The following is a 53,922-nucleotide window of genomic DNA, read 5'->3' as shown; positions in this document are numbered from 1 at the left end:
AGTATTTTACATAAAATACTGGTCTAGTTTCGTGATGTCTTTTTTAAGCAATTTGTCCTTTGATAACTTCAAAAGATATTATTTTTCAGTTGACATACTACCGCAGGTCTTATATAAGACTTCTTATATGTAGCCAGCTAATGAAAGCCTCACTTTATTTTATTATATTTTATCTAGAGTCACAGCATAATATTCAATATGATTACATACAAAAAGAGCTATCCCATAGGAATAGCTCTTTCATCTATTACATAAATCTTTCAAATTGTACTCGCTTATTAATCCAGTACATTACAGGCATACCGATCGCCATTACTACGAATTCACCTGCTGCACATGTTAACCAAGTCCACATAAATGGTAGATCAAATGCAAGATGAAGTTCAATTGCAATCATAAACATTGTAATCGTAAAGATAACTGTATTAAAAATCATACGAGCCCAAACACCTTTAATAAACCGCATAGAAATAATCGTTGCAACTAATGCAAGAATAGATTGACCTACTCCAAATACTAAATCATAAGCGATCATAGGTGAGAAAAAGAGATTCGTTAAAAATACACCTAATACAATTCCGTAAATTGCTTTCTTGTTAAATACAACGAGATGATTAAACATCTCTGAAATACGAAACTGTACATTCGTAAAGCCAAATGGCTGAATAAGCATAGAAACAGCAATATATAATGCCGCTAAAATACCATTACCGACTAATGTTCTAATATTCATGACAAAATCTCCTTAGTTTTTTTACGTGGGATGGTTTCGAACCACGTTATTCGTTTTTTAAGCAACAAGATTATATTTTACGTGGTAGCCCCTCTTTCGTCAATAGATTCCTATCGTGAACTACCTTTTTTCTTTTAGACAACGTATAATAAAACATATGAAAGATTTAGGAGGTTTCACTTCATGACAGCAACAATTCAAAATGAAAAAGTGATCGTTTCCATTTCTGACAAAGGTGCAGAATTACAGAGCGTTCGCTTAAAAGAAGACAACATAGAATATTTATGGCAAGGTGATTCTACTTATTGGGGACGCCGTGCACCAATTTTGTTCCCAATTGTCGGTCGATTAGTAGATAATACATACTACGTAGACGGTAAACCATATTCATTAACACAACACGGTTTCGCCCGTGATCTTACTTTTTCTGTGAAAGAACAAAGCGAAACAAAGATCACTTATACCGTTACTAGTAATGAAGAAACATTAAAAAAATACCCATACGAATTCGAATTACTCGTTTCTTATGAGCTAAATGGACAAAGTGTTCATGTAACATATGAAGTAAACAATCCTACTTCAAAAGAGATGTTCTTCTCAATTGGAGCACACCCTGGATTCAACTTCCCTTTATTGGACGGTGAATCATTTACAGATTATCACTTATCGTTTAATGGTTTGGAACGCTTAGAAACAAGCGTATTAGAAGGACCTTATCTTTCAAACAAAAAGCAATTAATCGCTGAAAATACGACTGAATTGCCACTTACATATGATTTATTCAAAAATGATGCGCTTATTTTTGAACATATGAATACGAATGAAATTTCGATTCGTTCTCATAAACATAATAAATTTGTAAAAGTAGAATTTGATGGATTTCCCTTTGTCGGCGTATGGACACCAGGGAATAACGCACCTTTCTTATGTATTGAACCTTGGTATGGAATCGCTGATGAAGTAAATCCAGCAAAAGATTTCAAGGACAAAAAGGGAATTCAATCTTTACAAGCGAATGAAACATTTACATGTCGTTACAGCATCACAATCGGATAACTACTCTATCCCCTACTTCAAAAAAATATTTAAGTAGGGGATCATCTTATAATTTGGAGGTTTCTCATTTTGATTGAAGTATATATTGATGGTGCATCAAAAGGAAATCCTGGTCCTTCTGGTGCAGGAGTGTTTATTAAAGGCGTTCAGCCACCTGTACAATTATCAGTACCACTTGGAACAATGTCCAATCATGAAGCAGAATACCGCGCTTTACTTCTAGCATTAAAATATTGCATCGAGCATAATTATAGCACTGTCTCTTTTCGTACAGATTCGCAGCTTGTTGAGCGGGCTGTTGAAAAGGAATACGCAAAAAATAAAATATTTGCACCTCTTTTAGATGAAGCACTGCAGTACATAAAAAACTTCGATCTCTTTTTTATTAAGTGGATTCCAAGTAGTCAAAATAAAGTAGCTGATGAATTAGCTAGAAAAGCTATCTTACAAAATTAACGGGGGTATGAGTGTGAAAAAAGAGTGGATTGCTCCTCTTGCTTTATTATTTGTCTCTTTTATTTGGGGAGCTACGTTTGTTGTCGTTCAAAACGCTATGTCTTTCGTTGGTCCATTTACGTTTAATGGTATTCGCTTTTTATTCGCTGGAATTATTTTATTATTCGTTCAAATTATTTTCTCACAGAAAACTTCAAAACAAGAATTAAAACATAGTAGTTTAGCTGGATTAATGGTTGGGTTCTTCTTATTTGTCGGCTATTTATTACAAACATTTGGCTTACTCTATACAACTTCTTCAAAAGCAGGTTTCTTAACTGGGCTAAGCATTGTTATGGTCCCAATCTTATCATTTATCTTTTTAAAACAAAAAGCCACCATTTTCATCATACTTGGTATTGCTGTAGCTACAACAGGTTTGTACTTATTAACAGCTGCTGATTCTTTCCAATTAAATATAGGAGATATACTTGTTCTTGGTTGTGCAGTCGCTTTCGCTGCCCATATTCTTATTAACGGCTTCTTTTCTAAAAAAATATCACCTTTATTATTAAGCACATCTCAAGTATTAGCTGTTGGTATATTTTCTTCTATTTGCGCTTTTTTGTTTGAAGATTGGGAAAAGTTATTTTCAGTATCACTATGGACGAATCAATCCTTTTTATTCGCACTCTTTCTAACTGCCCTGTTTGCAACATCTATTGCTTTTTTCATTCAAACATCGGCACAAAAACACACTTCTCCAACGAGGGTAGCAATTATTTTCGCAATGGAGCCCGTTTTTGCTGCATTAACAGGCGTTCTCGTTGCAAATGAACAACTTTCTATTTCTGCTATTATCGGATGTCTATGTATTTTTCTAGGCATGATTTTTGTTGAATTACCTTCCAAAACAAAAAAAGAAGCGCAGGCTGCGTGAAGTTACGCTTGTAACTTCCGCATAAAAGCCTTAGCGCTTTTTTTATCTGTAATTTCTTCCTCTTTCAATCGTTCTAATAACGCAACGAAATAACTACCATCAAACTGCAATTGATGTTTAATTGTCGCTTCTATTGCTGCGTTCACAATCCCATCAGACGCACCAGTATATCCTTGTCCAAACATAATAAACCCTTGTGCTTCCTCTGATAATTTAAATCCTTTCGTATGTAAGAATGAAAGATAATCTTCTACTGTTTGCATGTTATTCCCACCTACTCAAAAATTCTCCATCTCCTATCATACATGTTTTTACACGCTATGAGAATGAAATTTCTTTGACAACTTTGTAAATCAATCTTCTACTTCGCTTACAATGGAGGATTTTCTAACAATCTGAAGGAATATGTACAGTGGAACTTATTTCATATTAAAGGGGAGACACGATGAAACAAGCACTATTAATTATCGACGCTCAGCAAGAATTAATTGATGGAAATGAGCAAGAAAATGAAGTTTTTCGTAAAACTGAGCTATTATCTACACTAAATATAGCCCTGCAGAAAGCAATAGATTCAAATGCCCTTATTGTTTTCGTAAGAGATATCGATGTTGCTTCTGGTAGTGGCGAAGGATTTGAAGTACATAATCAAATTCAAATACCTCAGTCTGCAATCTTTATTAATAAAGCAGCAACCAATTCATTCTACGGCACTTCTTTACTTGAACTTTTAAAAGAAGAAAACATTAATCATATTGTTATAGGCGGATGTAAAACAGAACATTGCATTGACACTGCAGTTAGAGCAGCAACTGTACAAGGATTTGACGTTACATTAATTAAAAACGGTCATTCAACAACTGATTCTAATGTATTGTCTGCAGAACAAATTATTGGTCATCACAATAAAACTTTACACGGTCATTATAACGTTGATCATTTTTCTATGGTGAGAGATATCGAGGAAGACCTCTTTCAGCCGACTCATGATCAATATCGTGATTAGCGAAAAAGAATCCTTCATTCAGAAGGATTCTTTTTCACCCAAAAATTTGTGCTGCAATGCTATATAACTCATTATTCCTTTTTAATAATTGACCGCTATTTTTCATCATAATTGGTGGTGTATTCACCTTTTTAAAACCAGCAATCTCTAATACTTTCATGAAATCTTTCTTTCCTTCTAGTACATCAATTCTTAATTTACCATTATGCCCTTTTGCTAAATCATGTACAATTCTCATTGCCATCTCATCATTTTTAGCAACAACCGGCCCTATTATCTTATTTTCTGGTGTTTGTATGCTTAAACCGTAACCTAATACATTTTGTTCCTTGTCCTTTACAACGATACACTGTTCACTTTGCATAATTCTTTTCTTTAAAAACTCTTTTCTATTTGTTCCAAACGCATATTCATCTATTTTTATTATTTTTTCTAAATCACCCTCTTCATAATTCATCACATAATCTTCATTTCTTATACAATAATCTTTCGCATTGTATGAGTTACATATGTATTTAGAAACATAACTTACTGCCCTAAATCCTAACTTTTCATATAAAGGTTTCCCTTCATCCGTAGCAATAAGCATAATTGGAGTATGAGCTGATACGCTTTTAACGCACGCTTCCGTTATTATCTTTCCAATCCCTCTCCCCTTATAATCTGGATGTACAATCACCATTCCGATAGACGCTAATTTCTCCCCATATAATATTATTGCCGCGCTAGCAATTAGTTCCTCTCTCTCATTCCAAACACCGTATACAATCCCTGCGTTAAAAATAGTCTCAATTTCTTCTCTGTTATAATCCCACCCAATATAAGAAGATAATGATACAATATTCCCTGTTTTTGCTTCCCTAAGACGCTCCACCCTAATTTCCAATTCACTCATACTCCATCCCCTTATCTAGACATTTAAATCATTATTACGAAATCAACTTGTACATGTTTCCCTTTATTTGTCACACACATATGTTATTTTGACCAAGACTATATTGTAAATGAGGTGACAACATGCCCATTACGAATCGATTTTCTACCACCACTAACGGCGCACTCGCTATTACAGGTAATACTTTAGGCTTAAGTAAAATCAGCAATCAAAACCGTGCTGGTACAATCGGGGCAATTGGTGCATTCGCAACTACGAATACTGCTTTACAAGTAACTACTTTTCCTGCTGGTACAACATTAAACTATACACAAAATAGTTCTACCGCTATTTTAAATATCCCTGCTGGTAGTACTATTCTTTACGCAGAACTCGTTTGGGGTGGAAACTATTTATCTCGTGATCAAAACATTACAAGTGTATTAGGAAACCCAGTTTCTTTTACAACACCTGTTTCAACATACTCGATTACTCCTTCATCTGTTACGGCTTCAAATCAAACTTTCGTTTCAAACTCTATTACATTTGGCTTTTACACTCGTTCAGCAGACGTAACAACTCTTATTCAAGCGGGAGGTGCTGGTTCCTATACTACAGGAGCGGTTCCTGGACTTGTAGATCCTATAGATGCTTCTAATGGAACAATTAATTCGGCTGGATGGACGCTTATCGTCGCTTATCAAAACGGGACATTGCCAGCAAGAAACTTAACCATTTATGTAGCTGGTAACCGTGTTTCTGCAGAAACTGGTAGTGCCGATGTATCTGTTTCTGGATTTTTAACACCTTCAGGAGGACCAGTAAGCGGGAGATTATTTTTAAGTTCTACCGAAGGAGATGCAGATTTAACCGGGGATCAAGCTTTATTTGGACCAAATTTCAGTTCATTAAATGCTTTATCTGGGCCAAATAATGCCATAAATAATTTCTTCGGTTCTCAAGTTAATAATGCTGCAGGAAACTTAGATACAACTGGGACATTTGGAACGCGAAATCAAAGTGCTTCTACAAGTACAAACATCTCCGCAGGAAGACAGGGCTGGGACATTACTTCCATTGATATTTCTCCTTATTTAACAAACTCACAAGTATCCGCCGCAATCCGTTTAACTACTAACGGAGACGCATATATGTTAAATACAGTAGGCTTACAAATTAATATAAACTCACCAAATATACAAGCGACGAAAAGCGTGAATAAAAGTGTTGCTGCAATTGGAGATATTCTCACTTATACAGTTACTATCCCTAACACCGGGCTTCTTCCTGCCAATAACGCTATTTTTATAGATAGTCTCCCTAATGGTACTTCTTTTATACCCGGCACTGTAACAGTAGATAACGTACCACAAACAAATGCAAATCCTGCGGCTGGTATATCTCTTGGAACAATTAATAATGGTGCTTCTCGTATAGTAACTTTCCAAGCTACTGTCGTTTCTCTTCCAAGTCAAAATCCTATCTCTAACACTGCTAATATTACATTTCAATATACACCAATCGCCGGAGGAACAACTTTTAATGGTCTTGCAACAAGTAACTCTGCTGGAACACAAATTAACCTTGCAGATATTAATGGAACAAAATCAGTTAACAAACTTTTTACCGATATTGGTGAAACATTAACTTACAGTATTGCCTTAGCTAATATAGGAAATATCGCTGCAACGAATGTGATATATACGGATCCGATTCCTAGCGGGACTACTTTCATTCCAGGGAGTGTAACTGTGAACGGAGTTACTCAAGCTGGCGCAAATCCCGCTAATGGTATAACAATTGGTTCAATTGCCGCAAATTCCACTACTACTATTTCATTCCAAGTGCTCGTTCCTTCTATCCCTCAAACAAACCCAATATTAAATAGTGGAACAACAACATATCAATACATTCCTGTACCTAATCAACCAGCAGTAAGTGGGACTGATACGACAAATATTGTCTCCACTCAAGTGAATAATGCTACTGTAACAATGACGAAAGCAGTAGATAAAAATTTTGCAGATATTGGTGATACACTAACGTACACCGTTTCCTTTACAGGTACAGGTAATACAAATGCGAACAATGTTATTTTTACAGATATCATCCCTACTGGAACAACTTTCGTTCTAAACAGTTTAACAATAGATGGCACGACACAAGTGGGTGCAAATCCCGCTACCGGCGTGAACATTGGATCCATAACAAGCGGCACAACAAAAAATGTTGCATTTCAAGTAGTAGTAAACACAATACCCACGTCAAATGTCGTATCTAACGGATCAAGCGCTTCTTATCAATATACTGTCAATCCTAGCCAATCACCTGTTACAAAAAATATTTCTTCGAATCTCGTTTCCACTCAAATTAACAATGCGAATGTAACATTAACAAAATCAACAAATAAACAATTTGCTACAATTGGTGAAACAATAAGTTATACAATCCTTATTACAAACAGTGGAAATACGGCCGCTAATAACGTTCAACTAACAGATCCACTTCCAAACGGAACGATATTGACTCCTGGTACTGTAACACTAAACGGAGTTTTACAAAATGTAGATTCTCTCGTTGCTTTACCTATCGGCACAATCCCTGGTGGGGCTACTGTTACCCTTTCTTTCCAAGTAACAGTCATCAATATTACGACCCAAAATCCTATCATTAATAACGCCTTCGCTTCTTATCTATATACTGTAAATCCAAGTTTGCCACCGACTTCAAAAACAGCAAATTCTAATTCTGTTGCATCAACAATTAGACTAGCAAATCTCCATGTTAATAAATCTGTAGATGAAACGTTTGCGGAAGTTGGCGATGTATTAACTTACACCTTTGCTCTTACGAATGATGGAAATGTTGCAGCGAACAATATATTACTATCTGATTCAATTGCGAATGGAACCGCCTTTGTCCCAAACAGCGTTATAGTTAACAGTGTTACTCAGCCAGGCGTTACACCAGCTAGCATCAATATTGGTAGCATCAATGCTAATACTACAATTACAGCTTCATTCCAAGTAGTAATAACTAGCATTCCAAATCCAAACCCTATTTCAAATAGCGCTTCCATCTCCTATAACTTTATCGTTGATCCAAACGCTTCACCTGTAAGTAAGAACACTACTTCAACTACTACATTTACTCAAGTAAACGATGCAAATGTCATTTCAGCCAAAACAGTGGACCGAGCGTTCGCTACCGTAGGGGATATATTAACTTATACTGTTACTTTGACGAATGCAGGAAGTGTTTCTGCTGATAGTCCTACTTTCGTAGATACGAATCCAGACGGTACTACCTTTATTCCAAACACTTTTCTTATTAATGGTGTACTCCAAAATAACGCAGATCCAAATATAGGTGTTCCACTACCTTCCATTGCTGCTAATGGCTCACTTACTGTCTCTTATCAAGTAACCGTCACCTCTTTACCAACACAAAACCCAACATTAAATTCATCTAGTACACAGTATAGCTTTATTCTAAATCCGGGCGATCCACCAACTATAGAAACATCTGTAAGTAACACTGTAAGTACACAAATTAATTTAGCAAATGTAGTGATTGTCAAAGAAGTAGATTTAACTATCGCCGATGTCGGGCAACCAATCACATATACAATTTCTTTAGCTAATCTTGGCAATACTACAGCAAATAATGTTATTGTTACCGATATAATCCCTAACGGCTCCACTATCGTACCAAATAGTATTTTTATAGGTGGTACTTTACAACAAGGTGCAGACCCTAGTACCGGTCTTCAAGTCGGCTCCATTCCTTCAGGTGGTTTTGCAACGATTGTTTTTCAAATAAGTGCAAATGGGCTACCTTCACCAAACCCAATTCAAAACAGCGCTTCACTTCAATATAGCTTTATCGCTGATCCAAATTTACCTGCTCTCGTTAGAAACGCTGCTAGCAATATAGTAACTACACAAATTAATACTGCTAATATCGTTGCTACAAAACTAACGAGTACAAACTTCGCTGATGTCGGTGATGTCATACTATATGCAACTATTTTAACAAATAACGGGAATATCCCTGCTGCTAATGTAACGTTTACAGATATCATTCCAGCGGGTACCCTCTTCATTCCTAATACTGTAACGATTAATAATGTCCCTGTAGCTAACGCAAATCCTGCCACCGGCATTTCAATTGGTACGATAGGAGCGAATTCATCACGCACCGTTGCATTTCAAGTTTTTGTACCAACTATCCCTGCTGTAAACCCAATTACAAATCAATCAGGCACAACATTCCAATATACGTATGATCCATCCAAACCTGCTGTGATGCAGATGGTTGCTTCTAACACTGTACAGACAACTATTAATAACGCCTCAATTGCCGCTACTAAATCTGCAGATAAACAGTTTGCTAACGTAAATGATATTATTACGTACACGACTACTTTAACGAATAACGGGAACACACTTGCATCAAATGTAATATTTACAGATGTAATTCCAAACGGAACATCGTTTATTCCTAATAGTGTTACTGTAAATGGGAATACACTGCCTAATGTCAATCCAGCAAGCGGAATTGCAATCGATCCAATAAATCAGAATGCAAATACGATCATCTCGTTCCAAGTACAAGTAAATTCTATACCGAACCCAAATCCAATCCCGAACCAAAGCAATACAACGTACCAGTACGTCATAGACCCTAACTTACCTCCAGCATCCGCCAATACGTTAAGTAACGTAATAACAACTCAAATTAATAACGCTACGATTATCGCTACAAAATCAGTGAACACACCGAATGCTGCAATTGGAGATATCGTTACTTATACGATTGCAGTAACAAATACAGGTAATACCCCTGCTAGTGCAACTGTTTTAACAGATGGGCTTGGCGCAGGAGCTTCATTTATCCAAAACTCCGTAACGATCAATAATGTTCCACAACCAGGATTAGATCCATCACTTGGTGTTCACTTGGCAGATATTTCGCCAGGAGATACTGTATTCATTACTTTTCAAGCACAAATTTTAGCGATACCACCTAGTGGCACATTAACAAATAATGCTCTTGTAAATTATGAATATACCGTAAATCCAAACCAATCTCCTGCTGTTGGTAGCACTGTAACAAATACAACAGTTACACCAATTATTGACGCTACTTTAGTAATAAATAAAAGCGCTAGTACAACTTTCGCTACAATTGGTGATACAATTACATTCACTTCAGCTGTTACAAACAACGGAAATACTACTGCGAACAACATTATTTTTACTGATACAATTCCAAACGGTACTACCTTTATCCCAAATAGCTTTAAGATAAATGGTGTAACCGTTCCGAATGCAAATCCACAAAACGGTATCAATATTGGTAACTTGAATTCAAATGCATCTGCTACACTCAGTTTTCAAGTAAACATTACAACACTTCCAAACCCTAATCCAATCCCGAATAAATCATCGCTTCAATATAGCTTTATTGTAGATATAAATGAACCGCCAGTTTCACGAACAGTTCAATCTAATAAAACCTTTACACAAGTAAATACTGCTTCTGTTATCGCAACAAAAACTGCAAGCAGTGCTTTTGCTGCTGTTGGAGATACAATTACGTATACAACTACCCTCACCAATAGCGGAAATACTGCCGCAAACACACCTGTTTTTATCGATATATTACCACCTGAACTTTCATTCGTTCCTGATAGCGTACAAATTAATACCATCCCACAACTTGGATTTAGACCAGATAGCGGGATTTCTTTAGACTCAATTCCAGTTGGAGGAACGACAACAATTAGCTTTCAAGCTATCGTTGGCTCAATACCAGTTACAAATCCAACTTTGAACCAGTCTAGCACGACATACTCGATCATTATTGATCCTACCCAGCCGCCGGTGACAGAAACAGCTACAAGTAATCCAACTTTAGTTCAAATTAACGAAGCAATTATTCAAGCAACGAAAAGTGTGGATCGGCTATTTTCTGACATAGCACCTGGAAATTCATTTTTAACGTATACAGTTTTATTAGAAAATATAGGAAACACAACTGCTACGAATATCATTTTTACAGATCCGATTCCAAATGACGCAGTATTTATAGAAGATAGCGTTCGAGTAGGCGGAGTTTTATTACCTGGAGTAAATCCAGCGAACGGGATACCAATTGGAGATATTATTGCCGGAGATTTTATAAATGTTACCTTCCGTGTGCAAGTAGTTAGCATTCCAAATCCAATTTTCACAATTGGACCAGGCGGACCAAACTCACCGGTTGTAAACGGCGCTTCTATTGATTATAAATTTATGACAGGACCTAATTTACCACTTGTTTCACGAAATACGACATCTAATTCTGTTTCGACACAAATAAATTCTGGAGAAATTGTGGCAATCAAATCTGTAGATAAAATTTTCGCAACGATTGGTGATACAATTTCTTATACAATTACATTAAGTAACCCTGGAAATGTCACTTCACAAAATATAATTTTCACGGATACTTTACCTGATGGGACGACATTCATATCTGGCACTCTTACAAACGATTCTGGTACACAGCAAATCGGAAATCCATCTAACGGGATTCAGATTGGAAATATAAACCCAAATGGAACGGCCGTGATTACTCTCAACGTACTTGTTACAAACATTCCAAGTATAAATCCAATTTCTAATTTTAGTTCTGTACAATTTGCACATGTAGTTGATCCTAGCCAACCTGCCGTAACACAAACGAACGTATCTAATGCTGTTTCGACAACAATTAATAGTGCAATATTAACGACCAAAAAAGCGTTGATAAATCTATCATTTCTGTTGGAGATACGATTACGTATAAAACAACTATTACAAATACAGGAAATACGACTGCAACGAATATAACGTTCACGAGCGCAATTCCAGCTAACACTACCTTTATACCAAACTCAGTCAAAATAAATGGGGTTCAGCAATCTGGTGCGCAACCAGCACTTGGAGTAACTATACCAAATATCGCTCCTGGTGAAACAGTAACCGTTACTTTCCAAGCAAATGTTCTTTCTGTTCCCCCTTCAAGTTCAATTATGGGTAATGACACAATTTTATATTCTTATTCTGTCGATCCAAACGGAACTCCTATTACAACTTCTACTTCAACGAATATCGTTACAAATCCGGTACTAGATGCTATGATAACGATGGCAAAATCGGTCGATCAAACAATTGTTACACTAGGTGATACCATTACCTATACAACCATTTTAACGAATAATGGCAATACAAATGCAACGAATATTACTTTCACTGATCTTATTCCAGACGGCACAACGTTCATTCCGAATAGTGTCACAATCAATGGCAGTACACACATCGGACTCGATCCTAATACAGGTATAACAGTCGGATCAATTGCTCCTAACAAATCAATATCTATCGCATTTCAAGTTACTGCTACTTCTACACCAAACCAAAATCCTGTAGCCAATTCCGCTACTGCTTCTTACACATTTATCGCTGATCCAAATGCACCGATTGTTTCAAGAAACGTTACTTCAAACACAGTGTTTACTACGATTAATACAGCTAACATTCTTTCATTAAAACAAGTCGATAAATCCTTTAGTCGTATTGGAGACACACTCACTTATACTGTCATTTTAACAAACAATGGAAACTCATCTGCACAAAATGTTATATTTACAGATACAGTGCCAAGCGTCACTACATTTATTGCAAACACATTTTCTATTAACGGAGTTCCTCAAAGTGGGGCGGATCCATCGAACGGTGTGAATATTGGGACAATAACAGCCGGGACTACAGTAACAGTTTCGTTCCAAGTTACTGTAACATCATTACCAAACCAAAACCCAATTGTAAATTTCTCATCAACATCGTATCAATTAGTCTCACCACCTGATGCAGAAACTTCAATTAGTAATCCTGTTTCAACCCAAATTAACGAAGCAATATTGTCTATGACGAAAAATGAAAGTGTATCCTTTGCAGATATCGGGCAAACTGCTTTTTATACTACTTCTATTACCAATGTAGGCAATACCGATGCAACTAATATTGTATTCACAGATACATTACCAAGTGGACTCACATTTGTTCCTAACACATTAACTGTCGATGGCGTTTTACAACCTAACGCGGATCCAAATACAGGTGTATTACTTGCAACACTTCCACCAAACGAAATATATAGTATCGTCTTTCAAGTTACAGTGAACAGCATTCCCCCTAGTAACCCAGCACCAAATACAGCATCAACGACGTATGAATTTACTGTTGATCCTGTTAATCCTCCCGTTTCAAGTGCAGCTACTTCCAACACTACACTCCTTCAAATAAACAACGCAACTATTATTAGCACCAAAACAGCCAATCTTACTTTTGCGGATGTTGGTAATACAATAACATTTACACTTAACCTTCCTAATACCGGGAATGTGACCGCAACTGATGTAACTATTATCGATATTCTTGATAGCAATTTAAGTTTCGTTCCAAATAGTTTCACAGCTAATGGGCAAACCATTCCAAACGCCGATTTATCAACTGGTGTAAATATTGGTTCCATTAATGGTGGTAATACGGCAATCGTTACATTCCAAGCAACTGTTATTACACTTCCAACACTTAATCCCATTTCTAACTCTGCTTCTACCACATATCATTATGTCGTTGATCCTAGCCAGCCACCTATTACAACTTCTAATCAATCTAATACAACGACAACACAAATTAATAGCGCTATCCTTACTGCACAAAAAAATTCAAATGTATCTACGGTAGATATCGGGCAGGATATTACCTACAACGTTACAATTACAAATAGCGGAAATGTGAGTGCAACAAATGTTATTTTTACCGACCTTATTCCAGACGGAACTTCCTTTGAACCGAATAGCTTTACACTGAACGGAACTAGCATCCCAAATGCAGATATCATTACAGGCGTTCCAATCGGTGATATCGCGCCAAACGAATCTGTCATCGTAGCATTTCACATTATCGCCAATGAAATTCCGCCTATAAATCCAATTACTAATCAAGCTAGCGTTAGCTTTCAACATATCGTTAATCCAGCTAATCCCCCAGTTTCAAAAAATATTATTTCTAACAACGTTACAACAAAAATTGAAAGTGCTATTTTAAATACTATTAAAATAGGAGATAAAACTTTTGCGACGATTGGTGATACGATTACGTATACAACGACTATTACGAACACAGGCAATATTCCTGCTAACAACGCTATATTCTCAGACCCTTTACCATCGTGGACACAATTTGTTGCAGGATCAGTTATTGTTGATGGCACTCCATTACCATCCGCTTCGATTATTAACGGTGTTGGCATAAATATAATCAATCCAAATCAAACTGTTACAATCATATTTCAAGTACAAATCGTAAGTAATCCAACAACGTTCACACCTGAACTCCAAAACTTAGGATTTGTTAACTTCCAATATAACGTAGGCAATGCATTACTGGCTCAGCCTGGCAATGTGGAAACGAATGTCTTCGTTACTTCTATTAATACAGCAATACTTTCAGCTGTAAAAACTGCTAATACAGCCTTTGCAAATATTGGAGATACGATCACTTATACAGTTTTGATTCAAAATAGCGGCAATACAAACGCTACGAATGTAAATTTCTCAGACCCAGTTCCAGCAGGAACAACCTTTGTTGAAAATAGTTTTGCTGTAAATGGAAGTACCATTCCAGGTGCAAATCCAAATAACGGAGTGAATATCGGAACAATTAGCGCAGGTAGTTCCTTAACCGTTACTTTCCAAGTCATAGTTACATCAACTCCACCTTCAAATCCGATTACAAACGTAGCATCTATTCAATACACATTCATCGTTGATCCGGCCTCTCCTCCTGTTACAGGCACGATAAATTCTAATAGCGCTTCAACACAAATTAATAACGCGACTGTTACAACTGTTTTACAAGCAAATCGCTCAATTGTATCTATCGGGGATATAATTACGTATACAGCAACATTAACGAATACTGGAAACTTCCCTGCAAACTCTGTATTACTCATTAACGGAGTTCCTGAAGGAGCATTATTTGTTCCAAATAGTGTTACGCTCAACGGGATTTCACTTCCAGATGCAAGTCCAACTCTCGGTATTCCAGTTGGTATTATCGCACCAGGTGATTCCGCTACTATTACGTTCCAATTTCTTGCAAGTTCTATTCCACCGCAAGGAGCAATTATAAATCAAGCACTTACAAGTTACACGTATATTGTCGATCCAAGTCAACCTCCTGTTACAGCAACATCCTCGTCTAATACGGTTAATACAGCTGTTGTTGATGCATCGTTATCCGTAATTAAAAGTACAGATTCTCTCGTTCAATCTACTGACGGTACAATCACTTACACAGTAGTCGTTCAAAATAACGGAAATACTACTGCAAATACAGTTACTTTAACAGATTTGGTCCCCGAAGGAACTGCCTTTATTCCGAATAGCGTAACTATTAATAGCGTTTCCGTTCCAGATGCTGATCCTAACATAGGAATACCATTAAACTCCATCACACCGTCAGAAATCGTCACTGTAGCATTCCAGGTTATCGTTCAATCTATTCCAAGCGTAAACCCAATTTCTAATACAGCCCGTATTGACTATACTTTTATCGCCGATCCAACTGCTCCTATCATCTCTCGAACAATTACGTCTAATCCTGCTTTCACACAAATTTCGGATGCGACTATTCTTTCTTTAAAAGCAGTCAATGCACAGCAAGCAACAACAGGTGATATTTTGACTTACACAATAACACTAGAAAATACCGGAAATATTCCAGCTACGAATCTCATATTTTCAGATACGATCCCCCAAGATACTACATTCGTAGAAAATAGTTTTACACTTAACGGAACAACTATACTTGGTGCCAATCCAAATGTAGGTGTTACTTTACCTACTTTAGCAGCAAACGCTACTCACCTTATTTCGTTCCAAATTCTTATTAACGATTCATTCTCCCAAGAATCGATTACAAATCAATCCAATACAACATATACAATCCAACCAGACCCAGGGCAACCGCCTATTACTGAAACATCTACTAGTAATATCGTTATTACAAATTTCGTGCAAGCACAATTGACAATTACAAAAACATCCAATCCAACAACTGTAGATATCGGTGGAACTATCCTTTATATTTCTGAAGTGAAAAATATCGGTAATGTTGACGCAATAAATATTAATTTTACAGATTCTATCCCTGCTGGGACTACATTCGTTCCCGATAGTGTCACAATTAATGGTGTCCTTCAGCCAGGTGTAAACCCTGAAAACGGAATACCGATTGGAACAATTCCAGCAAACAGTTCCAAAACGATACTATTTCAAGTGCAAACAAATAATCCACCGAATGAAACTGAAATTGTAAATCAATCTTCAGCAACTTACCAATATGTAAGTATTCCTACAGCCCCACCAGTAAATCGCTCTGCAAATTCTAACATTGTTACAACATCACTTCAAAATGCAAATATTATTTCTGTTAAAAGTGCGGATGTAAATTTCGTATCAATCGGGCAAATGATTACCTACACAAATACACTTCAAAATATAGGAACCGTTCCGGCTAACAATATCGTGTTCATTGATACCATTCCAGAAGGTACTATATTCATTGAAGATAGCTTAGCAATAAATAATGTAATTCAGCCTGGCGTGAATCCTGAAAACGGAGTAACTCTCGGCACGATACAACCAAATGAAACAGTCACTATTTCATTCCAAGTACAACTTACAAATATACCAGAGGGCAATACAGTCATTAATATTTCAGACACTTCGTACGAATACCAAATTGACCCTAGTTCTCCAATTATTCAGCGTAGATCGTTATCAAATGCAGTAAATACTGAAGTGCGAACGGCAAATGTTAGTGCAATTAAATCCGCTAACAGATCCATTACACGTATCGGTCAAATCATCACATATACAGTCGCAGTTACAAACGCCGGTACAATACCTATTACAAATACTCTCCTACTTGACGCAATTGCTTCTGGCACCACATTCGTTCCAAATAGCATTCTTGTAGATGGCGTACCAAGACTTAACGAAAATCCAATTACCGGTATCAATCTTGATATAATTCTTCCAAATAATACGATTATTGTTACGTTCCAAGTAAGCGTAGTTTCTATACCGCCACAAAATAACATTAATAATATCGCCGTCATTCACTATGAGTATCGACCAGACCCAAGCACACCACCAATTTCAGAAACGACCTCTTCCAATGCTACAAACATACAATTTATTGATGCTATTCTTATTGCTACAAAGTCCACTAATACTGTATTAGCTAACATTGATGAAACCATTGAATATACAGTATTCACTCAAAATAATGGATCGACTACAACTAACTCCATCTTTTTTACAGATACTATAGCGAATGGAACAGTATTTATTCCAGGAAGTGTAATAGTTAATAATACTGTGCTTCCTGCAGCAGATCCAAATATCGGCTTTTCCATTCCTAATGTCGCAGCAGGTCAAATGGCTACAATAACATTCCAAGTTTCCGTTACGAATTTACCTGCTGTAAATCCAACACCTAATACTGCAAACATCGTCTACGACTTTATTTTCAATTCTGACTTTGCACCAATTCAAAAATCTACTACTTCCAATACTACTTTTGTTCAAATTAATGATGCTGATATCGTTTCACTTAAAACTGTTGATTTGACCTCTGTAACGATTGGTGACATTTTAACTTATACAACAACTTTAACGAATACGGGGAATACGGATGCAACTGCTGTTGTATTTACAGACAATATACCTGATGGAACAACCTTTATTGACGGTAGCGTTTTAGTAAATAACATTCCTCAGCTTAATGCCAATCCAAGTGCTGGTATACTTGTAGGAACGATTGCTCCTAACACTTCTATCCCAGTCACATTTTCTGTTACCGTCGTAGCTCTTCCAGCCAGCGGTCGTGTTCAAAATCAATCAACTTCTCGTTATACAATAAACGTGGAAGAACAAATATCGACTAGCAATATTACCTTCACTGAAGTTATTTCTGCTAATGTAATTGCGACAAAAACAACACCTATCCAATATGCTGACCTACAAACTATTATCCCTTACACTATTTCCATTACAAACAATGGGAATATACAAGTAGAAAACATTATTGTTACAGATATCATCCCAGCAAATACGAGCTTTATAGAGAATAGTGTTATCGTGAATGGCAACGCTCGGCCAAATGACAATCCACTTAACGGTATACAAATTGATAACATTCCGCCTAATACGACAGCAACCATTCTATTCCAAGTACGGGTTACTTCGATTCCACAAACAAATCCAATCTCTAACACGAGTACAATTGAATATGAATACACGGTACCAAATCGACCACCTATTACCGAAACTATTATTTCATCAGCTGCTTTAACAGAAATTAATCATGCGAATTTGAATAGTAATAAAGCTGTTGACCTTGCATTTGCAACGGTTGGTGATACGTTAACGTATACGATTACACTAAATCAAACCGGTAATGTTGCAGTAAATGATGTAATCATTCAAGATATTATTCCTCAAGGTACTACGTTTATAGAAAATAGCGTCATTGTAAACGGAGAAACTCTTCCAGGAGTGAATCCAGTAAGCGGCATACCAATTGGTACTATAACTATTGGTGGAGATGCTATCGTTTCATTCCAAGTAACTGTGACTTCTATTCCAACACCAAATGAACTAAACAACAACGCAATTACTACTTTTAACTATATAGTCAACCCAAATAACGTACCTGTTACAAATACGACTACAACAAATACTGTCAAAACTACTGTCCAAAATGATAATGTCATTGCTTTTAAGTCTGCTGATGTAACAAACGCCTTACCTGGTCAAACTTTAACGTATACAATTACGATTACGAATAGCGGTAATGTAACGATTGAAGACCTTCTTGCCATAGACGCCGTACCAATAGATACGACTTTTGTTGCTGGTAGTGTTACGATTAACGGAATCAATCAGCCTAATGAGAATCCTGAAAATGGTATTACGTTAGGAAATCTTGCTCCTAATGAATTTGTTATTATTACGTTCCAAGTGACAATATCTTCTTCTACTCTTCAATCTACAATTAATAATGATGCTTCTGTTTCCTATACCGTTATCATTGATCCAACAAAACCACCTATTACAATTACAAAACAAACAAATACCGTTACAACGACAGTTATTGATCCGATGGTTCGCATTGAAAAAACAGCTGACAAATCTATTGTCGTTATAGGAGATATCATTACATTCACATTAGCGGTATTCAATCATTCCCCAATTCCTACAATCAGTACTTCTGTTATAGACACAATTCCAGCTGGTACAACATTTATAGAAAACAGCGTAACCATTAACGGCACTCCCGTTCCAAATGTTCGTCCAGACACTGGTATTAATATTGGTTCTTTATCTGCAGGTACAGTAGCAACTATAACATTTCAAGTTCTCGCAACTTCTATTCCTTCAAACAGTACAATTATAAATTCTGCAACAGTTACCGCTGCTTTTCAGTTGACACCACAGGATCCAATTATTACTTTCATTGTTAATTCAAATATCGTTCGTATACCAGTTCAATTTATAACTGCAACAGTCACGAAAAATGCTTCCGTCAGCTCAGCTTATTTAAATCAATATTTTGATTACACGGTACGCATTACAAATACTTCCAAAATTTCACTCTCAAATATTTCGTTACAAGATACTATTCCAGCAGGTTTACAATTTATAAATGGCACTGTCTTTATTAACGGTGAACGCTCTCCACTAGCGAATCCGAATATCGGTTTCCTAGTTGCTACTAATTTGGAACCAAACGAAACAATTATCGTGTTATTCACAGTACAAGTAATAAGTCCACCTGTTAATAATGAGTTTAAAAATACGGCCAATATTTCGTTACAACTTCAAGTCTCGCCTACCGACCCACCAATTACAGTAACCGTTACAAGTAACGAAAACATCGTCACCTTTGTTCCAGAAAATCCAGATGAAACACTTCCAAATTTAAATTGCTTCTTTGACGGTGAACGCTTCATTCGCATTACTCCTCGAAATGTACGAAACTACCTTTGGACTTGGATTTGGTGGAAGTAATTGAAACAAAAAAGAGATTGTAGTTTGGTTGAAACCAAATTACAATCTCTTTTTCATTACCTATATTCCACTACGTTGTAACTCGTCCAAGGATATACGATTAAACACCACCTCAAGTTATTTTAGTCGTAATAAGTTGGCCAGCTTCATTAATGGTAACTTTCCATTTCACTCCACTAGCAGTCTTCATAATTATACCTTTACTTGCCTCTATTTCAATATCTCCAAACATTCTTCCGCCAGTTGTCGCTAACCAAGCACTCCCATTTTCCATAGAAGATCTTGCAAAGATACGATTAATTCGAAAACGTTTATGATCTTGAGAATAACCACTTAATGTAATTCTAACTTTATATAACTGACTGGCCTTCATATTCGATATAATTGTATCGCCAACATTTAATGGAACATCCAACGCGATAACCCAACTTCCAGTTGCACTTAATGCATATTCAATTTTAATTTTCTTTGGGCTCTCTCCCCATCCAAAATACATTCCAAAACAATTTAACATTTGTATTGGTTTTTTCGTAAAATCCATTTCAATTACAACTGGATTACTACCTGGAACGTCAATATAGTTTACACTTTGTTCATCTATTAAATTAAGGCAATTTGTGAGATTTCCCCCGTACGGCACTTTTCCACTTACTTGCTTAACGTTATATTTCTGCTGAGCATTTACTAAAATATCATCTTGATTTCCTATTAAATGAGGTCTATTTAACGTCAAAGGTAACTGAATTCGTAGGGATTCTTCATAAGTAGACTTACAAACATTGTACTGTCCTTTATCTACAATAGTTGTCGAAAGCAGATTTGAAAAAAGGTAGTTACGATGAGAATTGGAAGAAAATTCAATAACAATTTGTTCACTACTCATCCGGTACGTATCCCAGATCATACAATCAAATGTATTATACGCACCTGAACAACGAATTACTTTTTCCGTTTGTTGTCTACATTGCACTTGAATATCATGAAACGTATTTCCTGAACTTTCATTTGGCAAATCACTATTTCCATCTACTTCAATCCCATACACACATCCATCAATAAATATAGATTGAAATACATTGGCGTTAATCCAGCAAGGTGTATTGATATCATTTATATATTCTGTCTTCAAATGTATTGCAGTTTGAAAGTTTTTAATTTGAATAAATTTAACTTGAAAGAAACTAATAAAATCCCATGCCTTTTGACAATAAAAATGTATAGCTTTTCCTTTATACGATGGAGTTGTATTTATTATATTTATATTTGATATAACAGATTGATTAGGTACTTCGATTTGTTGTGAACCAGAAACATAAATAACAGCAGATTGAAACAATGGATTTATAACTTGAAGAGTACCACCAACTATCGAAGCGTTACTTTGTAGCTCAAATGCATTAAAATCCCCATCAATTTGCAGTGTTACGGTAGGATCCAACTCTAATCTTACGTTTGATTTAATAACAATCGGCTTTACAATTTTGTACGTATTTACCCCTGTAATTCTAACCGTCGAAATTCGATTCGCTACACAATAATCAATAGCTTGCTGAATTGCTAATGAGCTATCATTTCCCGAGTTTGGAACTGCGCCAAAACAATCAATATGAACGCTACTTTCTGGCGCACAATCTTCTTGGGATGAAATATATTCTGACAAAATAAATTCACTCCTCATATTACCTTTTTCATATAATATGTGAGTTGTCTCTTAAAAGTTTCTATAATAAAAAAAACAAACGACCTACTCGGTCATTTGTTTAATTCATATATATTTTTCGTTTCCTCTATCATTTTAGTTAACGAGAAATATCTCATTGCTTTCTCTCGTGCTTTCAATCTAATAGCAGTTACCTTTTCTTCATTCCCTTGTAGTTCCTCAAGCGCACTTGCGAATTCGGATTCGCAATATTCAGATATCAAAACACCTGACTCTCCATCTATTACCGCTTCATGTATTCCACCAACATCTATTGAAACAATTGGTGTCCCTGTAGCCATCGCTTCAATTACTACCATTGGAAACACTTCACGAAAAGATAATAAAAGTAAGGCGTCCATATTCCCTATAAACTCATGCGGCTCTGAAATATTCCCTAGCATCTTCACCCTTTGCTGCAATCCATATTTTTCTATTTCTTTCATAATCGATTCTTTCTCTGGTCCATCACCAGCAATATAAAACATAAAATCATTTCTCTTTTTCAACACATTTGCAATTTTGACAAATAGTTGATGGTTTTTCTCTTTGGATAATCTAGCTAATATCCCTATTTTATATGTAGATTCTTTCTTTTTCTGCTGGAATAAAAACTTTTCAATATCAACACCGTTATAAATTGTATTTATTTTTTCTTCTGCTACATGAATTGAAATTAAATTGTTCTTTTCAAACTCACTTACTGTAATAATATTGTTCACATATTTATTCATGAAATACCAAAAAAGCGTTGGCATTTTCTTTTCTAATATCGTTACATTGTGTTTCGTATAAACAATTTTCATCTTTTTTTTAATAAACTTTTGAAGTAGAAAAGCATATAATACCATTCGCAAACTATTTGCATGAATAAGTTCTATCTTTCGTTTACAAATTTCGTTTCGTAAATAATAAATATTTCTCAAATGATTCCATCGACTAAGTAATATAAAATTTTCTTTTCTAGTAAGGGATTCATATAGTTCTCCATCACCTGCAGCTGTATAAATCTTAAAATCCTCATAACGCAAATTATTTTCTAATTTACAGAAATAATTTTCGGCTCCGCCAGTTATCAATTTATCTGTCATCAACAGTATGTTCATAATTGCGTCTTCCCAACTACATTGATTTTATTTTTTTTATAAGCATGATAAGCATACTTACTAAAATAGTAAAAGCTTTGCACTGCATTAAGACTTTTTTGGTCCCTTAATAATTTCCAATACCGAAAAGCTGCTCTAACTTTATTTCTCGAAACAGAATTTGCTACAATTCGATACTTCGCTAATACTTGCTGTATCCCTTTTGCTTCATGCCCTTCATGTAATAAGTTCAGCCATAACGCTGTATCTTCCGGCTGTACACTAGGCATTTCGACATACGGAATTTTTTCACGATCAATCATCACCGTTAAACACCCGATAATTGTATTTCCTACTAAATAATGATAATCAACAGATTTTGGTACACTCACTTCGCGATTTAATTCATTACCATTTTCATCAATTAAACTATACGACGCATATGAAAAAGCAATATTCATTTCTTCCATAAATAACAATTGTGTCTTCAATTTATGCGGCAACCATATATCATCACTATCTAAAAAGGCAATGTACCTTCCTCTTGCCTCTCGAATCGCTAAATTCCGAGCTTTAGCAGCACCAACATTTTCTTTTAATGATAATAACCTAATACGTGAGTCTCCTTCTATTATCTCTTTAATTTTTGCGGCAGATTGGTCGGTTGAACAGTCATCAACGATAATCATTTCCCAGTTTTCATACGATTGATTCTGTACAGATAAAATTGTCTCACCTATAAATCGTCTACTATTATAAGAAGGTGTTATTACAGAAACATGAGGCGCCTTATTATGTGCTGATAGACATTTTACCATCTATCTTTCCCCTTCCTTCATATATTGAAATATACTTCACAACAACTGCTAAAAATAAAAAGAACGCTTCGTTAATAATGAGTGACAATGACATCATCTGAAATAAAAATGCAATCATAGTCAATAGAAGGTATGGTTTTTCACGAAACAAAGTATGCTGCGCTAACTTGAACATTAATATGAATAAAAACGCACTATATAGAAGAAAACCAATTGTACCCGACTCAGACAAAATTTCTAAAAATGTATTGTGTACATATAATTTTTCATTAAATTGATACTCATAATAATTCGAGAAGTTAAACGCACCAATTCCGATATATGGATTGGATAAATAATATTTAAAAGCAGCTTCCCATAATGTAAATCTACCACTTCCATTATCATGGGAAAAATCAGAAATTCGTTTATTTAATATGTCATCTAATTGGCCCCCCATTACACTATTCGATAAACTAAAAATAACTACACTAAACAATACTAAACTTATAATTATTTTTATTTTTTTGGCGAAACTAGACATACATATATATACAAAAACGACAAGCACAAGCGCTAGTATACCACCCCTTGAAAAGGTTAATAAACTCGTCGTAACACATAAAATTAACCCTAGAATGTTAGTAATATTTTGTAAATTCGTCATATAGTACATAAAAAATATTGTATTATAGAAAATAAAGATGTTAGGATCATCTAGCAATCCAATTAACCGTGGATATCCTCTATCAACTAATAAACCAGCAAAAATTTCTCTCTCTTCTCCACCGTATAAACTAAAGTATTGTAAACCGATTATATAGAGTATTAGACTTACAACATTAAATACTACTCCTACATAAGCAATAGATGATTCAAGTACCACTATTTCAGTATTCCCCAATAAATTTCTCATTATAAAATAGCATCCTAAAACGAGTAGCACGCCAAAAATCATACGAATACTAGCATTTAAATACATAGAAAGAATTCCGCTTAAACAATAAATGAAATAAAACAGTAAAAATATAACTTCATGAAAATATAACTTTTGAATATGAAAGTCTTTAATTGTTAAACAAAAATATATGACTAAAAAAATCATATATATCTTCAATGAAAATCCAATATATAAATTGTATTTACTTAACATGACAAATAATATTAGAAGAATAATCCATCCCATTGATACTTTCATATTATTTTCCATAGGCTATATCCCCTGTTTCGTAATATAATCCTTTTTGCGTATTTTTCTTATAAAAGAAAGAAGAAGTTTTTTTAGCTCATAATCATATAGGAATATGGCAGCTAGTACAATTAGTATATTAAGAACAAGCGCAATTAAATGATATGTATGCAATATATATTGCACTCCAATAAAGGTTACACCAAAATAAATTGTATACGGTATTACAATTTGGTATACAATTTTTTTCTTCACTACACTTACCGCTATATATCCCAATAAAGCGACTATTTCAAATAAAACCATAGCGTATGCCGCTCCTATCACTCCACCAAGACTACTAAAGCTATAAAGCATAACCCCACCGATCACCAATGCTACACACTGCACAACAGTTCTCTTATTTTGACATCCACTCGTCGTTAAACCGTCAGCAATAGCAATATTTAAACTTTGTAGCACAATAAGAAATGATAATATTCGGAGTGGTTCTACTGCATTGCTCCATTCCTCATGAAAAAATATAGAAATAAAGTATGGTGCTAAATGATATAAACCGATCGTCATACATATTCCTACAATCGCCATTGATTTAATTTGAAGCAAATTTAATTTCGTATGCTCTTCTAAATTATTCTGGTTATAATGCTTAAAGAGCACCGGAAAAAACGCACCTGCAATTACCCCTGGTACCTGATATAAAGCTGCCGGCATCCGGTACGCCACTGCAAAAACACCTACCATACTTAATGGCAATGTATAGTTGAGCAAGATAGGTGCTAATTGTGGCGTACTCATTATTAAAAAACCGCTAATAATAAAGGGAGTTAATTGCCAAAATAACGCTTTATGAATTACGACTTTCATATTCATTTTCGTCTTTCTTCTCATGATATATATACTAAATAAACCACCGATCATATACCCAAAAGCATATAAACGAGCCGTTACATACACCGGTAACTCTCCGAAAATACAAAAACATGTAATTATAATGACAACTGATGCTGATACAACTTTTATGAGCGCTATATACTTCATACGTTCCGTCAGTTGAAAATAGGCAATCCCTATGTTTTGCCAAGTTAATCCTATTAACATGAAAAACATTACGTTTATCATCATATAAATTAAATTTTTATCCGCATACATATAATGAATAGCAATATAACCGATGATAGAAATAAAAATAAGTAGAATCATCCTTATTTTTATATACGATGATAAAATCTGCTCTAAATCTGCTCCATCCTTTGCCCCTTCTCGAAGAAACGTATTACTAAGTCCTAAGTCTGTAAAGAATAACATAACAAACGTCACTGCTATGGCAACACTAAACATCCCATAATGTTGTGCGTTAAAAAAGTTTGCTAAAACAATTAAACTGACGGCCTGAAGAAGGTTAGCTAAAATTGTACTATAAAATAGATGGATAATATTGTTTAGAATAGATCTACCCATACAAGTTCTCCTTTGCAAGTAACCTACTTACATATGTTGTTTGTTTACATATTTATCTTGCACCATTACCGTTCAATACAATTAAAACGGTTTTACATAAAATACGGATGTCCATCCGAAATGTTTTCATTTCAATATACTCCATGTCAAGCCTCAACTTTTCCTTTGGATCAAGATTATACCCTCCATTTATTTGTGCCCATCCTGTTAATCCTGGTTTTACTATTAAACGTTCCTTAAATTCTGGAATATACGCATCAAATTCATTATAAAAAAACTCTCTCTCTGGTCTAGGACCTACAAAAGACATATCTCCTCTTAAAATATTTAAAAGTTGTGGTAATTCATCAATTCTCGTTTTTCTTATAAACAATCCAACTTTTGTAATTCTTGAATCATGTTCTTTTGCCCATTGTGGGCCATTTATTTCAGCATCCTTTACCATTGATCTTAATTTAAATACATTAAACTTCTTCCCGTTTATACCTAAACGTTCTTGAAAGTAAATTGGAGCCCCTGATGTTTCTAAAGTAATCATAATACAAAAGAACAACATAATTGGTATCGTTAATAGTAACAATATGAATGAAAATATAATATCAAACAAGCGTTTTACACTTCGATTCAATATGCTAGGCTTTTCTTGAGCCGGAATCGTATACAACTTGGCTTGATTTGTTTCACGAATCATGGATCGTTACCCCCACATTCAAGAATATAAAATTATACCTATTAATTCACATTCTTTCCTATTTATATCCGCTATTACTTTTTGCACTGTACGTAGTGAATCTTTTCGCTTTTTAACTGCTAAGACCACTCCATCGCATTTCTCTGCAATAATGTGCGTAGCAGGAAGATCAAATACTTCAGAAGAATAAAAGAAAATGTAATCAAAATCTTCTTTCCACTTAGCAATCGCATTATCAAATTCATCCATAGCAACTAAGGGCGTCCCTGTGTGTACTGTTTTTTTTGCAGGAATACAATATAAGTATTTAGACAAATTACTAGAAAAAGATTCATAATTGTAGGGGGAAGAGCTTATTATATCGTTTACTGTTATCATGTGATCACTTTGTAATAATACATGTAATTTAGGGTCAGAAAAATTCACATCAATAAGTAACACCTTTTTCTTCATTTCCGCAAACACTAGACCCATATTTACTATAAGCAAGGCAACAACCCCTCTGTCCTTCGTTGAACTAACTGTGAACAGTTGTTTTCCAGATTTTTTCAGATCGTGATACACCGTATAAAACTGCTCTTTCATCAGATCATCATGCAGATCGAATGGCAGCTGTTTCTTTGTCCTAAACATCGACATGTTCACCTCGATATATAGATGATTGTTTATCAACCTCTGTAGGTTTCTTTTTTCTATTCGGTTTCATATTTATGTGACCAATAACAGAGACTGTTGTTATTTTCTCTAAATCTTGTTCCGTGTATATACGTTCATCAAAATAATCTTGAAATACAGCTAAACCTATCCCAACAAAAAAACTAACAATTAAGGAAATAGGAATGATCAGTTGAAATTTTGGAAACAATTTTTCAGCCTGTTCCTGTAACTCAGGATCCGTCAACACTTTCACACCTTGTACATTTGTGTACTGTTGAAAACTTTGTTGTGATTGCTCTGCCAATGTCTTTACAATGTCTTTCACGACTTTCGGATTGGAATCTTTTACTGTAACAGTTACAATTTGTGAGTTGTCCATATTCACCACCGAAATTTTTTGTGCTAATTCATAACTTGATTGCTCTAATCCCAAAGTTTTTTTGACTGTTGAAATAATTAATGGGCTTTTTAAAATATCAACATACGATGTTACTAGCTGCTTATTTTCTTGTGTTTTATTTGTTGAATTTTCCTTATTAAACTCATCTAAATTCCCAACAAGAATTTGCATTGAATATTGATATGACGGCTTTAAAACATACATAGAGATAAGAACTAAAGAAGCGGTTAAACAACACATCGTTAAAATAATCGTTACGAATCTTCTTTTCAATAATTGTTGAAAATCTTTTATACTCATTTCTTGCTTCAATTATTTCACCGCCCTTTTCTGAATAACATCCTGCAAGTCACTCTTTACAGATAACCCTCTCTTCTTTCTATCCACTTGTTTTGTTACATAGTTTCCGACTCTGAATGCAAATTTTTCTACATATATATACGAAAGTATTGCAAATATAAACGAAAAAATAAGAGAAAAAATTAAAATAATAGGCAACGGTAATATTTCATGGAGCATGTATATAAGGGAAAACAACGATATAATATGGTATAAATAAAGACTGTAAGAAATCTTCCCTAAATATAACAAGTATTTATTGCGTAGCAAGGACGACAAAGTTGATATTGACAAGCTTAATATGACAAATAGACTTGCACTTATCGCCACTACGTAGTCTCGAAATATAAAATTATTGAGCACTTTTATTTCTCCAATAAGCCCTTCATACATAAAAAGTAAACTCGCAAATAAAAACCATGCAATTTTCTTGTTTTTAGTACAATTACTATAAAAAACTATTAAATTATTTTTATACTTCGCAACTAGTGCTCCTAGTAAAAACAGCACCGTGTAATGCAATGTTAATGCATAGCTTGTTAATGTTAAGCCCGAGCGAAACAAAAATAATATTACGACAGAACATATACTAAAACTAAACAATAATAGTAATGAACACCTTAACGTTTTTCGTAAGCAAATCATCAAAATTAACGGGAAAATTATTGATATTCGCATTTCATGGACAAGTGACCAAATCACACCGTTATATGCATCTGTATTATATTTCCCAACCAATAAAATATGTTGTGCGATTAAGCTTGAAGAACTTTCAATCGTCCATGAGCGATTAAACCATTCACTTAAATAAGAAATACCATATTCACTAATTGTAATCTGGCATACAATAGCTATAATTATTGCCACAATATAAGGAATATATATTCTGCATATACGTTTTAAAAGGTATGACCCATAGCTACTATAGTTTTTTTGAATAGATTCATACAAAACAAATCCGCTCAAAACAAAAAAGATAATAACTGATTCGTTACCACTACTAAAAATTAGACGAGCAGGCGTTTCTTTTAATAGATACACAACAAATGGTTTATTATCTTCATAACTGTAATTTTGAAATGCTGAAAAAATCATTAAATGATGACCGATCATTACTATTAATGAAGAAATCCCTCTTATAGAATCCAATTCCTCGTATCTCTTCATCTTTTTGCATCAACTCCTAATGAAATGATAATAATCATTTCAAAGCGACATCTTTATTCATATTCCTCTCCTTTCTTTTCATTCCAATTTTTCATATTAAAATGATTTTATAGTATAAATTTGAGTGTATTGTAACATTTTTTGTAATATTATGAATAGCGAATCTCAAAAATTGGTATATACCAATTTCAACCTCGAAAAATGAGTAATATTGATAGAAAAACGCTATAAAAATATCTTGCAAATTTACATAAATTAAAGAGATGAATAGCGTTTTTTCAATATAAAATAAAAAAGATAGCCTGCATAGGCTATCTTTTTTATTTTATTTAATTACTAGCACCACTATATGCTACATGTCGTTTCTCAATTCTCTCTTCAATTTCCTTCATATTTTCTTTATTATTTAATAGTGATTGTTTATTTTCAATTAATAATTGTTTAAAAGATTTTCTCACTTTTTTTCTCATTTTCATTGTCCTCCTTGGGGGATGATTTATATAAAAGATAAAGAATTATCTGTGTGTTCTTATAATAATTGATTGTTGTGAATTCTATTTGAACTTCATATGAAAATTCCGTTTATTTTCTGACAACTTTGTGAACACGAAAAAAAAGACTATCTAAAACTATGTTGAAATTAATTTACTTCATTATAAAAATTACTATTTTCATCAACTTTTATCATTATATCTTGTCGAAACATTTATATATTAAAAATTGAGTTCGACATAATTTTATTTACTATCATACTGTTTACAAAAACAAAAAGAAGGTGTCACCAAGTCAAAGTTCGACATATGCAACATCCCTCTTTCCAAACTATTTATAGCATATTTATTAATATTTCAGGTCTTCCCCAATTCATTTCTTCACAAACAAATCTAAGTTTTTCTTCATCCATTGTGTGTAACCCTTCTTCTAGTGAACATGAAATTGGAACTTCACAGTGAATTTCGGCTAATTGTAACGAAATATTTAAGTTCTCTAAATCACTTTCAATCTTCGTACGCTGCGCTTTTGTTAATGATTCTACATTTTCTAGTACAGCGGATACTGTTCCGTGCTCTTGAATAAGCTTATACGCTGTTTTTTCACCGATACCTTTTACACCTGGATAATTATCACTTGTATCTCCCATGAAAGCTTTTGCATGGACGATTTGCCACGGCTCTACACCTTTTTCTTCCATGATTTTCTCCGGTGTGTAATATTCGTAATTTCCAATTCCTTTACGCAGAAGCATAACTGTAACGTTCTTATCAACAAGTTGAAGTAAGTCCGTATCACCTGTTAAAATATAAACTTCAGCTTCATTGCAGTATTGTTTTGCAAGCGTACCGATACAATCATCCGCTTCGTAGCCTTTCATACCGATAACTGGAATGGATAATTTCGCAGTCATTTCTTGCACTAAATCGAATTGAGGAATTAATTCTTCTGGTGGCGCTGCACGATTTGCTTTATAATTCGAGAACGATTCTGTTCTAAATGTCGTACTTCCCATATCCCAGCATGTAACGATATGTGTTGGTTCGATCGCTTGCGTAGCTGTTAATAAGTGTTTCATATAACCATGAATCCCGTTCGTAGGGGTTCCATCTTGTCGTTTCATAAATTGTCCGTAGACACTTGTTGCGTAAAAAGCACGAAATAATAGTGCCATACCATCAACTAATAATACTTTTTTCATAATTCCTCTCCTATTAAAAAAATAATAACCTTACGTTATCACGTAAGGTTATATAAATAGATTACCATTCTACGTTTTTGCTCAACTTTGTCTATTATACATTGTTTTTGTATATTTAGCACCATTAACACATTAAGACGTTCTACTACAACAAGTATGCAATATGCCTGAATACGTATTTTTTCCAGTAGAAACAACGACAGCCTTTGCATTTCCACTAACGATATGTGAACCTTTAAAACATACATTTTCAAGCTCAAGTGGATTATAATCTTTCATCCGTTTTAATGGAATAAATCGTTTACGTTCAAGGTGATAGCAGCTTTCAAACTTCTCTATATTCGCTTCGTTTCCCGTTAACACAGACTCATTCACTAATAAATCATCTGCATAAATAATACGTACATCAGCCGGCACAGCATCTCCAGCCGAAAGAAAAATTATATCTCCAGGTACAAGTTCTTGCACTGGTATCTCCATCATTTTCAGTTCACTATTTAGCCCTGTACTACTAGAACATTCTACTCTAGATACAGTAATCGTTTCACGTTGTAATTCATCACACACACGTTGTTTTGAAAAACCTGGAATCATGCCACCAAGCTTCATCATTACTTCTGCGAGAAGTGCTCTTTTTGAAGTTAGTTCATTTCGGCCATATACTTGAATACGTTTTTGTGCCTCTTTCATTGATAGTCCGTCTCTTGTTGTTTTAAAATATGCAAATACAGATTTTACATCTCTTGTTGCAATTTCAATTAATAAATCTTTATTTTTTTGGAGCATTGTTTGTTCTTTTATTGATTTTTTACTTAGTTTATATGACGTGTTACCCACAGTTTTGTTTGCATATAACATATTATCGTCTCCTCCTTTACAACATAGGAAGAAACGCTTTGTTTCTCAATTTATCCACTTTACTGTGAAAGTGTCTCGCGTTTTATAAACGCTACATTATGATAAATATAGAGGGAGGAACAAATCGTTTCCTGCCTACATCATATATTTTTGATTTGAAGTATATGGGTAACGGAACCGAGTCAGAATTTGACATGCTCCTCACCTCCTCGTTTAATTTTATAGTTTATACTATGAAATTACTCATAGCTTGGTAACAAAAAAGGCCCCTACCCTTAAGAGAGTAGCGGCCATTACATACACAAATAAACGATTTCTAATATAATTAGAAATCTACGGACCTCTCCCTCACCGAGTTTTAGCACTGTATAGCATAGGTACATTACCAGCTACGTTAAGAAAAACCTTAATTCGATCATTCCTGTTGACCCATTGGCGTCTCTCGACATTTTTGGGCAGTAGCATTTCTCTATACAGGAGCCTCACCTAACAGAGACTTATTTTCATTACATTGAAAATGTTACTCTTATTTAAAATAGATGTCAACCGTAGCCTATAATTTTTTCAAAAGGTATGGCAAACTAACATATATAAAGTGAAACTTTAATCAGCCCTCACCAATCGGGCTTTTACGGGATAAAATAAAAAACTTTACGTTTAAACGTAAAGTTTTTAATAAGTTATACAACCAGCAATTACAATCCCAATTGAAATTGATAAAAACATAAGAAAAAGACCGACTGCTTGATTATCTTCTTCGAGACTTTTGTTTATATTAAAGCGTGGTGTAAGCCACTCAGCTAAATAAAAGACGATAATTTGAGCCAAAATCCCAACTGCTCCCCACGAAATCATATCAAGAAGTGAAATTGAATTAGCTGCTGTCGAATATAAAACAACAGCTAACCCAAGTAATCGTCCTCCAAGCACATAGCTTACCGCCTTATTTCCTTGGGCCATTAACTTAAATTCCTTTACTTTCGTTGTCACTTCCATCAAGAACAGACCTATACATAAAAGGCCGAGTGTTACTACTAAATATAATAAAAAATTAATCATTTTTTCCCCTCCTTTTTATACCTACCGGTAAATAGTACGATTCATTTCCTGTAATCTTTTCTCCCGCACGAATACCGATACTACTCGCTTTTCCAGCAATTAAAAACGAACCAAACACATATGACAGTTTCTCGATCCCTTTTTCTGTTTCCAAGGATACGACTGGCAGTTCGATATACTTTTGAAATATCGGCAGTGACGCTTTATATGTTTGGTGTGCATTTTGAAGCATAATATTTTCGTCTTTATCGCGAATCGTAATTGTATCTCCTTCTCTCCCAAATGAAGGTTTTTGAACGAAAGAACCTTTTCCTAAAAATAAATCTGGTTCTAAATATGTAGGTAACATATATTCTTTAATCCACTGTTGTTCCTCATTTGTATAAAAGGCCTCTTCTTCTGCTAACCCCCAAATAAGACACTGAATTGATTTTGGCTGAAGTAAAAATGCTGACAAAGGATTTATTATAAAAAGCTTTCCGGCTTTTACAAGTTGTAATAATTCCACACCTACCAAATCTCCTGTTTCAGGATCTTGATCCTCAATTAAATCTTCTATCGGATATGTTTGGCGATATAAAACATCAATCTTCGCCCCATCTTTATCGACTAGAGCATCCTTTGTAATTCTAAGTTCTGACATTGGCACTACTTTATTTTCAACATGGCATAGCTGACTTAAATACATAGTGGTATTCCAATCCTCGATATGTTCATGATGTGCTGTAAAAACAACATTTGGATTATCTAATCCCTTTGTCGCTTCCATTACTGCTTTCGTTACACCAGAAGATAGCAATCGTTCTTGATCCGAGTTTGGATCATCATAGCCTAGATTTCCACATACTTTCCCATTCATTTGAAAGCATTCCATAATAAAAGTTGGTGTATCACTATTAAACTCAAGCATTTTGATTTGGTTATCCTCTGTTACGGCAAAATCAAATCGCGAAATTACAGATTCAGGATAAAGCCCTTTCATTCTAATGAATGATAAGCTCGCAGGAGGAAAACCAAGCTCAAGAAGCTGTTCGTCACTTAAATTTCGCAAAAGTCTAGCAGTCTTAAAAAATATTTTACCCATTCGTTCAGTCGCTAAGTGTACTTGTTCCAAAGTCTGATTTGTTATAGAAAAAACATGAAACAAACTATACTCACATTCATATAAATCCGACCAAAAATTCGGATATTTTAAATAAAATTCTTTTCTATCCCTTATGTATTGCGACATATTTTAGCCCCCAAATCCTCCCTTTGAACCGCTTCCAATTCCACCTTTAAATTCAGCAGACGATTGATACGATTTAAACGCCGATGAATTTTTAAAAGTGGATTTATTTTGATAGTATCGTCCACCATAGAAGTAATGCCCACGATAACCTGAACTACTATCATCACACTGCCATACCCCAAGTTCATCATCCCAATCCCAATCAGAACAACTATTATCATTCGGTTTTGGGGGAAGATCTTGTGCGCAACCAAATAAAGTGCCAGTCATTAAAGACGTTACGACACCACCTACTAGCCATTTCGTTTTTGTCACCTTCGCACTCCCCTTTTTAAATTCTATTCCTATTATATAGGATGGCATGATAAAGTAGAAGAAAAAGGAAGAAGAGGGATTAAATGCGCTTAGAATATCGACTTAATGATGAAACGAAAGGGTATCCTGCTTTATGGAACTACGCCAATATTTCTAATTCTGAAATTATCGCACGCATGACTTGTGAATATTTTATTAAAGAGAAAAATACTTATGTTGTTACTGCAACTTCGGTTGATCCAGACGGAACAGCAGTTATTTATATTCAAAAAGAAGTTTTCACAAATGACCCTTCAGACCCTACATACTCCTACATCGGTTTTGAAATTAGAGAACTAAGTGAAACGAGTTCAAACATAGTAGATAGTCAAGATGTATGGAACTATGAAGAAATTTTACCATCTCTTCATTCAGATATTATATATATTCAGCGAGACGGCATGTCTATGGAGTTCTCCTTAGATTCAAGAGAGATTGATGAAGACAGAAAGTGCTACATTTATTACGGAAACTTCACAGGTGAATCAAGATAATATTGATATATCTATGCAACAAAAAAACCTTACGTATAAAACGTAAGGTTTTTATATAGCCCCACATATGCCGTTCTCTCTAGATGTCCATAAACCTGCTCTCACAGGTGGATGCTCTCACAAATGTTTGTAACTTCCTTCTTAAAAAGATGGCATGTTAGCTACATTTAAATATTGAACTTCCATATTAAACTTATTGGTTTAAGACATGCATAAGCTACGTACACCGTAGGAATTTTATATAAGGTTAGTTGAAATAAGACCCCCGCACGTGCCGCTCCTCGTAAATGTCCAAAAACCCGCTACTCGCAGGTGGATGCCCTCACAGTTACCGTACATCTTCCTCCACAAAGAAGGCTTGATGATGGTCGCTAAATATTGAGCTTCCGTATAACTAACATCGGTTTTAGACATAAATAAGTTACGCACACCGCAGGATGTATTATTTACTTGTCGTTATATTATCACATTGTTTCTAATGTGTAAAATACAAAGTTTTTCGAGCAATCTCTTGCTTGTGACCTTATTTTAATACAAATTATTTTTGCATGCAAGTGATTAATCTTCTTCTTTTGCAATTTGATTTTCTGGATAAGAAATCCAATCACTCCAGCTACCTGCATACAATTTTACATTTTGGAATCCAGCTAATTTTAATGCAACGATATTTGGGCACGCTGTAACACCAGAACCACAATATACAATTGTTTCCTTATCTTTCGAAAGATTTTGGAAGCGTTCTTGTTGCCCAGCTCCATTCTTAAATTGTCCTGATTGCAACATTCCATCCTTCCAAAAATGGTTTACCGCTGTCGGAATATGACCTGCTTTATGATCGACAAGTTCCTCGACACCAGCATAACGCTTTGGCTCTCTAGAATCAATTAATGTAACATCCGCACCTGCACGGATATTCTCTCTGACCGTTTCCATCGTTACAAGCATATGATCTTGTATGTTAGCTTTGAATGTTTTTCGTATAACAACAGGAATTTCCGTTGTTGTCGGTAGTCCATTCTCTTTCCAAGCCGGGAAACCACCATCTAATATATATACTTTCTCATGTCCTACATAGTTACATAACCACCATAAACGAGCAGCATTTGCACCGGCTTGACTGTCATACGCAATTACTGTCGTATGTTCATCAATACCAGCCTCCGAAAGCTTGTCTGCAAACTCCTCAATATTTGGTAAAGGATGGCGGCCACCATGTTCTGCTATAGGACTTGATAAATCTAAATTCAAATCAAAATATAACGCATGAGGAATATGTCCTTCTTCATACTTTTCTCTACCCCAATTAGGATTCGCTAAATCAAAACGACAATCGATTATACGGACATTCTCATCTTCTATATGCTCACGTAACCATTCGACTGTAACTATCATCTTTAACGACCTTCTTTCTCTTTCAAACGACTTACATACTCCATAACCATTTCTTCTGTAACATATTTACGCTGCAAGGTAATACCATTTTTTGCAAGATCATTAATTTGCTTCGTTACAACATTAATGACATCAACCGAAAATTCTTTCCCATTTGACGCAAGAGATACGGCAGCTTCAATAGCTGCTTCACGCTGTGCATCTAATTGTAAACATGCTTTTACACTTTCATTTTGTTTACGAGAATGTGCTGTAATTGCTTTATGTACTTCCATCTTCTCTTCCCCCTAAATAGTTATACGTTTTTATTCAATTCCATTGCAAGCCGGATCATATCACGACATACAATCCCATTTTCAATAATCTCTTCTTCATAATGCTTCGAAAAGTAATCAAAATCAATAGAAAAAATACGAAATCCACATTTTTGATATAAAGCAAGTTGTGAAACACTAGAATTGCCTGTACCAACTTCAAGTTTTGACATACCATATCCTTTAGCAGTTTCTACAGCATGCCTTAATAGCTTCTTCCCAATCCCTTTTCCTTGTAAATGCTCTGCAACCGCAATATTCATGATTTCCATCGTCTTTGGCCTTGTTTCCAAAAGAACATATACACCGATAACGCTCCCCCCCTGCTTAGCTACGTATGTTAATCCTCTTTGTACATATGTAGCTATTTGCCGTTCACTTGGATCAGCAAGTAGCAATAAAGACTTCGGTATAGCCTCTTTTGGAATACGTTCTATTACAACAGACATAAAAAATTCCCCCTTCTCTATTGTTCTAAACCCTCCTTGTCTACCATAAGTAATAGAAAGGAGGGATTCACCATGGACAACAATGAGAAAAAATGCAACGTCATCTCTATTGATGGAAAGAAGAAGAAAAGCGACACGTATTCCTATCCAAAATTAGTAGTTGAAAACAAAACATATGAATTTTCTTCATTCGTCTTATGCGGTGAAACACCAGATGGCAGACGACTCGTTCTTACTCATATGATTTCTACCGATGAATTTGCTGGATTTGTAAAATCTTTAGATACTGTACTGCAAAAGAAAATTGAACGAATCTTTTTCTCCTAACGACTATATAACATAAATTTCTTTTTCAATCTCTACTAACTGCTTTTGCAATTGTTCTTTACTTTGTTCATATAGAGATACATCAATCGTTTCAGCCAATGCAAACAATATACTTTCATAATAGTTCATCACATCTTGCTGCATCACTTTTTGGAATAAGTTCCACTTCATATCCCACTCTTGCTTATAATGATGAACAAATAAATCTTTTTCATCAGCTACATAGTTTGATACGAACGGTTCTAATACAGATTTAGCGTCTTCTTGCATAAAAGCTTTGTCATTCTTTTCAAAAAAGCTTTTCTCATTTTTAAAATGTGCCAGTGCTTTTTTGAAATCTTTTATTTCAACTGAAGGGAACGGTTCTTTATGTGTAATATCTTTATATTCATACTCCACTGTTCCATTCATAGAAATTGATTCATTTTCTACTTTACAGTTCACTACAATTTCGTCCTTTGCACGCTTCATCGCTTCGTCTATCCATTTTTCAAGGCGTAATGATGTCGCACGCATTTCTTGCAATAAATCATGCTGAATAAATGCTACTAAATCCATAACACACTGTTGCAATTGTGTTTTCACATTTCCATCCGTTCGAAGTGACGCCGGATTAATAAATTCAGTAAACACATCGTTATAGCGTAGGAATAGACGCTGTTGCACGTAATAAAGCAACTCTTTCACTTCATTTTGCATCGCCTGTTCTTCAGCAAGTACACTATATGATGAAATGATATGAAGTAGTTGATCACGCTCTGCTTCATATTTTTTCGTTTGCTTCTCTTTCTCTTCATTCCCCTGTTTTGCACCCTTTATCATGTTTACTAAAAGCTGATCTGCCCCTTGCAAAGCACCATATAGAGCATGCACAGAAACAAGCATTAAATCTCTCATCATAAAGGACGTAAATGATTCCTCAAACTTCGTAATCCCAGAGTTTTGTAAAATACCATACTTCTCTTTTTCAACATTCTTTCCTTGTTTCTCTTCAAGCGCACATAAACTTGAAATTGCAAATAAACGCGGATTTCTAATACCGTATTGCAGCAGCTGATCTGCGATATAACCTTTTACCATTTCAAGTTCTTCTTCAGACTCTGCTAAATCCGCCGCATTAATTAAGAAGAACATTTTATCAAGGGCAAAAGTATCCTTTACACGACCAAGCTGAATTAAAAATTCACGGTCAGCACGAGAGAATACATGGTTATAATATGTTACAAATAAAATAGCATCTGCGTTTTTAATATACTGGAATGCAACATCCGTATGGCGAGCATTAATAGAATCCGCTCCAGGTGTGTCTACAAGCGCTACTCCCTGCCTTGTTAAAGCACAATCATAATAAAGTTCCATATACTCAACGAAGCATGATTTCTCTTCATTCGCTACATAATCAGAGAACTCTTCTAATGTAACTTGTACTTGTTCTCCTAAATAAGTAGAAACTGCATCATACCCTTTTTGTACCGCTCGTAAAAAGCTAAATGTTGTTTTTTGCTTCCCAGTTGGTGAAGGATATTTCATAATTTTATCAATTTGTGCTAACGCTTCATCTAACGTAGCAATCTCATAATGAAACAGCTTATAAACAGCTTTCATATCTTCTACTAACGCTTGCTTTGATTTAAACTGAACAATTACTGTTCCGTGTGGTTTTTTCTCTGTAACCGGCAAAATTTGATTAATCGTTGCCGTCGTCGGGTTTGGTGATACAGGAAGTACTTTCTCACCGAGTAAGGCATTGGCAAATGATGATTTTCCAGCACTAAATGCCCCGAATAACGCTACTGTAAATTGTTTTGTTTCCACACGTCTTCTTTTCTCTATTACCTCTTGCTGTACATGTTTCAGCGCAGGCAATGGCTCTAATATCGTTTCAGCTTTTTTCACTTTCTCTAATATCCGCTGAATATTTAAAGCCGCCGTTCCTTTCAGCTCTTCTTCATGAACCGCTACGTTATTGTTTACGATTTCCTGCTCTTGTAGTGTAAATTTCTCACTAACAATTTGCTTTTCCCTTTGCAATATCTCATCTATTTGCAACCCTTCAGGCGTAGCAACATGATCGTGCCAAACATTTCGTAAATGGTCTTCATATGCCTCCAAATTGTTACTGTATTGTAATTGTGTTTCTTTCGCCGTTTGCAACATCGTATATGTTTCAATCTCTTCTTCAATACAAGCAACTGCTTCCCTTACCTTTTGCTTTAAAACGACCGCACTTTTATCAAAAATTTGCTGTGCTTTTATAAAATAACGTTTCTTCAGTTCATTCGCTACATCCGCTGTATAAAGAAGTAAGTAATCACCTGTGAAACCTGCACCTTGTTTAATTACTTCGGCCAACATTTCTGGTCCGAAAGCAATTTCTAACCCATATATGTCTTTCCCAACTTCCTCCGTGAACAATCCTTCTTCTTTTAAGAAGGCTACAATAAATTCCTTCACATGAAAATCAAGCTGCGTTTCAACAATTTTTTGAAGGGCAGAATAAAACACCTCTACACGTCTTTGTTTTTCTTGCTCCGTCTTTCCTTTCGAAAATAGCAAACCGACCTTAAATTTTGTTAATTTCGTTTCTAAATATGCATTTGCCAATTCTCTCATTTCAAATGGCATTAAATAAGCGTTATCTAATATAGCTTGTAAACCTTTTATAAATTCGTTTCTCACATGAGATTCTTTACTTGCCTCACGATTTTTCGCTTCCGTTAACTCTTCCTTCTTTTCAACTACCTCTGAAATAGAAAGTGGTGATGCTAACTCTTCCTCATATTTCAAAAGAGCTTTTTCATTTTCAGAAAAAATAAACGAGAAATGTTCCCCCATTAAATATTCTGTTTCTCGCTCCATTCCAGTCCTTACATACTGCTCTTTTTCTTTCATAATAGAAGTAATTAACGCTTCTAAGCTTCTAATTTCATTATGTGGATGGTTCATCATTCGTAATGACGTATAATAAACACCATCTACTTCAATATCCCAGTTAGAGAATGATTGTTTTACACTATCTTTATAATTCTCAAACGATAATTCATTTTCTTTATGTTTATCTATTTGATTTACAACGAGATAAACCGTTTTATTACGTTGTTTCAATTCTTTAACAAATTGTAAATTCACTTCCGATTGGACGTGATTATAATCCATCATATAAAAAATGACATCTGCCAGATGAAGTGTCGACTCTGTCGCTAATTGATGGGCATCATCTGTTGAATCAATCCCTGGTGTATCAACTAACATAACCCCTTCAGGAATTGGCGCGTCGTTTCGATAAATATGAACACCAATTACTTCATCGCCGTCTTTACAAATTTGTTTTAATTCTTCTGCTGAATATGCACCGTCATATTCGTACTGCTCTCCAGATTTAACCGTTACAACAACACGATCCATTCCTTTTTCAATTTTGACAACGTTAGCGCTTGTCGGAATTGGACTTGTCGGTAACAACTGCGCTTTATATAGATGATTCATCATCGTTGATTTCCCTGCAGAGAAGTGACCGCAGAACGCTATCATAAGCTGTTCTTGTTTATATTTTTGAATTACCTCAAACAACTTTAAACTATTCTCTGCATCGCCGTGTTTTTGCCACTCTTCATAAAAACAAACAAGTTTTTTCATACCGTTTGTCTGTACTATGTTTGTCATCCCCTTGTTCCCCTTTATCCAAGATGTATATACTTTTCCCCGCTATTTGCGAGTTCATAACCAGTGAGAGTTACACCTACCCATTGATTACAGTTTCACTTTACTATCATACTAAATTTTCAGCATATTCTCATTAAAAATAAAAAATCCCTTTCATTCTTTTTACAAATGAAAGGGATTTTATGTCATATCACTCATTTTGCTGTTCCTACTCCATTTAAAACATACTTCGCAATAACTGCATATACAGCGACTGTACCTGCTACTAATGCATATACCATACTTACGCACCAACCTTTTTTGATAATGATTATCACTTTTGAATACAGTTTATCATTAAAGAGAATCATTATCAACACTTTTCATAAAGAAAGCTCCTTATAAGAAGGAGCTTTACTGCCTGTTTTGAAAAAGGTTAAAACTTGTTGTGCACTCTTATTATATCTCATCCTACATAACTTAACAGTTTAAAAAAAATGGAAATATCCCCTATCCCCTCCACCTTACATTTTGTATAATAAAAGGGAATTACTTAACAAGGAGGAAAAAAATGACACAAAATCTCACACAAGGCGAGAGGATACACTCCATTGATGTTATTAGAGGAATAGCTGTACTAGGTATTTTTCTTGTGAATTGGCCTGTTATCGCCGGGGTTGACTCACGTGATCTTTCAGGAATTTACGAAGGGATAGACAGCTACATTCGCCTATTTTACGATATGTTTATTCAAACGAAATTTTATACAATTTTTTCGTTTTTATTCGGATTAGGTTTTTATATTTTTATGAGTCGTGCTGAAGCGAAAACAGATCATCCAAAAATTTTATTTGTTCGCCGCTTATTTATTTTATTATTATTCGGTTTCTTACATTACGTTCTTTTATGGGACGGAGACATTTTACATACTTATGCGATTGCTGGATTTTTCTTATTTTTATTTTATAAGAGAGAACCTCGTACTATTTTAATATGGGCTATCGTTTTATTGAGTATTTTTCAATTCATTATGCTAATGGCTGGTATTACGGTTGCATTGGTACCAAAGGAAGAGCTAGGTTTTTCCTTACCTATCATGCCATTAGAAGACTGGCTGTCACAAATACAAAATCGTTTCCATGCATTTTACGCTGATGGAATTGGATTAAATTTACTTATGCTTCCAGAAACAGTTGGGCTATTTTTACTTGGTTTATACGCCGGCAAAAAGGATATTTTCCGCCGCACGAAAGAGTTAGATCCAAAACTTAAAAAATGGCAAATTATTATGTTCCTTTTAACATTACCAATGTGGTTCTTCATGGTCCGTTACTTCTTATCAAAACCATTTTATGAACCAATTTATATGCAGGTCTTTACAATGTTTAGCGGAAAAACGTTATTCATATTCTACATTTTCACTCTAATGCGTTTATTACAAAAAGAAAAATGGCAAACGTTATTACGTCCATTCCAATACGTTGGACGAATGGCATTAACAAATTACATCTCGCATACAATTGTTACATTACTTGTATTTGGTCTATTACTTAAAAATTATTATCCTGCTCCATTATGGGTTGGACCAATATTCTGCATTAGTTTCTACACGTTACAAATCTTTATTAGCCGCTGGTGGCTTTCACATTACCAATACGGGCCACTTGAGTACATTTGGCGTCTTGGTACTTACGGGAAAATGATGCCACTTAAAAAGAAAAGCAAGGTCTCATAACGAGACCTTGCTTTTTTACGCTTCTCTTACTGCATTTTGCATAGATACTGGCTCTTCTTCTACTTTCACTTTACGCTGCGGCACCATATTAAATACGATATTTAAAAGTACTGCTGACGCACTTCCAAGTACAATTCCGTTATCTGTTAAAATACGAATGTTTTCTGGAAGTTGTGAAAATAATGTAGGAACGACTGTTACGCCAAGCCCAATTCCGACAGAACATGCAACGATTAATAAGTTTTCTTGTCTTCCGAAGTCAACGCTACTTAACATTTTAATACCATATGCCATAACCATACCGAACATCGCTAACATCGCACCGCCCAGTACTGATTTCGGAATAATTGTTGTAATAGCTGCGATTTTAGGAATGAAACCAAGTGCGATTAACATACCACCGCAAGTATAAATAATAACGCGATTTCTTACTCCAGTTAATTGAACAAGTCCTACGTTTTGAGAGTATGTTGTATATGGGAACGCGTTGAAAATGCCACCTAACACCATCGCTAATCCTTCTGCGCGATAGCCTTTTGTTAATTCTTTTTCACCGATTTTTTTATTGCAAATATCAGATAATGCAAAGTATACACCCGTTGCTTCTACAATCCCTACACAAGCAACGAGAATCATCGTAATAATTGGTGTTAATTCAAATGTTGGTGTACCAAAGTAAAATGGTTGAATACCGTGGAACCAATCCGCCTCTCCAACCGCTTGCAAACTTACTTTCCCCATAAACGCTGCAACGATAGTACCGAACAATAGACCTAGTAAAATAGAGATTGAACGAATAAATCCATCAAAGAAACGATACATAATGATGATAAATAATAACACACCAAATGCTAATGCTAAATTTTCAAGACTACCGAAATCCTTACTTCCTACTCCTCCAGCCATATCATTAATTGCTGCTGGAACAAGTGTAACTCCAATTACAGTAACAACAGATCCTGTTACAACAGGTGGAAACAGTTTTACAAGTTTTCCAAATAATTTCGCAAAAATAACAACGAATAACCCAGCAGCAATAATTGCTCCATAAATTGAAGACACACCGTATTGTTTTCCAATCGCAATCATCGGTCCAACGGCTGTAAATGTACAACCAAGTACAACGGGAAGTCCTATACCGAAAAAGCGATTTGATAATGCTTGTAAAATTGTCGCAACGCCGCACATTAATAAATCAATTGAGACTAAATATGTTAACTCTTTTTGATTTAAACCAAGTCCACCGCCCACAATAAGCGGAACGATAATTGCTCCAGCATACATTGCAAGCATATGCTGCATACCAAGCGATGCAATTTTAAATGGATGCTGCTTCATCGTTTATTTCACCTCCGCAGTTTCTTGCTGTACAAATGTAACTGTGCCGTTATCAAGTGATGCAATTTCTGCTAGTGATTCAACACGAACGCCTTGTTCACGAAGCTTCTTTCCTCCATCTTGAAATGCTTTTTCAATAACAATTCCAATTCCTGCAATACTCGCTCCAGCTTGCTCTACTAAACTCATTAAACCTAAAGCAGCCTGACCGTTTGCTAAAAAGTCATCGATGATTAATACACGATCATTTTCATCGATATGATTTCGAGATAATGAAATTTCATTTGTTTCTTGTTTTGTAAATGAATATACGTTTGCAACGTACATATTATCTTGTAACGTTAACGATTTACGTTTTCGTGCAAAAATTACTTTTACACCAAGCTCTAATGCAGCCATAACTGCTGGTGCAATGCCTGAAGATTCAATCGTCACGATTTTTGTAATGTTCTCTTCTTTAAAACGTTTAGCAAATTCTTTTCCGATTTCTTGCATAAGTACTGGATCAATTTGATGATTTAAAAAAGCATCTACCTTTAATACGTCACCAGATAAAACCTTTACTTCGTTCAAAATCTTTTCTTGTAATACTTTCATGTTTGTTCCCCCTCTTATGCAATAAAAAAACTCCAAAAGCCGCCACCACTCGTTACAAGTGAGAGACGCGCTTTTGGAGTTTCGCAAAAAAAGAATGCTAAACAAGCAATTATATTCGTCCTCACTCATAGTCAAAGTATTTACGGTACTTCGGTAGAAACTTGCAGGCCATATCCCCGCGATTATATGAGTGTAGCTAACTATTTATTTTATAGAAGGATTATAACGTACTTTTTATGCTTTGAAAAGCATTTATCGAAAAAACACGTACAAATTTTTAAAAACTACTATTTTTGTTCGAGTTTTGCAAACTCTTTCATTTCCAATTACAACTTCGTTAAAATGATTGGCCCATCTTTTGTAATCGCAATTGTATGCTCATATTGAGCTGATAATTTCCTGTCCATCGTTCGTGCAGTCCACCCATTTAAATCTACTTTAGAATATCGCATACCTATATTTACAATCGGTTCAATTGTAATTACCATTCCTTCTTGTAACTGAGGTCCTTGTCCTTGTTTCCCAAAATGAAAAATTGCTGGTTCTTCATGAATCTCTTTACCGATTCCATGTCCCGTAAAGTCTCTTGCAACAGAAAAACCTTCATTTGTTACATAACTTTCAATTGCATAGCCAATATCTCCTACATGGTTATCGATTATCGCCTGGTCAATTCCTTTATACAAAGCATTCTCAGCTACTAACAACAACTTTTCTGCTTCATCAGAAACTTTTCCAACTCTATACGTCCAAGCAGAATCTGAAAGACCCCCATTTAAGTTTACTACCGTGTCAATTGTTACAATATCACCCTCAGTTAAAGGAACATCGGCCGGAAACGCATGACACATTTCATCGTTTACAGATGCACATATCGCATATGGATATCCGTTGTACCCTTTCTGCTCAGACGTTGCACCATGCTGTTCTAAATATGCTTCAACAAACGTATTAATTTCTTTTGTAGTAATACCTGGTTTCATCATCTTCGCAATTTCTCTATGACATGAAGCAAGTAATTTTCCAGATTCATGCATTAACTCTATTTCATTTTTCGTTTTAATTATACTCATGCTGTCTCTCCTTACTAAACTTGCTATTTACTATTAAACTTCAATCATACACATCCTCTTCCCAAATTTCAAAACTTCCAATTACAAAAAGTATGATTTATTTCTGCATAAAAAAACAGAAGGAGATTCTTCTGTTTTTTAATCATTTTTACATATATAATTCATTTTCAAAAACTCAAAACAACTACCATTTGTTTTCTGTATAAACGTTCCAACTACTTCAAACCCTGCCCTTTTATACACTTTAATCGCTCTCTCATTAAATATAGCTACTGATAGTGTTATATACTTACATCCATATTTTTCTTTACTAAAAGCTAGTATAGCGTTTAAGAACTGTAAACCAAATCCGTTCCCAGTTATATTAGGTCTCATTCCAAGACCAATATCAACCGTTCCGTCATTTATTTTACAAACAGTAAAATAACCAATGAGAGTGCCATTTTCCTTCACAGAAAATGTATGATTCCCTCTACTTTCATCATGTAAAAATTCAGCTAAATCTTCTTCATCTGCCTCTATATCGTAAAAGGAATATTTCCCTTCATAATGCCAGTTGTATGCAATTTCTTCTGCTTCTTCTTGCGTCATTACTTTATATGTATAGTCCATTCTCCCATCCCCCTTTAAAAAAGAGCTGCAATTAAGCAGCTCTTTTTTTACAACTCATAAATCTCTTTATATTTCGCTTCTAAATAATCAGCTAAGTAGTTTGCATTTAAGCCTTCACCTGTTACATCTTCTAAAATTTCAAGTGGCTTTTTCGTTTTACCGTATTGGTGAATGTTTTCTGTTAACCATTCACGAATTGGTGTTACGTTTCCTTCTTCTAATAATGCATCAAAGTTCGGAATGTCTTTTAACATTCTTTGCTTAAATTGCGCTGCATACATATAACCAAGTGCATAAGATGGGAAGTATCCAAATGAGCCACCAGCCCAGTGAACATCTTGCAATACACCTTGCGCATCATTTTCCGGACGAATTCCTAAATATGCTTCCATCTTATCATTCCAAGCTGCTGGTAAGTCCTTCACTTGTAATGTACCATCAAATAATTCTTTCTCTAATTCATAACGCACCATAACATGAAGCGGGTATGTAAGCTCATCTGCTTCTATACGAATGAATGACGGCTTCGATTCGTTAATTGCATCATAAAATTCATCGACTGACATATCATCAAATTGACCATCGCTATACTCTTTTAATAAATCATAATTTTTCTTCCAGAATGATTTATTACGGCCGATAAAGTTCTCAAAGAATAATGATTGTGATTCGTGAATACCCATAGATGTACCACTGCAAAGTGGTGTACCTTCAAATTGTTCTGCAATGTTTTGTTCATATACTGCATGACCACATTCATGAATTGTTCCAAATACAGCCATACGGAAATCTTTTTCATCATAGCGTGTCGTAATACGAACATCCCCTCTATTTAATGTAATTTCGAAAGGATGTACTGTTTCATCAAGACGACCTGCTTCAAAGTCATAATTCAATTGCTTTAATAGTTCTAATGTAAAGTTCTTTTGTTTTTCTTTTGAAAACTGTTCCGATAAAGCACTTGTTTTTAATCCTTTTTTAGACTCAGAGATTTCTTTTACAAGCGGCACGATACGCTCACGAAGTTGACCAAATACGTGATCTAAAACTTCTACTGTAATACCTGGCTCATACATGTCTAATAATGTATTGTATTTATATGTTTCATAACCCCAATATGTAATAAATTTCTTTTTAAATTCAACAATTTTTTCTAAGTACGGGCGGAACATTTCGAAATCAGATTTTTCGCGAGCTTCTTCCCACACACTCTCTGCTTTCGCTTCTAATTTCACATAAGCCTCATATTCAGCTTGTGGAATTTTTTTATTTCTATCATATTCTTTCCGACACTCTTCAACCATTTTCTTTGTCGTTTCAGAAAGTTTATCTTCACGTATTAAAGCTTCAAGTTCTGTTAAATAGTTTCCCATCTCATCTGAAGTCGACATAGCAAACACTTCTGACGAAAGCATACCAATTACTTCTGAACGCTGATCTACACCTTTTTTTGGTGCACCTGTTCTTAAATCCCAAAACATTAAACTTAATGCTTCTCCGTAATTCTGTATCTTCTTCACGTATGTTAAAAATTGTTTTTCTACCTCATATGTAGCAACTGTCATCGTATAAAAGCCTCCTTTTTCTACCTCAAACTTAATTCGACACGGAAACATAAATTCCTTTTATAATAGAAAAAAAGCTTGGCAAGCGCCAAGCTTTCTCCTTATAATTCTTTACCTTCTACTGGCAGTACATTTTTCACAGCTGCAACTACTTTCTCATCTTCTGAATCAGATAAGAAGATTGATATAGCACCTTTATCTTCACTTGTACGAATTAAACGCCCAATTCCTTGACGAAGTCGTAAAATCATATATGGTACATCTACATCCCAGAATGGATCATTTACGTGCTTACGTTTCGCTTCAAACACAGGATCGTTTGGAGGGAATGGTAATGACCAAATAATAACGTGTGATAATGATGAACCAGGAATATCTAAACCTTCCCATAAATGAACCGCACAAAGTACAGTCTCTTCTTCATTTTGGAAACGAGAAACGAGCTGGCTAATTTCCTGATCTCCTTCATATAAGAACGGAACCGACATTTGCTCCTTACTTACATACTCTTTGAACGCTGCAAGCTCTTGCGTTGTACGGAATAATACAAGCGTACGTCCATTTGTTTTTTGTATATTTTCAAGTGTATATTGACACTTTCTTTCCCATTCATTTTCTTTCGTATGCGATAGTAAGTTTACTGCCATTTGCTCTTCGTAATCAAACGGTGAAGCAACTGAGAATGATAAGTAATCTTTTACCCCTAGGCTATTAGCTGTAAACGCGAATGAATCATTGTTCGATAATGTCGCAGAAGAGAAAATATACGGTATTTTCTTCGAGAACACTTTCTCTTGTAATACTTCTTCAACTGCACGCGGCATAATCACTAATGTGAAGGCACCATCACCTTCTTCACCCCAAGTAATTACATTTTTCTCGTGCATGAACAGACGAAGTGAATGTTCTAATACATCTAAATGCTCATCAACAATATTTAAATCATACGTGTTTACTGTATGCATTTCACTTTCGAATACTAATGCATCTCCAACTTCACCGATTTTTGCATAAAGTCGTTTCGCTTCAGCTGTTACTTTTTCTGTCACAGTAATTTCTAAACGATCAGAACCGGCAATTTCTTTTTTGTTTTCTTGTAACACATCAAAGAATCGCTCTGTTTGCCAAATTGTTTCTTCTACTAAATGTGCAAACTCCTCACGAATATCGTTTTGTAGCAATCTCGTTAAAAGTTGCTCCATCATTGTTTGCTTTAAACGGTATGTTAAAGCTTTTTGAGCTGCATATTCTACAAGATGTCCTTCATCGAATACAACGCAGCTACTTTCTGGTAATAACGGAATTTGCCCTTCACGCTTACGAGCATCGTACGTCCAAATATGATCCATATAGAAATCTTGAGAACAAATAATTAAATCTGCTGCTTTACGATAATGTTCACGAGAAAGAGTTTGTCCACAACGATGACGAGAATCACAAGTAAAGCAATCTTGGAAGTAATCCCAATTTACTTTTGACCATTCTTCGTCATTTAAAAGTGGAAATTCTTTTCTGTCACCATAGTGAGTAAAGTTTTGCATCGTACCATGATCGAATACAAACTGTGGTAACTCATAATATACGTCTTCAATTACTTCTGGAGCTCGTCCACTCATAACATCTTCAAGTTTACGTAAGCATAAATAATTATCCATTGATTTTGCAAGCCTTACATCAACAGATAGCCCTAATGCTTCAGATAACTTAGCGATGTCCCCTTCTTCTTTCACAAGCTGCTCAATTAACGTTTCATCTGCACAAGCAATAATAGCTGGTTTCCCAGTATAACGCGCGTAACAAATTGCATATAGAAGATATACAATTGTTTTCCCTGTTCCTACACCAGCTTCTGCGAACATAACTTTCTTTTCTTGGAAAGCGCGTTCTAACTGAAACGCCATAAAAATTTGTTCATCACGCTCTTCAAAGCCTTTTTCCGGAAGGATGTCGTAAAACACATCTCCAATCCACTCATTCAACTTATCATAAAAATTATCTTGTTTTCCTACTTCAAATGGTAATCTCTTCTCAGTAAACATCCTTAGCCTCCAACCAAAAAGTTTTTCTATAAAAAGATAATAGCAACTGCTACGCATATGTATGCATTTGCTTTCCCCTGTTGCAATACATAGAAATTCACGAAAAAAAATTTTCCTTTCGAAAAAGGAAAATTTTCTTCTATATTAATGACTTTAAATACCGTTTATCAATCGCTGTTTCATGTGAAAGAGCTGACAAATATTCTTCTTGTGCTTTTTGTATTTCATCTACAATCGCACCTTGACTATCCACTTCTTTTCCGAGCTCATCATACGTACGGTGAATAGCTTTTTGAATCATTGATAATTGAAAATTATCCATATGACTTCCTCCTTTACGCATTACATAATAGCCAGTATATGCGCGCTGGAGGAGTTTTATACTATGAATTACGCGGTGGACGTTTTCCGAAGTATTGGTAGTAATCTGCCACCAAAACAAACTCATAAACCTAGTAATTTAAAGGTTTCCTCTAATTTCTTTTTTCCGAATCATTTGTTACTACTTCCATAATAATATGTCTAGAAAAAAAATACAATGGATTTATGTATTAGACACATCGTTTTATCTTAACATAATTAGATAACATCTTCAATAATTTATTATATCCTAATTATGAGATGACTATTTGATTCAAAACTGGACAATCTCATCGCTTCTCATTAATCATCTGTATTAGCAAAAAGAAATCGCATGATACTAAAGAAAAATAAGAAGACAAAAAAACCAGCAAAATACCCTGCTGTCACTAGCAAATTTGTATATTTCACATTAACATCTAATACATTCAAATAACCCAAAATAAGTAAATAGAAAGTAGATAAATTCACGCTCAATTCTGTTATATATCTTATCACATACCATCTTTCTCCATTTAACTTATAACAAGTAAGTTTCTCCCAATAAAAATGATATATAAGAAGTAAAAAAACTGATATTATCCCTCCTAATATCACTAAGTAGGCTAAAAAGTTCATTATCATTACAAATACTAACAGGACCTTCTTTAAATATTGATGAGCCATCAATCCCATAAATTGATTATTTAAATCTACAAAAAAATTATAATCAAAACTTTTAATAAAAAACAAAAAGGTCAACAATAAAAAAAGAATTACTTGTATTTTCTGTAATGAAATTTCTTTAAATTCCTTTATACTACGAATTGCTTGTGTTTCAAGTGCCATCTATTTACCTCAATTCTTAAACTTGTATTTTACAAAAATCACAGTATTTATACCCCTATATTTCTTACTAAATTCAACAATAACTTCCGGTTATTCGACATCTGTTAATTTAGATATAAAATTCATCAATTATAACTTCTCCTTTTCAAAAAAGAATTCTTTTTTACACTAGCACACTAATCTCACTATTTTATTAACCTGCCAAAATACCAATAAAAACAAAAACTATAACAATAATTATAATTAAAACCACACCACATCCAACTATATCCATGGTTTGCCCTTTATTAAATTGCTCTTTCCTTCTTTTATACTCTTCTGCATCATATTCCATGTTAATGAATTCACTGTTTCCAGAACGTTTATTTTCTGCTACTTGTTGCAAAAGTTTGGTGTACAATTTAATATCACATTCTATCAAATCTACATATCCATTATGATATCTAATTATTACATGAAATGTAGAATCATTCTTTGCAGACAAAGCCCCTGCTAACGCTCCTGCACCACCTAATGCAATATTCCCAATAACGCCACGAACTACAGCACTTTGCACATTTTTCACACTATCTTCACTAACAATTTCAAGCATTGAAATATTCTGTTTCCATTTTTTTGTATCAATATTTATCAATTCACTTTTTACTTTTTGCCCAATGATTAATTCTTGATTACGCCAATTTAATGTATATCCTTCTTTTAGTATCTGCCCTGTTACCGTCACCCCTGTAAATGGTTCTAAATTCCCCATCCCTACGCCCTCTTTCCTTTAATAAAATTTGCACTTTACTAATAAAAATACCATATTTTTCCACTCGCATAAACTTCCTATTATGTACTATTTAAAACGATTTTATATTACCCTTAACAAAAACAGAAAATTCAGTTTTTTGTTGAAAAACAATTAAGTATAATATCTATTATATTCTATTCTTGCTATCATTATTTATAAGAATCTATAAAATCCAAAGGAGGATATCATGAACGTTCAAACAAAGGGGAATGAACAGATTACAAAGTTATTAGATAACTGGTATATAGAAATTCGAAAAAGAAATTTAAATAATGCAAAGCAACTAAAAAAGGAACTCGATAAAAACATTACCAGTGTAAAAGACGATAAAAATGTACTTTTATACCACTCTTTATTGAACTTCCGTTATCAATACTTGATGGACAGTTTAAGTATTGGCAAAGATAGTTTTAAAGAAATAGAATCTTTTGATATACCAACAGATGAACCTTTATTATATTATTACCATTTTTTCAAGGCAATGCACTCAAACATAACTGGTGATTATAATTTGGCAAAAGAACATTATGAAAAAGCCGAAATTAAATTAAAACAAATCCCAGATCAACTTGAACAAGCAGAATTTTATTTTAAACTTTCTACCTTCAGTTGCCATAACCAACAATATGTTTTAGCACTTAAACAGGTTTCTAAGGCAAAAGAAATTTTTTCTAAATACAATGGTTATGAATTAAACATTGGTTACTGTAATAATCTTTATGGATTAGCATGTATACATTTGAAAGAATATGAATTAGCAGAAGAATGTCTTATCTCTGCATTGGATATATTCCAAAAACAAAACGAAGAACAAGCAACCTTATACGTTCGACATAACTTAGGTTTTATGTATGCAAATCAAAACCTTTCAGAATTAGCAATTCGCTATTTATCCGAAGTAACTGAAAAAATGCCAGCAAACTATAGAGCGATTTTAATTGAAGCATGTGAACATGCAAAAATTAATAATAAAGAAAAAGCATTAGAACTTTTAAAAACAGGTTTAGAAATCAGTTTAAAATTAAAAAATGAGGAATACCAACATCGCTTTAATATCTTACTAACGATAAACAATGAGGTTTCTGGAGAACAATTAGAATCAATAATACTAGCAGGAATGCTCTATTTTGAAAAAGAAAACCTATACGAGTACATTAATGAATATAATGAAAAATTAGCAGTGAAATTTTATCATGAAGGCAATCATTTAAAGGCAAGTAAATACTTCTATCTAAGTTCAAATGCAAGAGAAAAAATTCATGATAAGGGGGCGTTAAAATGAAAAAAGTAATAATTAGTTTAACGGGAATTATGACTGCACTAACATTAACATTTGGTGTACTGGATTCTAAAGATACACATGAAACAATTTATACTGTAAAACAAATGTCGGATGGTCATACTGGTGGTTAATAGGTTGAATTAAAAGGGTGGTTGTAAAATAGATAACCACCCTTTTTTATTT

At 34.6% G+C, this 53,922-nt stretch carries 41 protein-coding genes, 2 other RNA genes, 1 pseudogene and 3 riboswitches; of the genes and pseudogenes, 10 read left to right on the top strand and 34 right to left on the bottom strand.

What is annotated here, in order from left to right; all coding sequences use genetic code 11:
- Window positions 1-247: 247 nt before the first annotated feature.
- Window positions 248-733 (bottom strand): QueT transporter family protein, encoded by a 486-nt coding sequence (locus MR168_RS03725; RefSeq protein WP_001026471.1) that lies wholly within the window; start codon window positions 731-733, stop codon window positions 248-250.
- Between the two features lie 6 nt (window positions 734-739).
- Window positions 740-784, bottom strand: a riboswitch (PreQ1 riboswitch).
- Window positions 785-916: 132 nt separating this feature from the next.
- Between MR168_RS03725 and MR168_RS03720 the strand changes: the two genes are divergently transcribed.
- From MR168_RS03720 to MR168_RS03710, 3 genes are all read left to right on the top strand, one after another.
- Window positions 917-1,789, top strand: a complete 873-nt coding sequence (locus MR168_RS03720; protein WP_000127399.1) for an aldose 1-epimerase family protein — start codon at window positions 917-919, stop codon at window positions 1,787-1,789.
- Window positions 1,790-1,858: 69 nt separating this feature from the next.
- On the top strand, window positions 1,859-2,245 hold the full coding sequence (locus tag MR168_RS03715; protein WP_000573880.1) for a reverse transcriptase-like protein: 387 nt from the start codon (window positions 1,859-1,861) through the stop codon (window positions 2,243-2,245).
- Window positions 2,246-2,258: 13 nt separating this feature from the next.
- The gene (locus tag MR168_RS03710; protein WP_000712605.1) at window positions 2,259-3,164 is read left to right on the top strand and encodes a DMT family transporter; all 906 of its coding nucleotides are present in this window, start codon (window positions 2,259-2,261) and stop codon (window positions 3,162-3,164) included.
- A gap of 2 nt (window positions 3,165-3,166) precedes the next feature.
- Here MR168_RS03710 and MR168_RS03705 read toward each other — a convergent pair whose 3' ends face one another.
- On the bottom strand, window positions 3,167-3,427 hold the full coding sequence (locus MR168_RS03705) for a DUF6123 family protein (protein WP_001195212.1): 261 nt from the start codon (window positions 3,425-3,427) through the stop codon (window positions 3,167-3,169).
- A gap of 182 nt (window positions 3,428-3,609) precedes the next feature.
- Between MR168_RS03705 and MR168_RS03700 the strand changes: the two genes are divergently transcribed.
- Window positions 3,610-4,170 carry a cysteine hydrolase family protein gene (locus MR168_RS03700; protein ID WP_016122201.1) on the top strand — a complete coding sequence of 187 codons (561 nt, stop codon included), beginning with the start codon at window positions 3,610-3,612 and terminating at the stop codon, window positions 4,168-4,170.
- Window positions 4,171-4,204: 34 nt separating this feature from the next.
- On the opposite strand, the gene MR168_RS03695 is transcribed toward MR168_RS03700, so the two are convergent.
- A complete protein-coding gene (locus MR168_RS03695; protein WP_025709234.1) occupies window positions 4,205-5,065 on the bottom strand; it encodes a GNAT family N-acetyltransferase in 861 nt (286 codons plus the stop codon).
- Window positions 5,066-5,187: 122 nt separating this feature from the next.
- On the opposite strand from MR168_RS03695, the pseudogene MR168_RS03690 reads away from it, so the two are divergent.
- A pseudogene (locus MR168_RS03690) lies at window positions 5,188-20,219 on the top strand (DUF7507 domain-containing protein).
- A 112-nt stretch (window positions 20,220-20,331) separates the two neighbouring features.
- Here MR168_RS03690 and MR168_RS03685 read toward each other — a convergent pair.
- From MR168_RS03685 to MR168_RS03615, 15 genes are all read right to left on the bottom strand, one after another.
- The gene (locus MR168_RS03685; RefSeq protein ID WP_242291191.1) at window positions 20,332-21,879 is read right to left on the bottom strand and encodes a glycoside hydrolase family protein; all 1,548 of its coding nucleotides are present in this window, start codon (window positions 21,877-21,879) and stop codon (window positions 20,332-20,334) included.
- Between the two features lie 92 nt (window positions 21,880-21,971).
- Window positions 21,972-23,024 carry a glycosyltransferase family 4 protein gene (locus MR168_RS03680; RefSeq protein ID WP_242291190.1) on the bottom strand — a complete coding sequence of 351 codons (1,053 nt, stop codon included), beginning with the start codon at window positions 23,022-23,024 and terminating at the stop codon, window positions 21,972-21,974.
- A complete protein-coding gene (locus tag MR168_RS03675) occupies window positions 23,021-23,821 on the bottom strand; it encodes a glycosyltransferase family 2 protein (RefSeq protein WP_000237694.1) in 801 nt (266 codons plus the stop codon). Before MR168_RS03675 ends, MR168_RS03680 begins: the two co-directional genes overlap by 4 nt.
- Window positions 23,796-25,010, bottom strand: coding sequence for an O-antigen ligase family protein (locus MR168_RS03670; RefSeq protein ID WP_000429875.1), 1,215 nt, complete (start codon window positions 25,008-25,010; stop codon window positions 23,796-23,798). Before MR168_RS03670 ends, MR168_RS03675 begins: the two co-directional genes overlap by 26 nt.
- A gap of 3 nt (window positions 25,011-25,013) precedes the next feature.
- Window positions 25,014-26,450, bottom strand: a complete 1,437-nt coding sequence (locus MR168_RS03665) for an oligosaccharide flippase family protein (protein WP_242291189.1) — start codon at window positions 26,448-26,450, stop codon at window positions 25,014-25,016.
- Between the two features lie 52 nt (window positions 26,451-26,502).
- Window positions 26,503-27,141, bottom strand: coding sequence for a sugar transferase (locus tag MR168_RS03660; RefSeq protein ID WP_016122197.1), 639 nt, complete (start codon window positions 27,139-27,141; stop codon window positions 26,503-26,505).
- A gap of 18 nt (window positions 27,142-27,159) precedes the next feature.
- On the bottom strand, window positions 27,160-27,780 hold the full coding sequence (locus tag MR168_RS03655) for a CpsD/CapB family tyrosine-protein kinase (RefSeq protein WP_016122196.1): 621 nt from the start codon (window positions 27,778-27,780) through the stop codon (window positions 27,160-27,162).
- Window positions 27,767-28,510, bottom strand: coding sequence for a YveK family protein (locus tag MR168_RS03650; RefSeq protein WP_016122195.1), 744 nt, complete (start codon window positions 28,508-28,510; stop codon window positions 27,767-27,769). Before MR168_RS03650 ends, MR168_RS03655 begins: the two co-directional genes overlap by 14 nt.
- Entirely contained in the window at window positions 28,511-29,704 is a 1,194-nt protein-coding gene (locus MR168_RS03645; protein WP_242291188.1) for an acyltransferase family protein, read from the bottom strand.
- A 329-nt stretch (window positions 29,705-30,033) separates the two neighbouring features.
- Entirely contained in the window at window positions 30,034-30,174 is a 141-nt protein-coding gene (locus tag MR168_RS03640) for an FbpB family small basic protein (RefSeq protein WP_001228048.1), read from the bottom strand.
- Between the two features lie 356 nt (window positions 30,175-30,530).
- A complete protein-coding gene (locus MR168_RS03635) occupies window positions 30,531-31,397 on the bottom strand; it encodes a 5'-3' exonuclease (protein ID WP_000757067.1) in 867 nt (288 codons plus the stop codon).
- Between the two features lie 132 nt (window positions 31,398-31,529).
- Window positions 31,530-32,255, bottom strand: coding sequence for a P-type ATPase actuator domain-containing protein (locus MR168_RS03630; RefSeq protein WP_000964947.1), 726 nt, complete (start codon window positions 32,253-32,255; stop codon window positions 31,530-31,532).
- 335 nt (window positions 32,256-32,590) lie between these two features.
- A riboswitch (M-box (ykoK) riboswitch) is annotated at window positions 32,591-32,756 on the bottom strand.
- A gap of 171 nt (window positions 32,757-32,927) precedes the next feature.
- On the bottom strand, window positions 32,928-33,314 hold the full coding sequence (locus tag MR168_RS03625) for a DUF350 domain-containing protein (protein WP_000606868.1): 387 nt from the start codon (window positions 33,312-33,314) through the stop codon (window positions 32,928-32,930).
- Entirely contained in the window at window positions 33,307-34,545 is a 1,239-nt protein-coding gene (locus tag MR168_RS03620) for a glutathionylspermidine synthase family protein (protein ID WP_000084947.1), read from the bottom strand. The genes MR168_RS03625 and MR168_RS03620 overlap by 8 nt, the downstream gene beginning before the upstream one ends.
- A gap of 3 nt (window positions 34,546-34,548) precedes the next feature.
- Window positions 34,549-34,860: a hypothetical protein gene (locus MR168_RS03615; protein WP_000169030.1), complete on the bottom strand. Its 312-nt coding sequence runs from the start codon at window positions 34,858-34,860 to the stop codon at window positions 34,549-34,551.
- Between the two features lie 83 nt (window positions 34,861-34,943).
- On the opposite strand from MR168_RS03615, the gene MR168_RS03610 reads away from it, so the two are divergent.
- Window positions 34,944-35,393, top strand: a complete 450-nt coding sequence (locus tag MR168_RS03610) for a hypothetical protein (protein WP_001235526.1) — start codon at window positions 34,944-34,946, stop codon at window positions 35,391-35,393.
- Window positions 35,394-35,447: 54 nt separating this feature from the next.
- On the opposite strand, the gene ssrS (MR168_RS03605) is transcribed toward MR168_RS03610, so the two are convergent.
- The 5 genes from ssrS (MR168_RS03605) to MR168_RS03585 all read right to left on the bottom strand — a co-directional run bounded on the left by ssrS (MR168_RS03605) (window position 35,448) and on the right by MR168_RS03585 (window position 37,548).
- Window positions 35,448-35,631: non-coding RNA, 6S RNA (gene ssrS, locus MR168_RS03605), on the bottom strand.
- A 21-nt stretch (window positions 35,632-35,652) separates the two neighbouring features.
- Window positions 35,653-35,835: non-coding RNA, 6S RNA (gene ssrS / locus MR168_RS03600), on the bottom strand.
- A gap of 116 nt (window positions 35,836-35,951) precedes the next feature.
- The gene (locus MR168_RS03595) at window positions 35,952-36,785 is read right to left on the bottom strand and encodes a sulfurtransferase (protein WP_000637559.1); all 834 of its coding nucleotides are present in this window, start codon (window positions 36,783-36,785) and stop codon (window positions 35,952-35,954) included.
- A gap of 2 nt (window positions 36,786-36,787) precedes the next feature.
- On the bottom strand, window positions 36,788-37,060 hold the full coding sequence (locus tag MR168_RS03590; RefSeq protein ID WP_000451814.1) for a YpbS family protein: 273 nt from the start codon (window positions 37,058-37,060) through the stop codon (window positions 36,788-36,790).
- A 20-nt stretch (window positions 37,061-37,080) separates the two neighbouring features.
- On the bottom strand, window positions 37,081-37,548 hold the full coding sequence (locus MR168_RS03585) for a GNAT family N-acetyltransferase (protein WP_000117689.1): 468 nt from the start codon (window positions 37,546-37,548) through the stop codon (window positions 37,081-37,083).
- Window positions 37,549-37,620: 72 nt separating this feature from the next.
- Between MR168_RS03585 and MR168_RS03580 the strand changes: the two genes are divergently transcribed.
- Complete coding sequence (locus MR168_RS03580; RefSeq protein ID WP_000369740.1) at window positions 37,621-37,875, top strand: DUF3931 domain-containing protein; 255 nt, start codon at window positions 37,621-37,623, stop codon at window positions 37,873-37,875.
- 3 nt (window positions 37,876-37,878) lie between these two features.
- Here the strand turns inward: MR168_RS03580 and MR168_RS03575 are convergent, their stop codons facing one another.
- Window positions 37,879-41,538 (bottom strand): dynamin family protein, encoded by a 3,660-nt coding sequence (locus MR168_RS03575; protein ID WP_086411587.1) that lies wholly within the window; start codon window positions 41,536-41,538, stop codon window positions 37,879-37,881.
- A 194-nt stretch (window positions 41,539-41,732) separates the two neighbouring features.
- Window positions 41,733-41,855 carry a hypothetical protein gene (locus MR168_RS33295; protein WP_257148772.1) on the bottom strand — a complete coding sequence of 41 codons (123 nt, stop codon included), beginning with the start codon at window positions 41,853-41,855 and terminating at the stop codon, window positions 41,733-41,735.
- Between the two features lie 233 nt (window positions 41,856-42,088).
- Here MR168_RS33295 and MR168_RS03570 point away from each other — a divergent pair, with 233 nt between their 5' ends.
- Complete coding sequence (locus tag MR168_RS03570; protein ID WP_000193194.1) at window positions 42,089-43,252, top strand: DUF418 domain-containing protein; 1,164 nt, start codon at window positions 42,089-42,091, stop codon at window positions 43,250-43,252.
- A 15-nt stretch (window positions 43,253-43,267) separates the two neighbouring features.
- Here MR168_RS03570 and pbuX read toward each other — a convergent pair whose 3' ends face one another.
- From pbuX to MR168_RS03525, 9 genes are all read right to left on the bottom strand, one after another.
- On the bottom strand, window positions 43,268-44,590 hold the full coding sequence (pbuX, locus tag MR168_RS03565) for a xanthine permease PbuX (protein ID WP_000809212.1): 1,323 nt from the start codon (window positions 44,588-44,590) through the stop codon (window positions 43,268-43,270).
- A gap of 3 nt (window positions 44,591-44,593) precedes the next feature.
- Window positions 44,594-45,187 (bottom strand): xanthine phosphoribosyltransferase, encoded by a 594-nt coding sequence (locus tag MR168_RS03560; RefSeq protein ID WP_086411586.1) that lies wholly within the window; start codon window positions 45,185-45,187, stop codon window positions 44,594-44,596.
- A 108-nt stretch (window positions 45,188-45,295) separates the two neighbouring features.
- A riboswitch (purine riboswitch) is annotated at window positions 45,296-45,397 on the bottom strand.
- A 116-nt stretch (window positions 45,398-45,513) separates the two neighbouring features.
- On the bottom strand, window positions 45,514-46,260 hold the full coding sequence (locus MR168_RS03555; RefSeq protein WP_000022486.1) for a type I methionyl aminopeptidase: 747 nt from the start codon (window positions 46,258-46,260) through the stop codon (window positions 45,514-45,516).
- A gap of 138 nt (window positions 46,261-46,398) precedes the next feature.
- A complete protein-coding gene (locus MR168_RS03550) occupies window positions 46,399-46,872 on the bottom strand; it encodes a GNAT family N-acetyltransferase (RefSeq protein ID WP_000386765.1) in 474 nt (157 codons plus the stop codon).
- A gap of 47 nt (window positions 46,873-46,919) precedes the next feature.
- The gene (ypwA, locus tag MR168_RS03545; protein WP_000215074.1) at window positions 46,920-48,437 is read right to left on the bottom strand and encodes a carboxypeptidase; all 1,518 of its coding nucleotides are present in this window, start codon (window positions 48,435-48,437) and stop codon (window positions 46,920-46,922) included.
- A 101-nt stretch (window positions 48,438-48,538) separates the two neighbouring features.
- On the bottom strand, window positions 48,539-50,476 hold the full coding sequence (locus MR168_RS03540; protein ID WP_000493700.1) for an ATP-dependent DNA helicase: 1,938 nt from the start codon (window positions 50,474-50,476) through the stop codon (window positions 48,539-48,541).
- Between the two features lie 139 nt (window positions 50,477-50,615).
- Entirely contained in the window at window positions 50,616-50,798 is a 183-nt protein-coding gene (locus tag MR168_RS03535) for a DUF3921 domain-containing protein (protein ID WP_000368570.1), read from the bottom strand.
- A gap of 341 nt (window positions 50,799-51,139) precedes the next feature.
- Entirely contained in the window at window positions 51,140-51,664 is a 525-nt protein-coding gene (locus MR168_RS03530) for a hypothetical protein (protein WP_001162866.1), read from the bottom strand.
- Window positions 51,665-51,857: 193 nt separating this feature from the next.
- Entirely contained in the window at window positions 51,858-52,415 is a 558-nt protein-coding gene (locus MR168_RS03525) for a hypothetical protein (RefSeq protein WP_000527307.1), read from the bottom strand.
- Window positions 52,416-52,644: 229 nt separating this feature from the next.
- On the opposite strand from MR168_RS03525, the gene MR168_RS03520 reads away from it, so the two are divergent.
- Window positions 52,645-53,739 carry a Rap family tetratricopeptide repeat protein gene (locus MR168_RS03520; RefSeq protein ID WP_001102770.1) on the top strand — a complete coding sequence of 365 codons (1,095 nt, stop codon included), beginning with the start codon at window positions 52,645-52,647 and terminating at the stop codon, window positions 53,737-53,739.
- The gene (locus tag MR168_RS33290) at window positions 53,736-53,870 is read left to right on the top strand and encodes a hypothetical protein (protein ID WP_013141855.1); all 135 of its coding nucleotides are present in this window, start codon (window positions 53,736-53,738) and stop codon (window positions 53,868-53,870) included. The genes MR168_RS03520 and MR168_RS33290 overlap by 4 nt, the downstream gene beginning before the upstream one ends.
- Window positions 53,871-53,922: the final 52 nt, after the last annotated feature.

The sequence above is a fragment of the Bacillus cereus group sp. BfR-BA-01356 genome, assembly GCF_022663635.1.
GTDB lineage: Bacteria > Bacillota > Bacilli > Bacillales > Bacillaceae_G > Bacillus_A > Bacillus_A cereus.
This window is presented reverse-complemented; position numbering and strand designations above follow the sequence as displayed.

Bases quoted from the DNA above. Each gene is read 5' to 3' on its own strand.
- MR168_RS03725 (WP_001026471.1), bottom strand. From the start codon at position 733: ATGAATATTAGAACATTAGTCGGTAATGGTATTTTAGCGGCATTATAT.
- MR168_RS03720 (WP_000127399.1), top strand. From the start codon at position 917: ATGACAGCAACAATTCAAAATGAAAAAGTGATCGTTTCCATTTCTGAC.
- MR168_RS03705 (WP_001195212.1), bottom strand. From the start codon at position 3,427: ATGCAAACAGTAGAAGATTATCTTTCATTCTTACATACGAAAGGATTT.
- MR168_RS03700 (WP_016122201.1), top strand. From the start codon at position 3,610: ATGAAACAAGCACTATTAATTATCGACGCTCAGCAAGAATTAATTGAT.
- MR168_RS03695 (WP_025709234.1), bottom strand. From the start codon at position 5,065: ATGAGTGAATTGGAAATTAGGGTGGAGCGTCTTAGGGAAGCAAAAACA.
- MR168_RS03680 (WP_242291190.1), bottom strand. From the start codon at position 23,024: ATGAACATACTGTTGATGACAGATAAATTGATAACTGGCGGAGCCGAA.
- MR168_RS03675 (WP_000237694.1), bottom strand. From the start codon at position 23,821: ATGGTAAAATGTCTATCAGCACATAATAAGGCGCCTCATGTTTCTGTA.
- MR168_RS03670 (WP_000429875.1), bottom strand. From the start codon at position 25,010: ATGGAAAATAATATGAAAGTATCAATGGGATGGATTATTCTTCTAATA.
- MR168_RS03665 (WP_242291189.1), bottom strand. From the start codon at position 26,450: ATGGGTAGATCTATTCTAAACAATATTATCCATCTATTTTATAGTACA.
- MR168_RS03660 (WP_016122197.1), bottom strand. From the start codon at position 27,141: ATGATTCGTGAAACAAATCAAGCCAAGTTGTATACGATTCCGGCTCAA.
- MR168_RS03655 (WP_016122196.1), bottom strand. From the start codon at position 27,780: ATGTCGATGTTTAGGACAAAGAAACAGCTGCCATTCGATCTGCATGAT.
- MR168_RS03645 (WP_242291188.1), bottom strand. From the start codon at position 29,704: ATGAAGAGATACGAGGAATTGGATTCTATAAGAGGGATTTCTTCATTA.
- MR168_RS03640 (WP_001228048.1), bottom strand. From the start codon at position 30,174: ATGAGAAAAAAAGTGAGAAAATCTTTTAAACAATTATTAATTGAAAAT.
- MR168_RS03635 (WP_000757067.1), bottom strand. From the start codon at position 31,397: ATGAAAAAAGTATTATTAGTTGATGGTATGGCACTATTATTTCGTGCT.
- MR168_RS03630 (WP_000964947.1), bottom strand. From the start codon at position 32,255: ATGTTATATGCAAACAAAACTGTGGGTAACACGTCATATAAACTAAGT.
- MR168_RS03625 (WP_000606868.1), bottom strand. From the start codon at position 33,314: ATGATTAATTTTTTATTATATTTAGTAGTAACACTCGGCCTTTTATGT.
- MR168_RS03620 (WP_000084947.1), bottom strand. From the start codon at position 34,545: ATGTCGCAATACATAAGGGATAGAAAAGAATTTTATTTAAAATATCCG.
- MR168_RS03610 (WP_001235526.1), top strand. From the start codon at position 34,944: ATGCGCTTAGAATATCGACTTAATGATGAAACGAAAGGGTATCCTGCT.
- MR168_RS03595 (WP_000637559.1), bottom strand. From the start codon at position 36,785: ATGATAGTTACAGTCGAATGGTTACGTGAGCATATAGAAGATGAGAAT.
- MR168_RS03590 (WP_000451814.1), bottom strand. From the start codon at position 37,060: ATGGAAGTACATAAAGCAATTACAGCACATTCTCGTAAACAAAATGAA.
- MR168_RS03585 (WP_000117689.1), bottom strand. From the start codon at position 37,548: ATGTCTGTTGTAATAGAACGTATTCCAAAAGAGGCTATACCGAAGTCT.
- MR168_RS03580 (WP_000369740.1), top strand. From the start codon at position 37,621: ATGGACAACAATGAGAAAAAATGCAACGTCATCTCTATTGATGGAAAG.
- MR168_RS03575 (WP_086411587.1), bottom strand. From the start codon at position 41,538: ATGACAAACATAGTACAGACAAACGGTATGAAAAAACTTGTTTGTTTT.
- MR168_RS03570 (WP_000193194.1), top strand. From the start codon at position 42,089: ATGACACAAAATCTCACACAAGGCGAGAGGATACACTCCATTGATGTT.
- pbuX (WP_000809212.1), bottom strand. From the start codon at position 44,590: ATGAAGCAGCATCCATTTAAAATTGCATCGCTTGGTATGCAGCATATG.
- MR168_RS03560 (WP_086411586.1), bottom strand. From the start codon at position 45,187: ATGAAAGTATTACAAGAAAAGATTTTGAACGAAGTAAAGGTTTTATCT.
- MR168_RS03555 (WP_000022486.1), bottom strand. From the start codon at position 46,260: ATGAGTATAATTAAAACGAAAAATGAAATAGAGTTAATGCATGAATCT.
- MR168_RS03550 (WP_000386765.1), bottom strand. From the start codon at position 46,872: ATGGACTATACATATAAAGTAATGACGCAAGAAGAAGCAGAAGAAATT.
- ypwA (WP_000215074.1), bottom strand. From the start codon at position 48,437: ATGACAGTTGCTACATATGAGGTAGAAAAACAATTTTTAACATACGTG.
- MR168_RS03540 (WP_000493700.1), bottom strand. From the start codon at position 50,476: ATGTTTACTGAGAAGAGATTACCATTTGAAGTAGGAAAACAAGATAAT.
- MR168_RS03535 (WP_000368570.1), bottom strand. From the start codon at position 50,798: ATGGATAATTTTCAATTATCAATGATTCAAAAAGCTATTCACCGTACG.
- MR168_RS03530 (WP_001162866.1), bottom strand. From the start codon at position 51,664: ATGGCACTTGAAACACAAGCAATTCGTAGTATAAAGGAATTTAAAGAA.
- MR168_RS03525 (WP_000527307.1), bottom strand. From the start codon at position 52,415: ATGGGGAATTTAGAACCATTTACAGGGGTGACGGTAACAGGGCAGATA.
- MR168_RS03520 (WP_001102770.1), top strand. From the start codon at position 52,645: ATGAACGTTCAAACAAAGGGGAATGAACAGATTACAAAGTTATTAGAT.
- MR168_RS33290 (WP_013141855.1), top strand. From the start codon at position 53,736: ATGAAAAAAGTAATAATTAGTTTAACGGGAATTATGACTGCACTAACA.